General features: G+C 65.8%; 47 protein-coding genes and 1 pseudogene (2 of these 48 running past the window's edge). 20 read left to right on the top strand and 28 right to left on the bottom strand.

From position 1 onward, the window contains the following. The 5 genes from ABE571_RS05640 to prmB form a co-directional block, all read right to left on the bottom strand. Nucleotides 1-1,715, bottom strand: partial view of a FimV/HubP family polar landmark protein gene (locus ABE571_RS05640; RefSeq protein WP_346493358.1) — the 5' portion only. It extends 331 nt beyond the left edge of the window; 1,715 of the gene's 2,046 nt are visible here — the first part of the coding sequence; the start codon lies at nucleotides 1,713-1,715; its stop codon lies off the left edge, out of view. Between the two features lie 88 nt (nucleotides 1,716-1,803). Next, nucleotides 1,804-2,829 (bottom strand): aspartate-semialdehyde dehydrogenase, encoded by a 1,026-nt coding sequence (locus ABE571_RS05645; RefSeq protein ID WP_102788063.1) that lies wholly within the window; start codon nucleotides 2,827-2,829, stop codon nucleotides 1,804-1,806. 161 nt (nucleotides 2,830-2,990) lie between these two features. Continuing rightward, entirely contained in the window at nucleotides 2,991-4,046 is a 1,056-nt protein-coding gene (locus ABE571_RS05650) for a D-glycerate dehydrogenase (RefSeq protein WP_346464653.1), read from the bottom strand. Beyond that, entirely contained in the window at nucleotides 4,039-5,142 is a 1,104-nt protein-coding gene (gene aroC, locus ABE571_RS05655) for a chorismate synthase (protein WP_070425600.1), read from the bottom strand. Before aroC ends, ABE571_RS05650 begins: the two co-directional genes overlap by 8 nt. After that, on the bottom strand, nucleotides 5,139-6,068 hold the full coding sequence (prmB, locus tag ABE571_RS05660; RefSeq protein WP_313208948.1) for a 50S ribosomal protein L3 N(5)-glutamine methyltransferase: 930 nt from the start codon (nucleotides 6,066-6,068) through the stop codon (nucleotides 5,139-5,141). Before prmB ends, aroC begins: the two co-directional genes overlap by 4 nt. Nucleotides 6,069-6,284: 216 nt before the next feature. Between prmB and ABE571_RS05665 the strand changes: the two genes are divergently transcribed. Both ABE571_RS05665 and asd read left to right on the top strand, forming a co-directional pair. Continuing rightward, complete coding sequence (locus ABE571_RS05665; protein ID WP_265308475.1) at nucleotides 6,285-6,935, top strand: SCO family protein; 651 nt, start codon at nucleotides 6,285-6,287, stop codon at nucleotides 6,933-6,935. Next, nucleotides 6,932-7,774, top strand: a complete 843-nt coding sequence (asd, locus tag ABE571_RS05670; protein WP_121038477.1) for an archaetidylserine decarboxylase — start codon at nucleotides 6,932-6,934, stop codon at nucleotides 7,772-7,774. Before ABE571_RS05665 ends, asd begins: the two co-directional genes overlap by 4 nt. A gap of 100 nt (nucleotides 7,775-7,874) precedes the next feature. On the opposite strand, the gene ABE571_RS05675 is transcribed toward asd, so the two are convergent. After that, the gene (locus ABE571_RS05675; RefSeq protein WP_121038480.1) at nucleotides 7,875-8,216 is read right to left on the bottom strand and encodes a ribonuclease E inhibitor RraB; all 342 of its coding nucleotides are present in this window, start codon (nucleotides 8,214-8,216) and stop codon (nucleotides 7,875-7,877) included. A 114-nt stretch (nucleotides 8,217-8,330) separates the two neighbouring features. Next, nucleotides 8,331-9,935, bottom strand: a complete 1,605-nt coding sequence (locus tag ABE571_RS05680; RefSeq protein ID WP_313208947.1) for a transglycosylase SLT domain-containing protein — start codon at nucleotides 9,933-9,935, stop codon at nucleotides 8,331-8,333. Nucleotides 9,936-10,056: 121 nt separating this feature from the next. Between ABE571_RS05680 and ABE571_RS05685 the strand changes: the two genes are divergently transcribed. Next, nucleotides 10,057-11,562 carry a helicase HerA-like domain-containing protein gene (locus ABE571_RS05685; protein ID WP_313208946.1) on the top strand — a complete coding sequence of 502 codons (1,506 nt, stop codon included), beginning with the start codon at nucleotides 10,057-10,059 and terminating at the stop codon, nucleotides 11,560-11,562. 55 nt (nucleotides 11,563-11,617) lie between these two features. Beyond that, nucleotides 11,618-12,121 carry a transcription elongation factor GreB gene (gene greB / locus ABE571_RS05690; RefSeq protein WP_121038490.1) on the top strand — a complete coding sequence of 168 codons (504 nt, stop codon included), beginning with the start codon at nucleotides 11,618-11,620 and terminating at the stop codon, nucleotides 12,119-12,121. A gap of 72 nt (nucleotides 12,122-12,193) precedes the next feature. Here the strand turns inward: greB and ABE571_RS05695 are convergent, their stop codons facing one another. Together ABE571_RS05695 and rimO are read right to left on the bottom strand one after the other, a co-directional pair. After that, complete coding sequence (locus ABE571_RS05695; RefSeq protein ID WP_346482852.1) at nucleotides 12,194-13,027, bottom strand: DUF3025 domain-containing protein; 834 nt, start codon at nucleotides 13,025-13,027, stop codon at nucleotides 12,194-12,196. Beyond that, nucleotides 13,024-14,388 carry a 30S ribosomal protein S12 methylthiotransferase RimO gene (gene rimO / locus ABE571_RS05700; RefSeq protein ID WP_313208944.1) on the bottom strand — a complete coding sequence of 455 codons (1,365 nt, stop codon included), beginning with the start codon at nucleotides 14,386-14,388 and terminating at the stop codon, nucleotides 13,024-13,026. Before rimO ends, ABE571_RS05695 begins: the two co-directional genes overlap by 4 nt. Nucleotides 14,389-14,593: 205 nt before the next feature. Here rimO and ABE571_RS05705 point away from each other — a divergent pair, with 205 nt between their 5' ends. Genes ABE571_RS05705 through ABE571_RS05715 form a run of 3 tightly spaced genes read left to right on the top strand, consistent with a single transcriptional unit; the run spans nucleotide 14,594 to nucleotide 15,873 of the window. After that, nucleotides 14,594-15,271, top strand: a complete 678-nt coding sequence (locus ABE571_RS05705) for a dienelactone hydrolase family protein (RefSeq protein WP_346481488.1) — start codon at nucleotides 14,594-14,596, stop codon at nucleotides 15,269-15,271. Continuing rightward, complete coding sequence (locus tag ABE571_RS05710) at nucleotides 15,268-15,690, top strand: HIT family protein (RefSeq protein ID WP_313208942.1); 423 nt, start codon at nucleotides 15,268-15,270, stop codon at nucleotides 15,688-15,690. Before ABE571_RS05705 ends, ABE571_RS05710 begins: the two co-directional genes overlap by 4 nt. 15 nt (nucleotides 15,691-15,705) lie before the next feature. Next, nucleotides 15,706-15,873 (top strand): DUF5668 domain-containing protein, encoded by a 168-nt coding sequence (locus ABE571_RS05715; RefSeq protein WP_019182647.1) that lies wholly within the window; start codon nucleotides 15,706-15,708, stop codon nucleotides 15,871-15,873. A 257-nt stretch (nucleotides 15,874-16,130) separates the two neighbouring features. Here the strand turns inward: ABE571_RS05715 and dcd are convergent, their stop codons facing one another. Continuing rightward, complete coding sequence (dcd, locus tag ABE571_RS05720; RefSeq protein ID WP_019182646.1) at nucleotides 16,131-16,703, bottom strand: dCTP deaminase; 573 nt, start codon at nucleotides 16,701-16,703, stop codon at nucleotides 16,131-16,133. 179 nt (nucleotides 16,704-16,882) lie between these two features. Then, complete coding sequence (gene apbC, locus ABE571_RS05725; RefSeq protein ID WP_313219000.1) at nucleotides 16,883-17,740, bottom strand: iron-sulfur cluster carrier protein ApbC; 858 nt, start codon at nucleotides 17,738-17,740, stop codon at nucleotides 16,883-16,885. A 205-nt stretch (nucleotides 17,741-17,945) separates the two neighbouring features. Between apbC and ABE571_RS05730 the strand changes: the two genes are divergently transcribed. The 5 genes from ABE571_RS05730 (at nucleotide 17,946) to ABE571_RS05750 (ending at nucleotide 31,948) form a co-directional block, all read left to right on the top strand. Continuing rightward, nucleotides 17,946-20,747, top strand: coding sequence for a TonB-dependent receptor (locus ABE571_RS05730; protein WP_121038505.1), 2,802 nt, complete (start codon nucleotides 17,946-17,948; stop codon nucleotides 20,745-20,747). 530 nt (nucleotides 20,748-21,277) lie between these two features. Further along, complete coding sequence (locus tag ABE571_RS05735) at nucleotides 21,278-24,091, top strand: TonB-dependent receptor (protein ID WP_313219001.1); 2,814 nt, start codon at nucleotides 21,278-21,280, stop codon at nucleotides 24,089-24,091. Between the two features lie 220 nt (nucleotides 24,092-24,311). Further along, complete coding sequence (locus ABE571_RS05740; protein ID WP_313219227.1) at nucleotides 24,312-26,420, top strand: M13-type metalloendopeptidase; 2,109 nt, start codon at nucleotides 24,312-24,314, stop codon at nucleotides 26,418-26,420. A 222-nt stretch (nucleotides 26,421-26,642) separates the two neighbouring features. Continuing rightward, on the top strand, nucleotides 26,643-29,735 hold the full coding sequence (locus ABE571_RS05745; RefSeq protein ID WP_313219003.1) for a TonB-dependent receptor: 3,093 nt from the start codon (nucleotides 26,643-26,645) through the stop codon (nucleotides 29,733-29,735). 200 nt (nucleotides 29,736-29,935) lie between these two features. Next, the gene (locus tag ABE571_RS05750; protein ID WP_346493359.1) at nucleotides 29,936-31,948 is read left to right on the top strand and encodes a M13 family metallopeptidase; all 2,013 of its coding nucleotides are present in this window, start codon (nucleotides 29,936-29,938) and stop codon (nucleotides 31,946-31,948) included. Nucleotides 31,949-32,101: 153 nt separating this feature from the next. Here ABE571_RS05750 and ABE571_RS05755 read toward each other — a convergent pair whose 3' ends face one another. The 8 genes and pseudogenes from ABE571_RS05755 to ABE571_RS05790 form a co-directional block, all read right to left on the bottom strand. Further along, a complete protein-coding gene (locus ABE571_RS05755; protein ID WP_346493360.1) occupies nucleotides 32,102-35,140 on the bottom strand; it encodes a TonB-dependent receptor in 3,039 nt (1,012 codons plus the stop codon). 383 nt (nucleotides 35,141-35,523) lie between these two features. Beyond that, entirely contained in the window at nucleotides 35,524-36,198 is a 675-nt protein-coding gene (locus tag ABE571_RS05760) for a rhomboid family intramembrane serine protease (RefSeq protein ID WP_070470961.1), read from the bottom strand. A gap of 89 nt (nucleotides 36,199-36,287) precedes the next feature. Further along, complete coding sequence (locus ABE571_RS05765) at nucleotides 36,288-36,650, bottom strand: MGMT family protein (RefSeq protein WP_313208937.1); 363 nt, start codon at nucleotides 36,648-36,650, stop codon at nucleotides 36,288-36,290. Beyond that, complete coding sequence (locus ABE571_RS05770) at nucleotides 36,647-37,567, bottom strand: DMT family transporter (RefSeq protein WP_313219009.1); 921 nt, start codon at nucleotides 37,565-37,567, stop codon at nucleotides 36,647-36,649. Before ABE571_RS05770 ends, ABE571_RS05765 begins: the two co-directional genes overlap by 4 nt. 261 nt (nucleotides 37,568-37,828) lie before the next feature. Further along, entirely contained in the window at nucleotides 37,829-39,184 is a 1,356-nt protein-coding gene (gene gorA / locus ABE571_RS05775) for a glutathione-disulfide reductase (RefSeq protein ID WP_313219011.1), read from the bottom strand. Further along, nucleotides 39,181-39,324, bottom strand: a pseudogene (locus ABE571_RS05780) (amino acid dehydrogenase); the annotation flags it as partial. The pseudogene ABE571_RS05780 and the gene gorA, both read right to left, overlap by 4 nt. A gap of 15 nt (nucleotides 39,325-39,339) precedes the next feature. Further along, the gene (locus tag ABE571_RS05785) at nucleotides 39,340-40,587 is read right to left on the bottom strand and encodes a DUF418 domain-containing protein (RefSeq protein ID WP_313219012.1); all 1,248 of its coding nucleotides are present in this window, start codon (nucleotides 40,585-40,587) and stop codon (nucleotides 39,340-39,342) included. Nucleotides 40,588-40,670: 83 nt separating this feature from the next. Beyond that, on the bottom strand, nucleotides 40,671-41,150 hold the full coding sequence (locus ABE571_RS05790; protein WP_088433264.1) for a peptidylprolyl isomerase: 480 nt from the start codon (nucleotides 41,148-41,150) through the stop codon (nucleotides 40,671-40,673). Nucleotides 41,151-41,261: 111 nt separating this feature from the next. Between ABE571_RS05790 and ABE571_RS05795 the strand changes: the two genes are divergently transcribed. The 3 genes from ABE571_RS05795 (at nucleotide 41,262) to ABE571_RS05805 (ending at nucleotide 44,292) form a co-directional block, all read left to right on the top strand. After that, nucleotides 41,262-41,801 carry a C40 family peptidase gene (locus tag ABE571_RS05795; RefSeq protein WP_346493361.1) on the top strand — a complete coding sequence of 180 codons (540 nt, stop codon included), beginning with the start codon at nucleotides 41,262-41,264 and terminating at the stop codon, nucleotides 41,799-41,801. Nucleotides 41,802-41,947: 146 nt separating this feature from the next. After that, nucleotides 41,948-42,709: a C40 family peptidase gene (locus tag ABE571_RS05800; RefSeq protein ID WP_313209012.1), complete on the top strand. Its 762-nt coding sequence runs from the start codon at nucleotides 41,948-41,950 to the stop codon at nucleotides 42,707-42,709. A 245-nt stretch (nucleotides 42,710-42,954) separates the two neighbouring features. After that, nucleotides 42,955-44,292: a sigma-54 dependent transcriptional regulator gene (locus ABE571_RS05805; RefSeq protein ID WP_313219014.1), complete on the top strand. Its 1,338-nt coding sequence runs from the start codon at nucleotides 42,955-42,957 to the stop codon at nucleotides 44,290-44,292. A 35-nt stretch (nucleotides 44,293-44,327) separates the two neighbouring features. On the opposite strand, the gene ABE571_RS05810 is transcribed toward ABE571_RS05805, so the two are convergent. The 7 genes from ABE571_RS05810 to ABE571_RS05840 all read right to left on the bottom strand — a co-directional run bounded on the left by ABE571_RS05810 (nucleotide 44,328) and on the right by ABE571_RS05840 (nucleotide 51,762). Further along, nucleotides 44,328-45,644: a hypothetical protein gene (locus ABE571_RS05810; RefSeq protein ID WP_121038531.1), complete on the bottom strand. Its 1,317-nt coding sequence runs from the start codon at nucleotides 45,642-45,644 to the stop codon at nucleotides 44,328-44,330. A gap of 48 nt (nucleotides 45,645-45,692) precedes the next feature. After that, nucleotides 45,693-46,457: a hypothetical protein gene (locus ABE571_RS05815; RefSeq protein WP_346481479.1), complete on the bottom strand. Its 765-nt coding sequence runs from the start codon at nucleotides 46,455-46,457 to the stop codon at nucleotides 45,693-45,695. 9 nt (nucleotides 46,458-46,466) lie between these two features. Continuing rightward, complete coding sequence (locus ABE571_RS05820) at nucleotides 46,467-47,153, bottom strand: C39 family peptidase (protein WP_313209011.1); 687 nt, start codon at nucleotides 47,151-47,153, stop codon at nucleotides 46,467-46,469. 156 nt (nucleotides 47,154-47,309) lie between these two features. Further along, the gene (locus ABE571_RS05825) at nucleotides 47,310-48,779 is read right to left on the bottom strand and encodes an adhesin (RefSeq protein WP_313219016.1); all 1,470 of its coding nucleotides are present in this window, start codon (nucleotides 48,777-48,779) and stop codon (nucleotides 47,310-47,312) included. Between the two features lie 56 nt (nucleotides 48,780-48,835). Further along, on the bottom strand, nucleotides 48,836-49,474 hold the full coding sequence (locus tag ABE571_RS05830) for a hypothetical protein (RefSeq protein WP_313219018.1): 639 nt from the start codon (nucleotides 49,472-49,474) through the stop codon (nucleotides 48,836-48,838). Beyond that, nucleotides 49,471-50,001, bottom strand: a complete 531-nt coding sequence (locus ABE571_RS05835; RefSeq protein WP_313208928.1) for a hypothetical protein — start codon at nucleotides 49,999-50,001, stop codon at nucleotides 49,471-49,473. The genes ABE571_RS05830 and ABE571_RS05835 overlap by 4 nt, the downstream gene beginning before the upstream one ends. A gap of 432 nt (nucleotides 50,002-50,433) precedes the next feature. Then, a complete protein-coding gene (locus tag ABE571_RS05840) occupies nucleotides 50,434-51,762 on the bottom strand; it encodes a dicarboxylate/amino acid:cation symporter (protein WP_070470968.1) in 1,329 nt (442 codons plus the stop codon). A 149-nt stretch (nucleotides 51,763-51,911) separates the two neighbouring features. Here ABE571_RS05840 and ABE571_RS05845 point away from each other — a divergent pair, with 149 nt between their 5' ends. The 5 genes from ABE571_RS05845 to ABE571_RS05865 all read left to right on the top strand — a co-directional run bounded on the left by ABE571_RS05845 (nucleotide 51,912) and on the right by ABE571_RS05865 (nucleotide 56,708). Next, on the top strand, nucleotides 51,912-53,624 hold the full coding sequence (locus ABE571_RS05845; protein ID WP_313208927.1) for an alkaline phosphatase: 1,713 nt from the start codon (nucleotides 51,912-51,914) through the stop codon (nucleotides 53,622-53,624). Next, nucleotides 53,624-54,187 (top strand): WG repeat-containing protein, encoded by a 564-nt coding sequence (locus ABE571_RS05850; RefSeq protein WP_313219021.1) that lies wholly within the window; start codon nucleotides 53,624-53,626, stop codon nucleotides 54,185-54,187. The genes ABE571_RS05845 and ABE571_RS05850 overlap by 1 nt, the downstream gene beginning before the upstream one ends. Before the next feature lie 66 nt (nucleotides 54,188-54,253). Next, on the top strand, nucleotides 54,254-55,543 hold the full coding sequence (tilS, locus tag ABE571_RS05855) for a tRNA lysidine(34) synthetase TilS (RefSeq protein ID WP_313208925.1): 1,290 nt from the start codon (nucleotides 54,254-54,256) through the stop codon (nucleotides 55,541-55,543). Between the two features lie 36 nt (nucleotides 55,544-55,579). Continuing rightward, nucleotides 55,580-55,840, top strand: coding sequence for an exodeoxyribonuclease VII small subunit (locus ABE571_RS05860; RefSeq protein ID WP_019182618.1), 261 nt, complete (start codon nucleotides 55,580-55,582; stop codon nucleotides 55,838-55,840). Further along, nucleotides 55,830-56,708: a farnesyl diphosphate synthase gene (locus tag ABE571_RS05865; protein WP_346493362.1), complete on the top strand. Its 879-nt coding sequence runs from the start codon at nucleotides 55,830-55,832 to the stop codon at nucleotides 56,706-56,708. Before ABE571_RS05860 ends, ABE571_RS05865 begins: the two co-directional genes overlap by 11 nt. 103 nt (nucleotides 56,709-56,811) lie before the next feature. Here ABE571_RS05865 and ABE571_RS05870 read toward each other — a convergent pair whose 3' ends face one another. Then, the gene (locus ABE571_RS05870) at nucleotides 56,812-57,189 is read right to left on the bottom strand and encodes a DUF4870 domain-containing protein (protein ID WP_313208923.1); all 378 of its coding nucleotides are present in this window, start codon (nucleotides 57,187-57,189) and stop codon (nucleotides 56,812-56,814) included. A 78-nt stretch (nucleotides 57,190-57,267) separates the two neighbouring features. Continuing rightward, a protein-coding gene (pmbA, locus tag ABE571_RS05875; RefSeq protein WP_313208922.1) for a metalloprotease PmbA crosses the window boundary here: on the bottom strand, nucleotides 57,268-57,671 show its 3' end. It continues 964 nt past the right edge of the window; the window shows 404 of its 1,368 coding nt (coding positions 965-1,368); the start codon falls outside the window, past its right edge — the gene reads right to left on this strand; it ends in the stop codon at nucleotides 57,268-57,270.

The following is a 57,671-nucleotide window of genomic DNA, read 5'->3' on the forward strand; positions in this document are numbered from 1 at the left end:
GCGGCTTCCAGCGCATGGGCCGGCGGCTCGATCAGCGGGGCCGGCGCGCGGAACAGCGCCTCATCCACGTTCACGTGCTGCGCATCGGCCTCGATACTGTACGCAGACGCCGCCGTCGCCTCGACCTCCGGCAACACGGGTGCCTCGTCGGTCGCGGTGTCGCTCCAGCGAGGATCATCGAGGGGATCACGCGGATCGGCGTCGTGCGCGGAAGGCGCGAGCGGGAAGACCGGCTCGCGGCGCAGCCCGGCGTAGACGTCGGCCTCTGCAACGGCCTCTTCGTCAGGCACGCGCTGCACGTCCTCCTGCTGCGCTGCCAGTTCGTCCACATCGTCGGCCGCGGGGACGGCAGCAGCCAATGCCATGCCATCGAGCCCATCGCGCGACAGCGGCGGCAGCGGCGACGGCTTGCGGCGGCGTACCAGCGCCCATCCCCCAACTACCAGCAGCAGCACGACCAGGCCCAGCCAGTACCAGCCACCGCCGGCGCTGTCACGCGGGCCGGGTGCCTGCTCCAGGCCCTGTTGCGCAGCGGCCAGTTCGTTGTCCTTCAACGTGATCAGGGACTGCTGCTGGGCCTTGAGCTTCTCCAGCTCGGCCACGCGTTCGCGCAGTTCCTGGATCTCGGCATCGCGCGTGGCGACGTCTTCCTTGGCCTGTCGCAGTTGTTCGTTAGCCAGCATGTCGCCCTCGGTGCCGGCAGCGGTGCCGGTGGTTGTGCCTGCGGTGGTGCCGGCGGCGGCGACGGCCGGCGCGATTTCCAGGCGTGCGCCCTGGCCAGCAGCGGTCGGTGCGGCCGGTGCAGGAGACGGCACGGCGGCCACCCCGCTGTCGGCCGGCTGCGGGATCGCCGCGCGCGACTGCCGCCACTGCGCGGTGTGCTCGCGCACGATCGCCGCGGCCTGCTGGGCATCGATCCCGGCCAGGCCCTCGGCGCCCGGCGTACGCAGTACCGCGCCCTGCTTGAGCAGGTTCACGTTGCCACGGATGAAGGCCTCGGGATTGGCCCGCAGCAGCGCGATCATCGCCTGGTCGCGGTTGACGCCCTGCTCGCGCGCCAGCGAACCGGCGATCTGCGAGAGGGTCTGGCCACGCTGCACGGTGACGCTGCCATCGGCGGCGACGGGTGCGGCCGATGCTGCGCGTGGCGCGGCCGGGCGCGGCGTGGTCGCCGGTTCCGTACGGCGCGGCGGCGTGGCGGCGACCGGCGCCGCCTGCGGTTCGGGCTCGCGGATGATGGCATTGGACATCGCGCCTGCCGGAGCCACGATCTCCGGCTCGGCCACGGCGGCGGCGCTGTTGGGCGCATCCACCAGGGCGGAGTATTCGCGGACCAGACGGCCCTGCCCCCAATCGGCTTCGATCAGGAAATTCAACGAGGGCGTCGCCACGGGCGCATGACTGCTGACGCGCACCACAGCGCGGCCCTGCGCATTGCGGGTCAACTCAAACTGCAGTTCGCTGACCAGTCCGGATGGCGGTTCCAGCCCGACCCGGGCGAAGGTCGCCGGCGAGGCCAGCGCAACGCGGAGGTTTTCCAGCTCGGACGGATCGGCGGAAATGACCGGGATTTCGGCCAGCAGGGGTTGGCCCGGTTTGGACAGCACCCGGATATCGCCCAGGCCCAGGGCCATGGCGGAACTGCTGGCCAGGGCCAGCAGCAGCGTCGACACATACTTGAGCGGACGCACTGCGCCCGGAGCCCGGTTCTTCATGGCGGCCAATATAACGGCTCCCCCCGTGATCGGCGATGTTTCAATGCGGGTAGTAGGCGGCATCCCCATGCCGCCGACCACCACGCGATCAGCCTTCGGCGGCGACCAGTTCGGCCAGCTGCACGGCATTGAGGGCAGCGCCCTTGCGGATGTTGTCCGAGACGATCCACAGGTTCAGGCCGCGCGGGTGGGACAGATCCTCGCGGATGCGGCCGACGTACACCGCATCGGTACCTGAGGCATGGGTGACCGGCGTCGGATAGCCACCCGCTTCATGCTTGTCGACCACTTCCACGCCCGGCGAACGTGACAACAGCTCACGCGCGGCATCCGGGGTGACCTTGTCGCGGGTTTCGATGGTGACCGCTTCGGAGTGGCCATAGAACACGGGCACGCGCACGGCGGTCGGGTTCACCAGGATGCTGTCATCGCCGAGGATCTTGCGGGTTTCCCAGACCAGCTTCATTTCTTCCTTGGTGAAGCCGTTGTCCTGGAAATCATCGATGTGCGGGATCAGGTTGAACGCGATCTGCACCGGGAAGCGCTGCGGATCGATTTCCTGGAAGCTGAGCAGCTGGCCGGTCTGCTTGCCGAGTTCTTCCAGCGCCGAGCGACCGCCGCCGGACACCGACTGGTAGGTGGCCACGTTGATGCGCTCGATGCCGTACTGGCGGTGCAGCGGCGCGAGTGCGACCAGCATCTGCATGGTCGAGCAGTTCGGGTTGGCGATGATGCCGCGCGGGCGGTTCTTGAGCGCTTCCGGGTTCACTTCGGAGACAACCAGCGGCACGTCATCGTCGTAACGGAAGGCCGAGGAGTTGTCGATCACCACCGCACCGGCGGCCGCGAACTTGGGGCCGAACTCCTTGGAGACACTGCCACCGGCGGAGAACAGCGCGATGTCCACGCCGTTCGGATCGAAGGTGCTCAGGTCCTGGACCTTGATCTTCTCGCCCTGGTACTCGATCTCGCCACCGGCCGAACGCGAGGACGCGAGCAGGCTCAGCGTGGCGATCGGGAAGTTGCGCTCGGCCAGGATGGCCAGCATGGTTTCGCCGACAGCACCGGTGGCACCGACGACGGCGACGTGGAAACGACGATCTGGATTGCTCATGAGAACCTCTGTTGGGTGTACCGACCCGTGGCCGATACGTAACGTGCGTTGGGGATGTGTACCGACCAACGATCGGTACCTGCCGTGCCTTGGAGATATGTGCCGACCATCGGTCGGTACCTACCGGTTCGGGAACCTCGCCTGTTGGCCAGCGCGGTTCCCTATCGTTTTGCGTCGTCGATTTTTTTGCCGCCCACGGTCGCACCGCCGGTTTTCACGGCAGCGACAGCGTCGGCGTTGATCGCGCTTGGCGGGTGGCCGGCATCCGGGCCCTGCCCCAGTGCGGCGGTCAGGTTGTCCACGGCCAGCTGCACCATCGCCCGGCGGGTGGCCTGGCTGGCGCTGCCGATATGCGGGGTCAGCACGATGTTGTGCAGGGCGAGCAGTTCCGGGCGCACCGTCGGCTCACCTTCGAACACATCCAGCCCGGCCGCGGCCAGGCGCCCGTTGGCCAGGGCATCGGCGAGCGCCAGCTCATCCACGATACCGCCGCGGGCGATGTTGATCAGCGTGGCGGTCGGCTTCATCTTCGCCAGTGCATCGGCATCGATGATGTGGTGCGAGGCGGCGTTGTAAGGCAGCACGAGCACGAGGTGATCGGCCTGCGCCAGCAGCGTATCCAGATCCACATACTGCGCGCCAACCTCGGCCTCGGTGGCCTCGGGCAGCTGCGAACGGTTGTGGTACAGCACGCGCATGCCGAAGCCGTGTGCGCCGCGGCGGGCGATGCCCTGACCGATGCGGCCCATGCCGAGGATGCCCAGCGTGCTGCCGTGGATGTCCGCACCGAGCATGGTCTGGAACGACCATTGCCCCCACTGCCCGTCACGCAGCCAGCGCTCGGATTCGGTGATGCGGCGCGCGGTGGCCATCAGCAGCGCGAAGCCGAGGTCGGCCGTGGTTTCGGTCAACACATCCGGGGTATTGCTGGCCAGGATACCGGCGGCGCTGAGCGCGTCGATATCCAGGTTGTTGTAGCCCACACCGACGTTGGCGATCGCGCGCAGCTGGGGCGCGTTGGCGATCTCGGCCGCACCGATCCGTTCGTTGAGGGTGATCAGCGCGCCGTCGACGTGGGCCAGCTGTTCGGCCAGTTTCTGCGGCGTATAGCGGGTGACGTCGCCGGTCATGGTCAGGTCGAAATGCTGCCCGAGCTGTTCGACGACATCGTCGAACAGGGGCTGGCTGACCCAGACCTTGGGGCGCCGATCAGCCATCGATCGTGCCCGGAATACGCGGCGTGATCTCGCCGACATCGCCGCACTGGGCGCGGTGGCGCAGCGCCTGGTCCATCAGCACCAGCGCCATCATCGCCTCGGCGATCGGAGTGGCGCGGATGCCCACGCACGGATCGTGACGGCCGGTGGTGATCACCTCGACCGAGGCACCGCTGGCGTCCACCGTGGCACCGGGCAGGCGCAGGCTGGAGGTCGGCTTGAGCACGATCGAGGCGGTGACCTGCTGGCCGGTGGAGATGCCACCGAGGATGCCGCCGGCATGGTTGCTGGCAAACCCCTGCGGGGTGAGCAGGTCACGGTGTTCGGTGCCCTTCTGCGCGGCGCTGGCAAAGCCGTCGCCGATCTCCACGCCCTTGACTGCATTGATGCTCATCAGCGCGGCCGCCAGATCGCCATCGAGCTTGCCGTAGATCGGCTCGCCCCAGCCCGGCGGTACGCCGTCAGCCACCACGTTGACCCGCGCACCGACCGAATCGCCGGACTTGCGCAGCGCATCCATGTAGCTCTCCAGCGCGGGCACCTGATCGGCGACCGGCCAGAAGAACGGGTTGTCTTCCACCGCCGACCAGTCGAACCCGGTCGGGGTGATCTCGCCCAACTGCGAGAGATAGCCACGCACGGTGACGCCATGCCGCTGCAGCAGCCACTTCTTGGCGATCACGCCGGCAGCGACGCGCATGGTGGTTTCGCGCGCGGAGGAACGACCGCCACCGCGCGGATCGCGGATGCCGTACTTCTGCCAGTAGCTGTAGTCGGCATGACCCGGACGGAACTGCTGGGCGATGTTGGTGTAATCCTTGCTGCGCTGGTCCGTATTGCGGATCAGCAGCCCGATCGGGGTGCCGGTGGTACGGCCTTCGTACACCCCGGACAGGATCTCGATCTCATCGGCTTCACGCCGCGCGGAGGTGTGCCGGCTCTTGCCGGTCGCCCGCCGCTGCAGATCATGGGCGAATTCGTCGGCGCTGATCTCCAGCCCCGGCGGACAGCCGTCCACCACGCAGCCGATCGCCGGACCGTGCGATTCGCCGAAGGTGGTGACGGTCAGCAGTTTGCCGAAGCTGTTGGAACTCACGGCCGCTGCGCTGCCAGTTCGGTGATGCGGGCGCTGTGCGCGATCAGTTCGCGGCACTCCACGGCGAAGATGCCCATCTGGCCGACCTTGAACTCGACCCAGCGGAAATCCACTTCCGGCAGCAGCTTGTACAGGTGCTGCTCGGACTCACCCACTTCACAGATCAGCAGGCCATCCTCGCTCAGGTGCAGCGGGGCATCGCGCAGGATCTTCAGCACCAGGTCCAGGCCGTCGTCGCCGGCACGCAGGCCCATCTCCGGCTCGTAGGCATATTCCCGCGGCAGGGCATCGGTCTCGTCGTTGGTGACGTACGGGGGATTGGTGACGATCAGGTCGTAGTGACGGCCGGTCAGGCCGTTGAACAGGTCGGACTTGAGCAGGGTGACGTTGGACGTCTGCAGACGTTCCTTGTTCTCTTCGGCCAGCGAGAGTGCTTCGTCGCTGAGGTCGACGCCGTCCACTTCCCAGTTGGGGTAGTAGTGGCCCATGGCGATGGCGATGCAGCCCGAGCCGGTGCACAGGTCGAGGGCGCGATGGACATCGCGGCCGGCCAGCCACGGCTCGAAGCCGCACTCGATCAGTTCGGCGATCGGGGAGCGCGGCACCAGGGCACGCCTGTCGCTCTTGAAGCTCAGGCCGGCGAACCAGGCCTCACCGGTGAGGTAGGCAGCCGGGATGCGCTCGTCGATGCGGCGCTGGAACAGCTCCAGCACGCGGACCTTTTCGTCCTGCAGCAGGCGGGCCTGGCCGTAGGCCGGGCCGAGGTCATGCGGAAGGTGCAGGCTGTGCAGGACGAGCTGGGTGGCTTCGTCCAGGGCGTTGTCGTAGCTGTGCCCGAAGGTCAGCCCGGCGGCGTTGAAACGGCTGGTGCCGTAGCGGATCAGGTCGATGATCGTGTGGAGTTCGGCGGCCGTTTCGGCGGTCATGGCGGGGCAACAGGCAATGTGGCCCCCGATTATAGGCGCTGGGGCGGGCCGGGGCATCCGTTGCAGTCGAAACGAGCCGGAACCCGGGCCACGGCGAGGATCAAGACAGAAGCCAATGCGGCGGTTGCCAGTCCGTGGGCTGGCGTGCCGACGCCCCTCCCGACAATCCGGCGTGGCTCCCTCTATCATGGTGGCCACTTCCGGGACGGGGCCCTTATGTTCAATCGCAATGTCGGCATCATCCTGCTGATCGCCCTGGCCGCCGGGCTGGGCCTGGTCGTGGCACAGAAGGTCTTCGCGCCCAAGCCAAGCGGTGACCGCCCTGCCACCGAATCGATCACGTTCTATCCGCAGCCGCGTCCGCTGCCCGATTTCAACCTGGGTCAGTCCGATGGCACCCGCCTGATTCCGGGTGAGCTGAAGGGCCACTGGACCCTGGTGTTCCTGGGCTTCACCTTCTGCCCGGATGTGTGCCCGACCACGTTGGCCGATCTGGCCCAGGCCCAGAAACAGTGGGAAGCCCTGCCCGAGACGCTGCGCCCGCGGCTGGTCTTCATTTCGGTCGATCCCGAGCGCGATACGCCGGCACGGCTGGGCGAGTACGTGCATGCGTTCCATAAGGACACCCTGGCCGCGACGGCCGATGTGCCCTCGCTGGAGCGTTTCGCCACCTCGCTGGGCTTTGTGTTCCAGAAGGTGCCGGGCAAGCACTTCGACGAGAACCCCGAGGATTACACCCTCGAACACTCGGCCAGCCTGGCCGTGCTGGACCCGGAAGGCCGCCTGGCCGGTCTGATCCGCCCTCCTTTCCAAGCGCAGGCCATTGCCCGCGACCTGCAACTGCTGACCGAGAAATCCGCCCCATGAGTTTGATGACCACGCTGAGCTACGCCCTGCCCCATCGCCTGCTGTCGTCCATGGCGCGCAGACTGGCGTACTCCAGCAACCCGCGGGTCTCGCGCTGGCTGATCGATACGGTCACCGCCAAGTTCGGCGTGAATCTGGCCGAAGCCGCCAACCCGGACCCGCGCAGCTACCCGACCTTCAACCAGTTCTTCACCCGGGCGCTGAAGCCGGGCGCGCGCGTGGCCGACGCCGATCCGCGCACGCTGGTGATGCCGGCCGATGGCCGGATCAGCCAGCTGGGCAAGATCGAGGACGGCCGCATCTTCCAGGCCAAGGGCCAGTCCTTCACCGCCGCCGAGCTGCTGGGCGATGCCAAGGATGCCGAGGTCTTCCACCACGGCCTGTTCGCCACGGTGTATCTGTCGCCGAAGGATTACCACCGCGTGCACATGCCGTGGACCGGCACGCTGCGCGAGACCGTGCACGTGCCGGGGCGGTTGTTCAGCGTCGGCCCGGCCGCGGTGAACAGGGTGCCGGGGCTGTTCGCCCGCAACGAACGCCTGGTCTGTCACTTCGATACGGACTTCGGCCCGATGGTCTCGGTGATGGTCGGCGCGCTGCTGGTCTCCGGCGTGGAGACGGTGTGGGGCGGCGAGGAAATTCCGGCCTACGGCGATACGATCACGCGCAAGGATTACCGCGGCAAGGGCATCACCCTGGAGCGCTTCGCGGAGATGGCGCGCTTCAACTACGGCTCCACCGTGATCGTGCTGCTGCCGCCGGGGGTGGCCGAGTTCGCGCCACACCTGGATGCCGAGCATGCGGTTCAGTTGGGACAGGCGCTGGCCACCCTGAAATAAAGGTGGTGCCGGCCGCTGGCCGGCACTACCTGGGGCTCACGCCCATAAAAAACGCCCCGGGAAACCGGGGCGTTTTTTTGTGTGAGATGTTCCGCTGCGATCAGATCTCGACCGGGCCGACGTCCATGCCGTCGTAGTCTTCCACGCCGTTCGCTTCGGCCAGGGCCTGCAGCTCATGGTTGCGGGCATCCAGCGAGGCTTCGGTGTGCACCTCGGCGCGCTCCACGTGCAGCACGTGGTACGGGTCTTCGCCTTCTTCAAGGTCCGGTTCGAACACTTCCACCAGGGTGTACCCCAGTTCGACCAGCTTCTCGCCCAGGCCGTGCAACGGCTCCGGGGTGGTGTTGACGAAGAAGTAGCCCCACAGCATCGGGCCGTTGAGGTCCCAATCGGTGTTTTCACGGATGTTGGCGAACATCTCGTTGATTGCGGTGATATCCATCTGGGTGTCCTGTATGCGTGTTGCGGTGAGCGCCGGCACGTGGCCGACGCTGCGATGGATGTGCTGGGCCGGGCGGCCACAGGCGTGATGCCGGCGAGCCTACCCGGTTATGGCTTACTTGTCGCAGCCCTGCAGCTTGATGCTCTGGCCCTGCCTGAGCGAATAGGCCGGCGCCTTGAGGCCATTGGCCCGTGCCAGGGTCGGCACATCGCACTGGAACTTGGCCGCGATCCTGCCCAGCGTCTCGCCCTTGCCCACCTTGTAGCTGCGGGCCGGCTTGGCCTTGGGCTTGGCGGCCGGGACGGCTACCGGCGCGGCCGGGGTCACCGCGGGCATGGCCTGCGCCTGGGCGACCGGGACCACGCTGCCCACCGCCACGTTGCCGGTGTAGCTGACCGCCGTAGGCCGCACGATCGCCGCATTGAGGTCGGCGGTGATGAGGGTGCGGGCCAGATCGGCGCGCGGGCCGCTGACGCAGAACCGGTTGTACAGGCCCGCGATGCGGGTGGTCGCGTTGATGATGGTGCCGGCCGGAATCCAGCCGTCGGCCTCATAGCGCGGGTTGAGGTTGCGCAGCGCGCGCATGTAGCCGTCACGGGTACCGGTGCTGCCCAGGCAGATGGTCAGCTCGTAGATCGTGGTCGACTTGGCCAGGCGGATGGTCGCCGGCTGCGCGCTGATCTTCGGGAATTCCACGCCGTACTGCTGCGGGTGCAGATAGATCCACGCCGCGGCGATCACCATCGGCACGTAGTCCTTTGTCTCGCCCGGGAACTGGTTGTAGACGCTGTCGGTCCAGAAGCCCTGCCCCGGGTACTGGCGGAACACGCGGATGGCACGGCCCTCACCGCCGTTGTAACCGGCCAGCGACAGCTCGACACTGTTGTTGAGCTCACGCATACGTTCGTTGAGGTAGGTCGCGCTGGCCTCGGCCGCGCTGCGGGCATCAAAGCGCGTATCAAAGCCGGTGCCGTCCGGGCCGAGACCAAAGCGACGCCCGGTGGCGGGCATGAACTGCATCAGCCCGGCGGCGCCGGCACGCGAAGAGGCGTGCACGCGGCCGTTGGATTCCTTGGCCATGATCCCGAACAGCAGCGCTTCGGGCAGGCCGCGCTTTTCCCACTCCGGCCACATCACCGCACGCAGGTTCTGGTAGTTCTCGTAACTGGTGAGCAGCGCCGGGCGCATGTCGGTCAACCAGCGGCGGATGCCGGCCTGCACGGCCGGGTTGTACTCGACCATGGTGTCGAAGGCGTGCCGCTTGTCGTTGAGCAGCGCTGCAGCGCGGGCGGCTTCCGGCACATCGGCGGCCAGCGGGCCGACATGGTCCGGGTCGGCCTCCAGCAAGGTGCCGTCGGCGATGGCCGTGCCGTCCTCGCTGTCCTGCTGGCTGTCGGCGTTGCTCTTGAGCAGGCGCTTGTAGGTCGGCAGCAGGTTGCTGACCTGGCAGCCCTTCTGGGCCACACAGGCGCTGATCACATCCTCCATGTCCTCCAGCGCGGCGTCGGCCTCGTTGGTGCCTTTCGGGTCGGCATTGTTCACCAGCACCAGCGCCGCGTTGTAGCGCTTTTCGGCGGCTGTCATGCGCTGGTCGAGCGCCTCCACCTTGGCCTTGTCGCGGGCGGAGACGCGCTGGGCATGGGCCTCGGGGACGATCGACAGCATCGCGGCAACGGCCAACAGCGGCCAACCACGGACAAGCAAGACAGGAACGGGCATTTTTGGCACTGTGTGCGAACGATGGGGCAGAGTAGCCGCGCCGCTTGCATCCGGGCAACCCGTCTGCCGGCCGGCCAACGCCGACGTTTAGAATCCCGCCTATTCACACTGCGAGTTGACCATGGATCCGATTCTGCTCGGCAAAGGCATCACCGACGATATCCCCGTGACCCTGTTGCCGCGGCTGGGCAACCGCCACGGCCTGGTGGCCGGCGCGACCGGCACCGGCAAGACCGTCACCCTGATGACGCTGGCCGAGGGCTTCTCGCGGATCGGCGTACCGGTGTTCCTGGCTGATGTGAAGGGTGACGTGTCGGGCTTGGCCGTGCCCGGTGCCGGGACCGAGGCGCTGCTGCAGCGCGCGACCGATCTCGGCGTGGCCGATTACGCGCCCGCCGCCAGCCCGACCATCTTCTGGGACCTGTACGGCAAGCTCGGCCACCCCGTGCGCACCACAGTGAGCGAGATGGGCCCGACCCTGCTCGCGCGCATCCTGGAACTCAACGACACCCAGGCCGGCGTGCTGGACATCGTGTTCAAGCTCGCCGACGACCGCGGCCTGCTGCTGCTCGACCTGGACGATCTGCGCGCCCTGCTCGGCCTGGTCGCCGAGGAGCGCAAGGACATCTCCACCGAATACGGCCTGGTCAGTGCGCAGACGGTGGCGGCGATCCAGCGCTCGCTGCTGCGCCTGTCACAGGACGGTGGCGAAGCGTTCTTCGGCGAGCCTGCACTGGAGCTGGCCGACCTGATGCGCGTCAACCACGATGGCCGCGGCGTGATCGGCATCCTCGCCGCCGACCAGCTTGTGCTCAAGCCGCGGCTGTATTCCACCTTCCTGCTGTGGCTGCTCTCGGAGCTGTTCGAAACGCTGCCGGAAGTGGGCGATCTGGAGAAGCCGAAGCTGGTCTTCATCTTCGATGAGGCGCACCTGCTGTTCGATGACGCACCGCCGGCGCTGGTGCAGCGCATCGAGCAGGTGGTCCGGCTGATCCGCTCCAAGGGCGTGGGCGTCTACTTCTGCTCACAGTTCCCGGATGACGTGCCGGCCAACATTCTCGGCCAGCTCGGCAACCGCGTGCAGCATGCGCTGCGTGCGTTCACGCCGCGCGACCAGAAAGCAGTGAAGGTCGCCGCCGAAACCTTCGTGCCCAACCCGAAGCTGGATGTGGCCGCCACGCTGGCCAAGCTGGGTACCGGTGAAGCGCTGGTGTCCACGCTGCAGGACAAGGGTATCCCCTCGCCTGTGCAGCAGACCCAGATCGCGCCACCGCGTTGCCGGATGGGCGCGATCACCGAGGCCGAACGTGCGCAGGTGCGCGCCGGCAGCCCGGTCGGCACCCGCTACGACACCGCGATCAATCGCGAATCGGCGGCGGAACGGCTGGCGCAGCGCGCGCAGAAGGCGGTCGAGCAGGCCGATGCGCCCAAAGCCCGCACCCGCCAGCAGGATGAAGCGCAGGAGGGCGGCTTTGGCCAGAGCATCAAGGACGCGATCTTCGGCACCAAGCGCCGCCAGGGCATGATCGAAACCATGGCCAAGCAGACCACCCGTACCGTCGGCACCAAGCTGGGCAACCAGATCGTGCGTGGCCTGCTGGGCGGTATTTTCGGCGGAAAGCGCTGATACTTCGTGTCGCGCCCTGTGGCGCGGCACCTTTTGACGAGCACAAGCAGACCTGATGTCGCGTTGGCGTCCCCCCGCGGAAAAAAGCACGGCCCTGATCACCGCACAGGGCCACCAGCGGTTGAAGACCGAACTGGATGAGCTGTGGCGGCACAAGCGCCCGGAAGTGGTGAAGGCACTGGCCGCCGCTGCTGCGGAAGGCGACCGGTCCGAGAATGCCGAGTACACCTACCGCAAGAAGCAGCTCGGTGAGATCGATCGGCGCGTACGCTACCTGACCAAGCGACTGGAGGCGCTGCGCATTGTCGATACCGCGCCGACCGATCCGAACGCGGTGTTCTTCGGCGCGACGATCGAGCTGGAGAACGTCGACTCGGGCGACATCCACGTGTATCGCATCGTCGGCCCGGACGAGACCGACGCCGGTGCGGGCTGGATCAGCATCGATTCGCCGTTGGCGCGCGCGCTGCTGAAAAAACGCGTGGACGATGAGTTCGAGGTGGAGCTGCCCAGCGGCCGCCATGGGTTCGCGATTCTGTCCGTGGCGTACCCCGGCTGACAGGGTGCATCCACGCATGGCGTGGATCTACACGTGACGCCGGCAACCCGCGGGGATGGCGCCACTGCCGGATCACCCCAGCGTTGCGGGATACACGCGCCCCGGGCGCAACGGTCGGAAGTAGTCGGCCCGCGCATAGAAGGCCGCCTCCTGCCGCGCGTGCCACCCGGGAATCCCCGCCAACGGCAATGGCCGCAACTCCAGGGGGTCATTGAGCAGCGCGCCGTCCGTGATGGCCTGCGCCACTGCCGCGACCGCAGTGGCATCATCATCACTCTGTACCACCACGCACTTGCCGACCAGCAGGCGCTCCGGCACCAAGGCCTGCTCCAGCAGCGCATGCCCGATCACCGCCGCGACGGCAATGTCGCCCCGTCGCCACCGCCCTGCCCCATCCCAGAGCAGCGCCTGCCAATCATGCTGGTCCCACGCGCGCAGCAGCGCCGGTTCGCGCACACGCACGATCACGCCGCTCTCGTCGAATTGGGTCAACGCGGCCTGCGCGCGGTTGCGCTGCCCTGGCGCCATCGCCGCGATGTGCCGGCATTGCTGCCGGTTGAGCGCGCGCTTGATGGTGGGGTAACGCGCCCAGACCAGGGCATTGAACAGGTCATGCCAGTTGTCCGCACGCGTGGCGATCTGGCCGCGCCCGGCGATGCGCGTTTCATAGTGCAGGCCGTCGGCCAGCAATGCCTCGTCCTGCTCGGCCAGATGCTTGTCTGGCAACGCGAGGCGTGCATCGAGCGCTGCGATGGTGGGCCAGCTCGGCGCCACCATCAGGTCCTGCATGTCGCTCAGCCCGGCGTAGATCGGCTGCGCGAAGCAGGCCGCATCCACCGCCTCACGCGGCGGCGCGATGAAACGGCGACGACCACCGATATCGGCAGCCGTCACCACTGCGATCACAGCACCTGCAGATCGAAGGGCTTGCGCGCTTCGGTGGCGAGGATCGCGTCACCGAACAGATCGTGGTCGTCGCTCTCGGTGATCTCCACATCGACGAACTGACCCACGCGCAGCTTGGCTTCTTCCGCGTTCTGGATATGCACCAGACCGTCGATCTCCGGCGCATCGGCCTTGGAACGGGCCACCGCGATGCCGTCTTCGATGGCATCGACCAGGCACTGCTGCACGGTGCCGATCTTGGCTTCCAGGCGCGCGGCGGAGATCTCCGCCTGGCGCTCCATGAAGCGTGCCAGACGTTCCTGCTTCACTTCTTCGGGCACCGCACCGGGCAGATCGTTGGCGGTCGCGCCGGTGACCGGCGAATAGGCGAACGCGCCCACGCGGTCCAGCTGCGCCTCGTCCAGGAAGCTCAGCAGCTCCTCGAACTCGGCATCGGTCTCGCCCGGGAAGCCGACGATGAAGGTCGAGCGCACGGTGATATCCGGGCACAGCTGACGCCAGCGCTGCACGCGCTCCAGGGTCTTGTCGACCGCCCCCGGGCGCTTCATCAGCTTCAGGATGCGCGGGCTGGCGTGCTGGAACGGAATATCCAGGTACGGCAGGATCCGGTTTTCGGCCATCAGCGGCACGATCTCGTCCACGTGCGGGTACGGGTACACGTAGTGCATGCGGGTCCACGCATCCAGCTCGGACAGGCCTTCGCACAGCGCCTTCAAGCGGGTCTGGTAGGCCTTGTCGCGCCACATGCGCTCGGCGTACTTCACATCCACGCCATAGGCCGAGGTGTCCTGGGAGACCACCAGCAGTTCCTTGACGCCCCCCCGCACCAGCCGCTCTGCTTCGCGCAGCACCTCATCGACCGGGCGCGAGACCAGCTTCCCGCGCATCGAGGGGATGATGCAGAAGCTGCACTTGTGGTTGCAGCCTTCGGAAATCTTCAGATACGCGTAATGGCGGGGGGTCAGCTTGATGCCGTAATCAGGCACCAGATCCACGAAGGGATCGTGCTTGGGCGGCAGCGCGGCGTGCACGGCCTCCATCACGCTCATGTAGTCCTGCGGGCCCGACACCGCCAGCACGTTCGGGTAGGCCTCGCGGATCTGCTCCGGGCGCTTGCCCAGACAGCCGGTGACGATCACCTTGCCGTTCGCGTTCATCGCCTCGCCGATCGCATCCAGCGACTCGGTCACGGCCGAATCGATGAAGCCGCAGGTGTTGACCACCACCACGTCGGCCGCGTCGTAGGAGGGAACGATGTCGTAGCCCTCGGACCGCAGCTGGGTGAGGATGCGCTCGGAATCGACAAGGGCCTTCGGGCAGCCAAGGCTGACGAAGCCGACTTTGGGGTTCAGCTGGGACATGGATCGCAAGGACTCTGGGGGCCTGGGCCCATGCCGGAATGGCGTGGGGGACCTGGGGCCGGAAACGGCGGCAAGTATACCGGCGTTCAGCCCACGCCCCTGAACCGGATCGGGTTGATCCCGCCAGATCCGGCATGCCCCCTGACATCGCGCTAACCGGCGCGGGGCCGATAATGAATGCCTGAACCAACGGGAGTCTCGCACCATGGGTGAGTGGATCACACTCGATACGCATTACGGACCGGTCCGCGCCTGGCAGGCGACGCCGGAAGGCAAGCCGCGCGGGGGCCTGGTAGTGATCCAGGAGATCTTCGGCGCCAACCCGCACATCCGCGCAGTGGCCGACGATTACGCCGCCAAGGGCTATGCCGTACTGGCCCCGTCGTTCTTCGATCTGGCCGAGTCGGCCCCGGACAGCACCGAACCGCCGGAGCTGCCTTACGACAGCGATGGCGTGGCCGCCGGCCTGGCCATGGTCGACGAGCTCGGGGTCGAAAAGGCGCTGGAGATCGTGCGGGCGGCCGCCTCGCGGCTGGCTCCGGCCGGCAAGGTCGGCACCGTCGGCTACTGCTGGGGCGGCAGCATCGCCCTGCTCTCCGCGCTACGCCTGGGCCTGCCCTCGGTCAGCTATTACGGGGCCCGCAACGTGAAATACCTGGACGAGACGCCCAAGGCGCCGGTCATGTTCCACTTCGGCGCGCAGGACAAGAGCATCCCCCCGGAGGCGATCAAAGCCCACCGCGAGAAGCTGCCGCAGATGGCCACCTTCGTCTACCCGGCCGATCACGCCTTCAACCGCAGCGTCGGACATGCGTATGATCCAGACAGCGCCCACCTGGCGCTGGAACGCACCCTGGACTTCTTTGCGGAGCATCTTGGATGAGCGAGTTCGAACTGGATTCACGCCTGGCCACCGACAGCGTACTGGTAGCAGAAGGGCCGTTATCGCAAGTGCGATTGATGAACGATGAAAGGTATCCCTGGCTGATCCTGGTGCCACGCCTGAGTGGCGTGACCGAATGGATCGACCTGGATGGCGAGCAGCAGGACAAGCTGCGGACCGAGTTGAACCGGGCGTGCAAGGCGCTCAAAGGCACCGATGGGGTCGAGAAGATCAACATCGGCTCGCTGGGCAACATCGTGCGCCAGCTGCATTTCCATGTGATCGGGCGCCATGTCGGCGATCCGGCATGGCCGGGCCCGGTCTGGGGCCAGGGGCAGGCACACCATTTTGATCCACAGGTGCTGGCCGAGCGTGTCGCACTCTGGAAGGAACGGCTAGGATATTCGCCCCAGCCCTAGCGGACCCTGCCCCTGATGCGCTCCAACCTTGTCGCCGCCATCGTCCTGATCCTCGTCGGCCTGTTCCTGCTGGCCAGCAATCTGGGCTGGACCAACATGAACATGGGGAAGCTGATCCTCACCTGGTGGCCGGTCGTGCTGGTAGCGGTGGGCATCGGCCTGCTGTTCGGCCGCGGCAAGTAGAGCGGACCGTTGGTCCGCTGCTGTTCGGTCCGCTGCTTTTCGGTCCGCTGCTTTTCGGTCCGCTGCTTTTGGTCACCACGCCGCACGTCGGACCAAGCCACAAAAAAAGCGCGGAGTACTCCGCGCTTTTTCTGTGGTCGCCCCTTGATGGGTAACGGTAACCACAGAAGCAGCCGACCAACGGTCGGCTCTACCAGGCGCGGACGCGGCAGCACGCCCGGGGATCGATCAGGTGCGCCGCGCCACCCGCGTGATCATCAGGTACGCGGCAGGGTGACGCCGGTCTGGCCCTGGTACTTGCCGCCGCGATCCTTGTACGAGGTCTCGCAGATGTCGTCCTTGTCGGCCTGGAAGAACAGCATCTGCGCCACGCCTTCGTTGGCGTAGATGCGCGCCGGCAGCGGCGTCGTGTTGCTGAACTCCAGCGTGACGTGGCCTTCCCATTCCGGCTCCAGCGGGGTCACGTTGACGATGATGCCGCAGCGCGCGTAGGTGCTCTTGCCCAGGCAGACCACGAGCGTGTCGCGCGGGATGCGGAAGTACTCCACGGTGCGCGCCAGCGCGAAGCTGTTGGGCGGGATGATGCACTCATCACCCACGATGTCCACGAAGCTGCCCGGGTCGAAGTGCTTCGGGTCCACGATGGTGGAGTTGATGTTGGTGAACACCTTGAACTCGCGCGAGCAACGGACGTCGTAGCCGTAGCTGGAGGTGCCGTAGCTGACGATGCGCTGGCCGTTGGCCTGCTTGACCTGGCCAGCTTCGAACGGCTCGATCATGCCGTGCTGCTCGGCCATCTGACGGATCCAGCGGTCACTCTTGATGCTCATGGGGGGTCCTGGGTGCGGAAGGAACAACGGCACCGCCAATGGGCGCCCGGGTGTCGATTCTAAACAGCGGCCCCGGCCGCGACCAGCGTCGACGCCGTCGCGGCAACTGCCTGGCCATTGGGGCCTGGAAACGAACAGGCCCGGCGGGGGCCGGGCCTGGAGGATAGGGGGGGGCGCGCTCAGATCAGCGACGACAGGATCGGAATGCTGGCCCGCGGCCGCTTGGCCACTTCCTCGATCAGCCGCTCGGCCGCGCGCAGATAGGCCTGGGCCGCAGAAGACGCCGGCGCGGCGGCGGTGATCGGCGTACCGGCATCGCCCTGCTCGCGGATGCCGATCTCCAGCGGCAGCGACCCCAGCAGCGGCACCCCGTACTGGGCGGCCATGCGCTCGCCGCCGCCCTCGCCGAACAGATGCTCGACCTGGCCGCAGTTGCTGCAGGTATGCACGGCCATGTTCTCGACGATACCCAGCACCGGCACTTCCACCTTCTCGAACATCTTCAGCGCCTTCTTCGCATCCAGCGTGGCGATGTCCTGCGGGGTGGTGACGATCACCGCCCCGGCCAGCGGGATCTTCTGGGTCAACGTCAGCTGGATGTCGCCCGTGCCCGGCGGCAGATCGATCAGCAGGTAGTCCAGGTCGTCCCACAACGTATCGTTGAAGAACTGCGTCATCGCCGAGGTCGCCATCGGGCCGCGCCAGATCATCGGCGTCTCGTCCTCGATCAGGTAACCGATCGACATGGTCTCAACCCCGAACGCGCGCATCGGTTCGATCGACTTGTTGTCCGGGCTCTCCGGGCGACCGCTCAGGCCGAGCATTGCCGGTACGCTGGGGCCGTAGATATCGGCATCCAGCAGGCCCACGCGCGCGCCGAGCGCGGCAAGTGCGACAGCCAGGTTGACCGCGGTGGTGGACTTGCCGACCCCGCCTTTGCCTGACCCCACCGCGATCACGTTGCGCACGCGCGGATGCGGTGACAACCCCTTCTGCACTTGGCTGGCGTGGGGACGACGCGTCTGGCTGGCACTCACTGCGGGCACTCCGGAAACACAACAAGGGGACGCAACACTATACAACCTTGACTGCACCTGACTGAGAATCCCAGTTGCTACGAAACCATGCAATTTTCGTTAAGTTCATGTTACGGTCGAAACGCACTACGTTGAGCGTTTTCCGCGCGTTTCGGGAGGGAATCATTGGCGTCAGTGCTTTTCTGTTTTGTTCTATGGACTATCAATGAATTACAGCACCACCGCACGTCGCAACACGCTCGCCGCTGCATTGTTCTCCGCCCTGATCGCCACTGCAGCCGCTCCGGCCATGGCACAGGATAAAGCCACGACGCTGGACAAAGTCACCGTCACCGGCTCGCTGATTCCGCAGACCGATATCGAAACCCAGACCCCGGTGATGTCCATCACCGCGCAGGACATCCAGACCCGCGGCTTCACCAGCGTGGCCGAAGTCCTGCAGCAGTCCTCGCTGACCACCGGCGGCCTCCAGGGCGGCCAGACCTCGGCGTCCTTCACCCAGGGCGCGGAAGCCTCGGGCATGTTCGGCCTGAATCCGGGCTACACCAAGTACCTGATCAACGGCCGTCCGATGATGTCGTACCCGGCGCTGTACAACGGCGGCGATACGTTCAACAACATCAGCGGCATTCCGATCGACATCGTCGAGCGCATTGAAGTCCTGCCGGGCGGCCAGTCGTCGCTGTACGGTTCGGACGCCATCGCCGGCGTGGTCAACATCATCCTCAAGGAACGCATGGACGGCGGCAGCATCTCCGTCCGTGGTGGCACCTACACCGAAGGCGGCGGCAACAGCGTGCGCTTCAGCGGCGCGCATGGTTTCAGCGCGTTCGATGACCGCTTCAACGCACTGGTCAACGTGCAGATCGAGTCGAGCAACCCGATCTGGGGCTACCAGCGCGACCTGACCCGCACCACCAATGCCAACGGCTACACCGCGCAGCTGCCGAGCAATGATTTCGCCGTCATCGACGCCGATACCAACCGCCTGTACATGATGGACCCGAACAACTGCGCCAACGTGGCCGGCCAGTTCGGTGGCACCACGGTGCTGGGCAATCGCCCGACCGGCCAGTCGTGCGGCACCTACTTCGGCGCCGGCTACAAGACGCTGAAGAACGGCAAGGACAGCGGCCAGTTCTATTCGGCGATGACCTTCGACGTCAACGACAACCTGCAGCTGTTCGCCGACGTGCTCTACAGCAAGGAAAAGACCGAGTACACCTCCGGCTCGAGCTACCTGTGGTGGGGCACCAAGAGCGGGATGGGCGGCTTCTACGACCAGTCCTCGGGCAAGGTGGTGAACCTGCAGCGCGCGTTCGCCCCGGAAGACATCGGTGGCCAGGGCTACAACGACGTGCTCAACAGTGACGAGAGCCGCTCCTACCAGGTGACCCTGGGCGCGAAGGGCATGGCCGGCAACTGGGACTACAGCGCCAGCTTCACCCGCGGTGAGTACAAGCTCACCGAGAACAAGTTCATGCGTTGGAAGGACCCGATCAACAACTACTTCGCCGAACACGTGCTGGGCCCGCAGCTGGGCACCACGGCCGACGGCTGGGGCATCTACAACCCGAACTACGACGCGTTCTACTCGCCGATCTCGCCGGAAGATTTCGCCAGCTTCACCGGCTACGCGACCAACCGCAGCCGTACCTGGCAGAACCTGGGCCGCGTGCAGATCACCAATGGCTCGCTGTTCTCGCTGCCGGGCGGTGACGCCGGCTTCGCGGTCGTGGTCGAAGGTGGCAGCGAAGGCTGGGATTACTCGCCCGACCAGCGCCTGCTGGACGGCCAGGTGTGGGGCTCCTCGGCCGTGGCCGGCAATGGCCACCGCAGCAATTATGCGGTGACCTCCGAACTGCGCATGCCGGTGCTGGAGCAGGTCACGGTGACCGCTTCGGGTCGCTATGACGCGTTCAAGATCGCCGACAACACCGTCGACAAGGCCACCTACAGCCTGGGTCTGGAATACCGCCCGATCGACAGCCTGCTGTTCCGCGGCAAGTACGGCACGGCGTTCCGCGCACCGACCCTGTCCGATGCCTTCCAGGGCAAGAGCGGGTACTACGCGGCCAACTCGACCGACTACTACCGTTGCGGCACCCTGGGCTATGCACCGGGCAACACCGCCGACTGCCGTTACCACGACAACGTCTCGGTGTACTCCGAGCGCGCGGGCAACCCGGACCTGGAGCCGATCACGGCCGACGTCTGGAATGCAGGCGTGGTCTGGGCACCGATGCCGAACCTCTCCATCTCGGCCGACTACTACAACTGGAAGATCGAGAACGAAGTCGATACGGCCAGCACCGACCAGCTGCTGCTGGCCGAGTACTACTGCCGCAACGGCCTGCCCAACGGCTCTTCGGCCAGCTGCCAGAACGTGGCCGACTGGGTCGTGCGCGACGCCGCCGGCAACCTGAGCAGCCTGTACACCCCGAAGATGAACGTGGCTCGCCAGAACCTGCAGGCCGTGACGGTCGGCTTCAAGTATCTGCAGGACATCGGCCGCTTCGGCTCGCTGCAGTTCTCGGCCAACTACACCAACATGCTCAAGCGTGAAGTGCAGTCGCAGCCGGGCGAGGAGTTCCAGGATCTGCTGGGCAACCCGATCGCGATGTGGAACTACGACAACTTCGCCAAGGTCCGCAGCGATGCGTCCGTGGGCTGGTCGGTCGACAAGTTCACCACCACGCTGTACGCGAACTACATCGGCAAGACCCCGAACTACCTGGCCGGCATCAATGGCTATGACTACGTCCACCCGGCATCGGGCAAGGCCGCAGGCAAGTGGGGCTCGTACACCACGTACAACCTGAGCGTGAACTATCGCGCACAGGACGACCTGACGCTTTCGCTGATGGTCAACAACGTGTTCAACAAGATGCCCGACGGCCAGGCCTACAGCTACCTGGGCACCTCGGGTGCGCCGTACAACACCGGCCTGTACAACGCGTACGGCCGTGCCGTGTACGTCCAGGCCAAGTACGACTTCGGCAAGTAATCGCCGCAGGCAGCACCGGCGACCGTGCAGGGCCCTGCCCTGCCGGTTCGCCAACCGGAACGCCCCGAAAGGGGCGTTTCGCGTTTGTGCCCTTGCAACCGGCGTGATGCCCGTCCGCCGCCCTGAATGCAACGACACGCGTCGCCGCGAGAGAGGCATGTGCATGTCCGACATTCTGATGGTGCGATGCGTCTATGGGACAGGCATACGCACACCGATCTCAGTTGTTAATTCCGCGCCATATTCAGCATTCACTCATTGACGAAACATAAATAAAATTTCATTTAGGCCCAGGCAATTGTTTTTCAAAGCCTTTCAGTTTGCGTCAATGCACCGCCCTTATCGGCGATGACCATTCAGCGTATTTCACGTTAAGCGTGTGTTACGTTCGCCGCACGCCGGTTTCAACTGAACGCAGAATGAAACTACCAAGGATGGCCGCCCAGGCCTGATACCGGCTCGCTGTTGAACGCAGTCAAGAAGTCCCACGGAAGGGAAAGCCACGACATCACCACTACATGGGGTTGCACATGTCTCGCCAAGGTAATTCGATCTCGCGTCATCCGCTTGCCGCCGCCGTCCTCACCGGCCTGCTGCTCACCAGCGCCACCGTCTTCGCACAGGACAACGCCGCCACCAATCTCGATCGTGTCACTGTCACCGGGTCCTTGATCCCGCAGACCGAGATCGAGAACCACACGCCGGTCCTGACTGTCACCGCCGAAGACATCCAGACGCGCGGCTTCACCAGCATCTCCGAAGTCCTGCAGCAGTCTTCGCTGACCACCGGCGGCCTGCAGGGCGGCCAGACCGCCGCCTCGTTCACCCAGGGCGCCGAAGCGGCCGGCATGTTCGGCCTGGATCCGGGCTACACCAAGTACCTGATCAATGGCCGGCCGATGCTGCAGTACCCGGCGCTTTACAACGGCAGCGACGCGTTCAACAACCTCAGCGGCATTCCGATCGACATCGTCGAGCGCATCGAGATCCTGCCCGGCGGCCAGTCCTCGCTGTACGGCTCGGATGCGATCGCCGGCGTGGTCAACATCATCCTGAAAGAACGCATGGACGGCGGCGTGCTCAACGTCCGCGGGGGCGCCACCACCGAAGGCGGCGGCAACAACATCCGCGTCAGCGGCGCCAGGGGCTTCAACAGCGCCGATGACCGCTTCAACGCACTGGTCAATGTGCAGTACGAAAAGAGCAACCCGATCTGGGGCTACCAGCGCGACCTGACCCGCACCAACAACCGCGTCGGTTACAGCGCGCAGGTGCCGGCCAATGATTTCCTGGTCTACCTGCCGGCGGACAACAACGCGTTCGTGATGATGGATCCGACCCGCTGCGCCAGCGTCGCCGGCCAGTTCGGCGGCACCACCGTGCTGGGCACCCGCGCGGCCGGCGAGTCCTGCGGTTCGGCCTACGGCGCCGGCTACCGCACCCTGAAGAACGACAAGGAGAGCAGCCAGTTCTACAGCTCGATGACGTTCGATGTGAACGACAACTTCACCCTGTTCGCCGATGCGCTGTACAGCCTGGAAGAGGTCAAGTACACCCCGGGTTCGGGCTATACGTTCTGGGGCAGCGACCTGAGTTTCGGCGCGTTCTATGACCAGGACACCGATCAGTACATGAACCTGCAGCGCGCGTTCGCGCCTGAAGACATCGGGCCGAACGGCTACAAGGACATCCTCAACACCGACCGCAACAAGGCCTACCAGGTCACCCTCGGCGGGCGTGGCACGTTCGGCAACTGGGACTATAGCGCCAGCTTCAGCCGCGGCGAGTACAAGCTCACCGAGCGCGGCTTCGTGCGCTGGGCCGATGACATCGACAGCTACTTCGAAGACCGCGTGCTCGGCCCGGTGCTGGGCACCACCGATGACGGCTACAACATCTACAGCCCGAACTGGGGCGCGTTCTATTCGCAGCTGCCGGCCGGTGATTTCCAGAGCTTCACCGGATACACCTACAACCAGAGCAAGACCTGGCAGAACCTGGGCCGCTTCCAGATCACCAACGGCTCGTTGTTCACCCTGCCCGGTGGCGATGCAGGTTTCGCCGTGGTCGCCGAAGCCGGCAGCGAAGGCTGGGATTACCGCCCGGACGAGCGCTTGATGGATGGCAGCGTGTGGGGCACCACCTCGGTAGCCGGCAATGGCCATCGCAGCAACTACGCCGTCACCTCCGAGCTGCGCCTGCCGCTGATCGACTCGTTGACCGTCACCGGTTCGGGTCGCTATGACGCCTACAAGATCGCCGACAACACCATCGACAAGGCCACCTACAGCGTCGGCGTGGAGTTCCGTCCGATCGAAAGCCTGCTGTTCCGCGGCAAGTACGGCACTGCGTTCCGTGCACCGACCCTGCCCGATGCCTTCCAGGGCGAGAGCGGCTACTACGCCAACGGCGCAGTCGATTATTACCGTTGCGGCCAGCTCGGCTATGCTCCGGCCGATACCCTCGCCTGCCCCTACGGCAACGAATCGGTGTTCGGCGTGCAGGCCGGCAACACCGAGCTGGAACCGATCACCGCCGATGTCTGGAATGCCGGCGTGGTCTGGGCACCGATGAACAATCTGTCGATCTCGGTGGACTACTACAACTGGAAGATCGACAACGAAGTCGACACCCTGAGCTCGGACCAGCTGCTGCGCGCGGAATACTACTGCCGCAATGGCCAGGGCAACCCGACCTCGGCCAGCTGCGAGAACGTTGCGGACTGGATCACCCGCGATGCCGCCGGCAACATCGAGCAGATCTTCACGCCCAAGCTCAACGTCGCGCGCCAGAACCTGCAGGCACTGACGGCCAGCTTCAAGTACGTGCAGGACATCGGCCGCTTCGGCTCGCTGCAGTTCGCCAGCAACTACACCAACATCCTCAAGCGCGAGCTGCAGCCGCAACCGGGCGATGACTACCTGGATCTGCTGCGCGACCCGTATGCGATGTGGTACTACGATGCCTACGCCAAGGTCCGTACCGATGGTTCGGTGGGCTGGGCCAAGGACCGCTGGACCACCACGCTGTACTTCAACTACATCGGCAAGACGCCGAACTACATGTCCTACCTGGGCGAGAGCTTCGACTACGTCCACCCGTCCGGTTACAAGGCCGGCAAGTGGGGCTCGTACACCACCTACAACCTGAGCGTGAACTACCGGGCGTTGGACAACCTCACCCTCTCGGTGATGGTCAACAACGTGTTCAACAAGATGCCCGACGGCCAGGCCCACAGCTACGCCGGCAACATCGCCTCGCCGTACAACAGCAGCATCTACAACCCGTACGGCCGCGCGGTGTACGTGCAGGCCAAGTACGATTTCGGCACCAAGACCAACTAAGCCGCACCCGGGATGACACCCCCCAAGCCCCGCCGCAAGGCGGGGCTTTTCCTTGGCCGCCCCGGGCCAGGGCCACGTCCGGAGTTGACCGGATCGGGCCTCTTGCCATCGGCCATGACCTTCGACACCCTTGCAGGCCGGGCCGGCGGCGTATCGTCTGGCCCACAGGCTCTTCGGGGCCATTCCTGCATGACTTTCCGGCCTGGAGGCCAATCACGTGATCGCTCGTACACCCAAACTGGTACTGCTGACCCTGGCCGTTTCGGCCGCGCTGGTCGGCTGCGGCAAGAACGAAACCCCGGCGACGGACAGCGCAGCCTCCACCGCCGCGCCGGCCGCCACGGCCGCCACCGAGTACAAGCTCGACGAGAGCAAGCTGCCGGCCTACAACGCCTTCCACCCGTCCGATCTGGACACCAGCATGGACGCCTGCGGTGCGTTCGGTGACTACGTCAACAGCAAGTGGCTGGCCGCCAACGAGATCCCGGCCGACCGTACCAGTTGGGGCGCCTTCACCATCCTGGACGAGCGCTCGGTCGCCGTGCAGCACCAGCTCGCCGAGCAGGTCGCGGCGGTCAAGAATCCGGCCGGCATCGAAAAGATCGTCGGCGACTTCTGGGCCACCGGCATGGACGAGGCCAAGATCAATGCCCAGGGCATCGAGCCGATCAAGGCCGACCTGACCGCCATCGACGGCCTGCAGGACAAGGACGCGATCGCCAACTACCTGCGCAGCAGCGCGGCCAAGGGCGAAAACGTGCTGTTCGGCTTCGGTCCGGAAGCGGACTTCAAGAATTCCAGCATGAACCTGGCCTATGCCAGCCAGGGCGGCCTGGGCCTGCCGGACACCACCTATTACACCGACGCCAAGAACGCCGACAAGCTCAAGGCCTACCAGGCCCACGTGGCCAAGGTGCTGGAACTGGCCGGCGTGGCCACGGCCGATGCCGAGAAGCAGGCCGCCGACGTGGTCAAGTTCGAAACGCGCCTGGCCAAGGCCTCCAAGTCCAGCGTCGAGCTCTCGCGCGATGTCTCGCTGTTCTACAACCCGGTCACCGTGGCCGATGCGGACAAGCTGACCCCGAACTTCAGCTGGACCGAGTTCTTCAAGGCCCAGGGCATCGCCGCCCCGGAGAAGTTCTCGCTGGCCATGCCGAGCTTCCACCAGGAAGTGAGCAAGGCACTGGGCGACACCGATCCGTCGGTGTGGCGTGCCTACCTGCGCTTCCACACCGTGGACGGCGCCTCGCCGTACCTGGCTGATGCGTTCGTCAATGAGAACTACAACTTCTACGGCAAGACCCTGAACGGTCAGAAGGAGCAGAAGCCGCGTTGGAAGCGCGTGCTGGGCACCATCGAAAACGATGCCGGTGATGCGTTCGGCCAGCTGTACGTCAAGGTCGCTTTCTCGCCGGAAGCCAAGGCCAAGATGGAAGAACTGGTCAAGAACCTGGCCGCCTCGCTCAAGGAGCGCATCCAGGGCCTGACCTGGATGAGCGACGAGACCAAGGCCAAGGCGATCGCCAAGTGGGAAACCTTCACCCCGAAGATCGGCTACCCGGACAAGTGGCGTGACTGGAGCGGCCTGACCACCGGCCGCGACAGCTACCTGGGCAACGTGCGCGCGGCGAACGCGTTCAATTACAAGTTCGCGCTGTCCAAGATCGGCCAGCCGGTGGACAAGACCGAATGGGGCATGACCCCGCAGACCGTCAATGCCTACTACAACCCGCTGCAGAACGAGATCGTGTTCCCGGCCGCCATCCTGCAGCCGCCGTTCTTCGACCCGAAGGCCGATGACGCGCTGAACTACGGCGGCATCGGTGCGGTGATCGGCCACGAAATGACCCACGGTTACGACGACCAGGGCAGCCGTTTCGGGCCGACCGGCAACTTCGAGAACTGGTGGACCGAGGCCGACACCAAGAACTTCAGCGGCCTGACCGGCAAGCTGATCAAGCAGTTCGATGGCTACAAGGTGGATGGCCAGCCGGTCAACGGCAAGCTGACCCTGGGCGAGAACATCGCCGACCTGGGTGGCCTGGCCACCGCCTACGATGCCCTGCAGAAGGCCTCGGCCGGCAAGGAAGACCCGAAGGTCGACGGCTTCACCCGTGACCAGCGCTTCTTCTTCAACTGGGCCACCGTGTGGCGCACCAAGTACACCCCGGAGAACATGAAGGTCCGTCTGGCGACCGACCCGCATGCCCCGGCGCAGTTCCGCGCGATGGGTGCCCCGTCGAACCTGCCGACCTTCGCCGCGGCGTTCCAGTGCAAGGCCGGTTCGCCGATGGTGCGCGCAGGAGACCAGCAGGTGGTGATCTGGTAACGACTGCCCTTCATTGAGCGTCTGACCATTCGAAGGCCCGGGGAAACCCGGGCCTTCGTCGTTCAGTGCCCTCACTTTTCAGGAAAGCAACAACTGGATCTGTGTGTCTCTGATGTAAAAACGAAATGACGGAATTATTGCAACGCGACCATTTATTTGATATTCAGCTATCGGGGCTTCATTAAGCACCCGTTAATTCTTTCAATCAAATGGGGGAAGTTGATGATCAAGCAAGCCATGCCGCTTCGTCGGGCCACACTGACCATCGCGCTGGGCCTGTGCCTGGCCGGGGCAGCGCACGCGCAGTCCGTTACCGGCAACATCTACGGTACCGGCGAACCTGGCAGCACCATCAGCGTGCAGAACCTGGATACCGGTACCAGCCGTACCGTGACCGTCGACCGCAATGGTCGCTACCGTGCCAGCGATCTGCCGAACGGCAATTACAAGGTGACCGTGGAGAAAGAGGGCCAGGTGATCGCCGTCCGCGAACGAGTGCAGGTCGTGATCGCCAGCGGCACCGAGGTTTCCTTCTCCAGCACCGGGGTCCAGGAGCTGGACCGCATCGAGGTCAGGGCGACGGCCGTGCCCAAGATCGACGTCAGCCAGACCGACACCCGCACGGTGTTCACCTCCGAACAGTTGAAGCAGATCGCGGTCGGCCGTGATATCGCCAGCGTGGCACTGCTGGCGCCGAGCGTGATTTCCAACGCGAGCTACACCTCCGGTGGCGTCACGGTCCCCAGTTTCGGCGGTGCCGCATCGTCCGAAAACGCGTTCTACATCAATGGCTACGCGGTGACCAACCCGTTGTCGTCGATCGGCTCCACCACCCTGCCTTTCGATGCGATCTCGCAGCAGCAGATCCTGACCGGCGGCTACGGTGCCGAGTTTGGTCGCGCCACCGGTGGCGTGGTCAACATCGTCACCAAGCGCGGCACGAATGAATGGAGTGGCGGCGGCTACGCCTACTGGAGCCCGGAGGCACTGCGTGCAAACCCGCGCAACAGCTACTTTGCCGATACCGGCTTCTACGGTGCGGACAATCCTGATCCGACCAAGCGCACGGATGGCCAGCTGTACCAGCTGCGGAACAAGAACCAGAGCTGGACGCAGACCACCGGCGCGTATGTCGGCGGCCCCATCGTCAAGGACAAGCTGTTCATCTACGCCAACGTCGAGGTGACCAAGCGTGAGGGTGCCGGCGTGTCATCGACGAGCCAAGCCGCGGCAACGACCACCAACGCATGGCAGGAATACTCCTACGAGTATCCGCGTTGGGCAGCGAAGATCGATTGGAACATCACTGACAACCACCTGCTTGAGTTCACCGGCATCTCCGACGTCACCAAGTACGACAGCGCCGGCTATACCTTCAACTACGCCGATTTCACCCACGGCAACGAGCAGAACGCGGGCACGAACAACGAGGACAAGGCCAAACTGTACATCGGCAAGTACACCGGCTATCTGACCGATGACCTCACGGTGTCGGCGCTGTACGGCACCCAGAAGATCGATCACAGCCAGAATCCGTGGGGCTACGATCCGGCCTGCCCGCGCACGTCCGCCGCGGCCACCGCACGTGCACCCGGCATTCCCGCCGCCAACTATGCCGGCTGCTGGACGGCTGCCACGGTCAACGTCCCCGGCGCCTACGATGAAACCAAGGGCTGGCGCCTGGATGTCGGCTATCGCCTGGGCAACCATGACCTGCGCGCCGGCCTGGACGTCATGGAAGCGGAGTCGTTCACCGGCAGCGAGTACGGCGGCGGCTTCATCTGGGTCTACAGCCGTTCCAACAACGCCAATGCCGCCATCGATGCCTCACACGGCGTCGGTTCGCCGGCCTCGGCCGGTGGCCTGGGCAGCCAGGGCTACTACGTTCGCCAGCAGTACTACACCCAGATCGCCAAGGTGAAAACCGAGCAGTCCGCGCAGTTCCTCGAGGACCGTTGGCAGGTCAGCGACAACGTCCTGCTGACGCTGGGCCTGCGCAACGAGACCTTCAAGAACTTCACCAGCGCCGATGAGGTGTACGTCAAGCAGGACAACCAGTGGGCACCGCGCCTGGGTGGCGTATGGGATGTCCATGGCGATGCCTCGTTGAAGCTGTTCGCCAACGCGGGACGTTATCACCTGGCCCTGCCCAACAACGTGGCCGTCCGCGCCGCGTCCGGCTCGCTGTATACGATGGAGTACTTCACGTATACCGGCGTTGCTGCGGACGGCACGCCGACCGGGCTGGTCAACGTTTCGGTCGACCCGAGCCTGGGATACACCTGCCCGGGCAACCCGAATGCCATCTCCTCCAACCTGGAGTGCGGCGATGCACCCGATCCGCGCACGGTTGCCGCGGTCGACCTGAAATCGCATTACCAGGATGAGTTCATCGTCGGTATGGAACAGGCCTGGGGCGAGAACGCCATCTGGGGGGCCAAGGTGACCTACCGCGACCTCAAGAGTGCGATCGATGACACCTGCACGCCGGCACTGGGGGGCGGCTGCTTCATCTTCAATCCGGGTGAAAGCAACACGTTCTGGGAGGAGCAGGCCGACGGTACGCTGGCCAAGCACACCTACTCCGCCGCTGAACTCGATCTGCCCAAGCTCAAGCGCCGGTACTACGCGCTTGACCTGTTCCTGGAAGGCTCGATAGGTGACAGGTTCTACGGCAAGGTGAACTACACCTTCGCACGCAACTACGGCAATACCGAAGGCCAGCTGGCATCGGATCTTGATACCGGCACGGGCGGTCAGACCGACGTTTCGGTGACCCAGGACTGGGATCTGCCGCAGCTGATGGTCGGCGCCAACGGTCCGCTGCCGAACCACCGTGCGCACCAGATCAAGGCCTACGGTTCTTACAGCATCACGCCCGAGTGGCGCGTCGGTGGTTCCCTGCTGATCGACTCCGGCCGCCCGCGCTCTTGCACCAGCTATTACCCGACTGCGGACCAGGGCCTGTACAACGGCGCGTACTACCACTTCTGCGGCCTGGCCGGCAGCGGCACCGCCCCGGGGAGCGCCGGTTACATCCCGCCTTCGGCTGACTACCGGTTCTCGCCACGCGGCGACAACGGCACCACGCCGTGGGGCTTCAACCTCAACCTGTCACTGGCCTATACGCCGAACTGGGCGGACAACAAGTTGAACCTGCAGGCGGACGTGCTGAACGTGCTCAATCGCCAGATTGCCGGGTCCTACTACAGCAATTACGCGACCGACCGGGTGACCCCGGATGCACGTTACAACCAGCCGCTGAACTACAGCTCGCCGCGCCAGGTTCGCCTGAGCGCTCGATACGACTTCTGATCCACCCTGCAGGGCCCGGCCATCTGGCCGGGCCCTGGTTGGCCTGCCCGTGCTCTCTCCTGCCCCGCTCCGGCGGGGCTTTTTTGTACCGGCGCCGCCCCGTGGCCCGCAGCGCCCTCCGCCCCCCCTTCCTGCATGCCGCCATGCGTCGCGGCTTGATACACTCGCGCGATCTTCAATCCTCGATGGATTTGCTTTACATGCCCAAGTTCCGTCCGCTTGCCATCGCCCTGGGCATCAGCCTGGTCACCCTGGTCACTGCTCCCGATGCGCACGCCGCGCCGAAGAAGAAGGCCGCCGCCCGCGCGCCGGCCGTCAGCGCCCAGTGCAGCGACTTCTACGAGGCCACCAACGCGACCTGGCTGAAAGCCAATCCGGTGCCGCAGACCGGTGCCACCACCGCACTGGGCCAGCTGGCCGACCGCGCGCGCCAGCAGCAGCGTGAACTGCTGGATGGGGCGATGACCGCACCGCAGGGCAACGTGCAGAAGCTGCTCGGCGACTTCTGGGCCAGCGGCCTGGACGAGGCCGCGGTGGAAGCCGACGGTTCCAACCCGATCGCCCCGTTGCTGACCCGCATCAACGCGATCAAGAAGGCCAAGGACGTGCCGGCCTCGATCGCCGCGCTGCACCAGGTCGGCATTCCGGTGGCCTTCAACTTCGCCCCGGACGTCGACCTCAAGGCGCTGGACCGCCACATCGGCTACTTCATGCAGGGCGGCATGGGCCTGCCGGACCCGGCGTTCTATACCCGTACCGATGCCGACACCGTCGCGCTGATGGCGCGCTACCGCACTTACGTCAAGCAGGTGCTGGCGCTGACCGGTACCCCGGCTGACAAGCTCGATGCCGAATCGCAGTCGGTGATCGCGCTGGAGACCGAGCTGGCGCGCAATGCGCAGTCGCTGGCCGGCATCAACAATCCGTTCAACAACTACGCGCCGATCTCCACCAAGGAGCTCAACAGCCGTTACCGCAACCTGCAGCTGGAGGCCTTCCTGAAGGCGCAGGGCGTCAATGACGACCTGGTCTCGCTGTCCGACCCGGCGCTGTTCAAGCAGCTCGACGGCATGGTCACCCGGCTCAAGCCGGAACAGTGGAAGGTCTACCTGCGCTGGCGCGTGGGTGATGCAATGGCCCCGTACCTGTCCAAGGCCTACCGCGATGCCGAATTCGAATTCCGTGGCCGTGTGATGCGTGGCCAGACCCTGCCGCCGGCGCGCTGGGAGCAGGTGCTGGATGCGATCAACGTGGCTGCCGGCCCGATGGTCGGCCGCGAATATGCGGCCAAGCACCTCTCGGCCGACGACCGTCGCAAGGCAGCGCTGGTCGTGGACAAGATCCGCGAAGTGCAGATCGATGCGGTCAAGCGCAGCACCTGGATGAGCGATGAGGCCAAGACCGAAGCACAGGCCAAGCTGGCTGCGCTGAAGATCGAGATCGGCACCCCGCTGCGCGATCTGGACTACACGGTGCAGCCGATGGGCCGCGGCAGCTTCGGCGGCAACATGCTGATCGCCTCCACCTGGCGCCACCGCGAGGAAATGAAGCGCATCGGCAAGGGCAACGCCGACCGCCGCTGGGACGTGCTGCCGCAGCAGCCGGCACTGGCGTATGACATCGCGCAGAACCGCCTGATCGTCACTGCCGCCGTGCTGCAGGGCCCGGTGTTCAATGCCAAGGGCGATACCGCCGACCTGTTCGGCAGCTACGGCGCGCTTGTCGCGCACGAGCTGACCCGTGCGATCGACGCCAAGGGCGCGCTGGTGGATGCCAAGGGCGAACTGCGCAGTTGGTGGACCCCGGCCGACAAGACCGCCTGGACCCTGTTCGGCAACCGCGTGGCCGCCCAGTACAGCGGCTACGACTACCCGGGCGTGAAGGGGGCCAAGGTCAACGGTGAACTCACCCGCGAAGAGAATCTGGCCGACCTGGCCGGTCTGGAACTGGCGTGGGAGGCTTACAAGGCTGTCGAACCGGCGGCCAAGCCGGCCGCCCAGCAGGGCTTCTTCCGTGCGTGGGCGAGCCTGTGGCCGCAGCAGCTGTCGCCGAACGTGGCCGCGCAGCGCGTGACCTCGGACATCCTGGCCCCGGGCCGCTGGCGCACCAACGGCCCGCTGTCCAACCTGCCGGCGTTCGGTGCCACGTTCACCTGCAAGCCCGGCCAGCCGATGCAGCGCGTGGATAACGACCAGATCAAGGTCTGGCGCTGAGCCCCCTGCCGGACCTGCGCTGAGCCGCAGCGGCTGACGAAGAAGGCGCCCCAAGGGCGCCTTTTTTTTGTGTCCATAACCCGCCAACCAGGCAAAAAAGACCCCGGCAGGCGCCGGGGTCGAAGACCCGTCCACGGAGAGTGAGGGAGTACGTTAGAAGTCGTAGGACGCCGACAGCCGAACCGTGCGCGGCGCAGTAAAGTAGGTCCCGATACCATAGAGATTGGACACGGTGTCGGGCCCTGCCTGGTACGTCGCATCCGACTGCAGCGCGCGGCGCTGGTTGAACACGTTGAACACATCCAGCCCGAAGCCAAGACGTTGCTGGGCGAACGTGGGGCGATACATCACGCCCAGGTCCACGCGCGTGGTCCACGGCTGGCGGCCGGCATCGCCCGGACGCGAGGGGCTGCCATTGCAATAGTGGTAGGCCGAGCCGTAGGCGATCGGATCACTCTGGTCGGCGCCGTAATAGCCCAGGCAGCTCTTCGGCGCACCGGACATCACGCGCAGCGTGGCCGACGCCGTCCACTCCGGCGTGAACTGATAGGCCCCGTAGCCCTTCAACTGATGACGGCGATCGTTGGCGAGATAGCCACCGGCGTACTCCATCAGGTAGGAAGAATCCCAGTCCTGGGTCTTGGAGACATCATCCTGGCCGATGTCCGATTTGACCTGTCCTTCGGTGTTTCCGAAACTGCGCGACCAGGTGTAGTCGAGACGGCCATACCAGTTGTTGCTCATCGGATGTTCGACAAACAGATCGACCGCCACGTAATCACGCTTGGCCTTGTTGCTGCCCAGCCCCCAGTCCGCCCCGCTCATGCTCACTGGCACGTAGCCGGAGCCGTCGGTCTTCTTGACCAGGAAGGTATTGGTCTTGCCCGGGTTGAAGATCACGCAGCCCGGCACCTCCAGGTTGCTGGAATCCACACCCATGGCATCGAGCTTGTCGTAGATGCGGTCCGAATCGCAGGTATCGTCGATCGCGGTCTGCAGGCGACGGTAGGTGACTTTCGCGCCGCTGTTCCACGCCGTGCCGAGGGTCTTCTCGAAGCCGAGGATCAGCTCGTCCTGGTACTGCGACTTCAGATCGCTCGGCGCCACGCTGCGCGGATCCGGCGTCTGTCCATACTCATTGTTGGCCGACACCGGGCCCGGCCCCAGTTCGCCCAGTCCGGTCGGATTGCCATTCGCGTCGATTCCCGTGTACGTGAAGTACTCGCGGGTGTAGGTCGACGCCGACGCACCGCGGATGGCCACACTGTTGGGCAGCGCCAGGAAATAGCGGCCCAGGTTGGCGAACACCTTCAGCGAAGAATCACCGAATACGTCCCACGCCGCGCCCAGCCGGGGCGCCCACTGGTGGCCGGTTTCGACATACGCCACGGCGGCGCTGTTGTAATTGGTGAACGTGTCGTTGCGTACGCCCAGGGTCAGCAGCCAGTTCGGCGTCACCTGCCAGCGGTCTTCAAGGTAGTACGCCTTCTGCTTCAGCGACATGCTGGTGGTGGTGGAGTAGATGTACTTCTGCACGAAGTAACCCTCGCCACCGGGCGGGGTGATATCGAAGCCAGGCGACGGCGACGAACCCGGGGCGATGCGCGAGTAGATCCAGGCGTAGCCGGGGCCGGTCATCGCCTCGCCTTCGTTGCTGCCCTGGAAGGTCATGTTGTCGATACCACCGGTGATCTCGTGATCGCCGATGCGGTACTGCAGGTCCACGCGCAGGCCACGCGACGTGCTGCCCGCGTTGTAGGCCTTGTCGTTGGCCGCCGGCTGATCGTTGCGGATCGGGGTGCCACCGGTGATCAACGGATCCTGGTTGTTGGCGCCACTGATGAGAGGATTGCCCGAACTCAAGGGATTGGAGTCCAGGTTGTCCTGCTTGCTTCGCCCCCACAGTGCGCTGAGCGTGAGGTCGTCGGTGAGGTAGCTGGTGAACTTGAAGACGTCGTAGGTGTCCTTCACCTTCGTCGTGTTGGCAAACGTCCCCGTGCGCTCGCCCTCGCTGCGGGTCTCGTAATCGAAGTCCCGGTAATAGGCGTCGTAACGGTCCGTGTTCTGGAGACGCGTGTATTCCAGCGTGTTGCTGTCATTGATGTTCCAGTCGATCTTGCCGTAGAACTTCGGGGCATCAATGGTGTAGTGGCTGCGCGACTGCTGCGCCGACTCGATGGAGGCCGTGGACACGCCGTCGGACTTATCCTGCTCGGCCGCCAAATGGACGAACAGCCGGTCTTCGATGAGCGGGCCGCTGACGTAGCCGCTGTAGGTGGTACGGGTCGCCTTGTCGCCGCGACGCGAGCGGTACAGCGTGCCGGGCAGTGTCGGATCCTCGAATTCATACCCCTCCTGCAGCCCGCGGTCCGGATACAGAATGTCGCGGGGCGATTCGGCCAGTGAATCGGGCTGCCAGGTGGTCTGGAATCCAAAATGCCATTCGTTTGTACCGCGCTTGCCGAGCTGGTTGATCACGCCGCCCGTGGAACGGCCATAGCTTGCGCCATAGCCACCGGTGAACGTTTCCTGCTGATCGATCGAGCCGTAGGGCAGGCTGACGCCACCGAGGCTGTTCAGCGGGTTGGTCGCGTTGAAGCCATTGATGTAATACGCGTTCTCGCTGACGCTGGACCCCCCGAAGGAAAGCACCGAGCGCGAGCCGTTGCTGAAGGCGCCGCTGCCGCCGACCACACCCGGGGCGAGCAGCGCGATGGCTTCCGCACTGCGGCCCAGGGGCAGTACATCCAACTGTTCGGAGGTGATCACCGAGCGCGACACCGTGTTGCTCACATCGATCTTGGGCACATTGGTCGCTGTCACATTGACGGTGCCGAGGGTGGTCGCATCGCCACCGGCGCTGCCACCGCGGCTGAAGGAGACTTCGGTACCGGCACCGACGATCAGCTGCACGTCGGTGCGCGTCTCGACAACCTGCCCGTCGCGCTGCAGGGTCACGGTGTAGCGCCCCACCGGCAGCGAACCCAGGGTGTAACGGCCGTTGGCATCGACGGTGGCCGAGCGGCGCAGGCCAGTGTCACTTTGCACGACAACCGTAGTGCCCGCGGCGGACGGCACAGAGCCGTAGACGGAGCCCGTGGTGCTCTGTGCTGCGGCGGCGCCGATGAAGGAGGTCAGGATGACGGCCAAGGCCGTGCGCTTCAGCCGATTGGCCGGGATGCTGGGTGTCATGGAGTGTCCTTGAGTCGGGAGTTGCATACCGAAATGTCAGCAGCGTTGCGGCGAAATGACGTTCATCCGCAACTGAACCCGATCTTAATTTCACTGTTTTGCAAGCCGCAATTCAAACTGAACTGACATCTAACTCACTGAATTAGAAGACTTTTATTCTAATTCCCGACGAAAAAAAGCTGATCACGACAATTATCCGAGGCATATCGAGATAATCCATCTCAGTTTTTTATCTGGATACGGGACGTTACCCACACTTTCTGTATGCTGATTGCGAAGGCACCCGGGCAAAGACGACGCACCACGAATAAAAAGGAGGCGAACACGACAACGCAGCCTCACGCCCGTCAGGGCGCAAGGTGCATTTCACGACATTCAACGCCTTACTTGATGCTGCGCAGGTGATTGGGTCGCTTCGGCGGGCCCGGCGGACGACGGTTGTTGAACGGTGGTTGGCCCCGCCAGTAGCGGATCAGCAGCCAGCCGAACAACATGCCGCCCAGATGCGCGAAGTGGGCCACGCCCGGCTGCCAGCCGGTGGCGCCCAGCATCAGCTCCATCGCACCGAACACGATCACGAACGTGCGTGCCTTCATGGGGATCGGCGGGAACAGCAGCATCACCCGCTGGTTCGGGAACAGCATGCCGTAGGCCAGCAGCAGACCGAACACGCCACCGGACGCACCCAGCACCGTGGCCGGATCGGCCAGCATCATGCCGACCAGCAGCTGGCACAGGCCGGCACCGGCGACGCACACCAGGTAATAGATCAGGAAGCGCTTCTCACCCCAGGTCTGTTCCAGCGGCGCGCCGAACATGAAGAGCGCGAGCATGTTGAAGAACAGATGGCCGAAGCTGCCATGCAGGAAGCCATAGGTCAGCAGCTGCCAGGGCTGGAAGTTGCCGCCCGGCGAGAACGGATCGAAGCCGCCGCCCAATGGCTGCAGCATGAAAGGCTCGAAGGTGCCGTTGCCGAGCAGGAATGGCTGCTGCAGCAGGAACAGCACGGCGTTGGCGATCAACAACGCTTTGGTGACAGTAGGCAGTCGCGGAAACATGGGGGCATCCTTTGGAACTGCGCCCATCATAGCCGCAGCGCCCGGCCGCCATCTGCGTGGCGGCGCCCGCGTTCAACCGACAGGCAGCGTCAGCCCGGTCCCCACAGGGCGGCATCCAGATCGTTGGCGCCGGCTACCGGCATGTCCCTCACCCGCCCCCGTTCGATCACCACGCCTTCGGCGCGCAGCCGCTGGCTCTGTTCCTTCCACCCTGCCGAGCCTTCGGGCATTGCAATGCGCCCGTCCGAACGCAGCACGCGGTGCCACGGTAGGTCCGGGTCGTCATTCATGCCAAGCACGCGCGCGGTCAGCCGCGCCCTGCCCGGCAGCCCCGCCTTGGCGGCGACCTGGCCGTAGCCCATCACCTGCCCGCGCGGGATCGCGCGGATCACCGCCAGAATCCGTGCACGCGCCTGCGCCGCCGGGTCATCGCCCACGGCGGCCGCGTTCACGCGCGGACCCGGCTGACCAGCAGCACGCCGAGCAGGACCAGGGCCGTGCCGAGGATCTGCCACGGCCCCATGGGTTCGTCGAGCAGCCATAGACTCATCACGATGGTGGAGACCGGACCGAGCATACCCACCTGGGCGGCCAGCGACGAGCCGATCCGCTTCACCGCCAGCATGATCGCCATCACCGGCAGCACCGTGCAGACCGTCGCATTGATCAGCGACAGCCAGTACACCGGCGTGGGCGCCTGGCCCAGCGCGGACATCGGGTGCAGCACAGCGAAGTGCAGCACGCACAGCACGCAGGCCACGCAGCTGGCATAGGCGGTCAGGCGGATCGCACCGATCCGCGCCACCACCTGGCCACTGCCGAACAGATACAGCGCATAGCTCAGCGCACTGGCGAACACCAGTGCACTGCCCAGCACGATGCGCCCGCCTTCCAGCTGCAGGTCATGGCCAAAGGCCAGCAGCACGCCGAGATAGCTGAGCACCAGTGCCGCCACCTGCCAGCGACCCGGGCGCTTCTTCAGCAGGACCAGGCTGATCAGCAGCACCAGCGTGGGGTTCAAATACAGGATCAGCCGCTCCAGGGTGACACTGATGTACTGCAGGCCCTGGAAGTCCAGCAGGCTGGACAGGTAGTAGCCGGTGAAGCCCAGCCACACCACGCGACCCCGGTCGCCCCATGACAATGCCGGCGCGCGCCGCGCCGACCATACCGCCAGCAACGCGAACAGCGGGAACGCCATCAGCATCCGCAGCGCCAACAGCGTGGTGGCATCCACACCATGCCGATACGCGAGTTTGACGATGACCGCTTTGCCCGAGGCCGCGATCGCGCCAATCGCGGCCAGTGCGATGCCTCCGGCGGCGATGCGGCTGGAGGACGTGGGCAGCGAGGAGGCGGGTGAAGTCATCAGGACGACGGACAGCCGCGCGGGGGCGGCTGGGCAGGTGGGGGGGCGGCCATTGTCGCATGCGTGGCGGCGGGTGTTCTGCGCCGGCAGACGCTGCAGGAACGGCGCTCCGATCCTGTTTCAACTGCGGAAAGGACAGCGCAGGCCGCCGAGCCGTTCGCCTGCGGAAGGGTGTGCCGCGCGGTGCGCGGTTGCCACGCATGGCGTGGCACTACCGGATCCCTGCCGAGGCTGCGGCAGGTGCACGCCGCTGATGCGCTTTCAGCGCATCAGTACCACTTCTTCTGCCGAGGTCGGATGGATCGCCACGGTGTCGTCGAACTGGGCCTTGGTCACGCCCATCTTCACTGCCAGTGCAAACCCCTGCAGGATTTCATCGGCAGACTCGCCCAGCAGGTGGACACCGACCACACGCTCCTCCTCGCCCACGCAGACCAGCTTGAACAGGCTGCGCTGGGTGCCATCGGCCAAGGCCTGCAGCATCGGGCGGAAGTTGCTGCGGTACACGCGGACGTCGCCGTACTTCGCGCAGGCCTCTTCTTCGCTCAAGCCCACCGCACCAAGCGCCGGGTGTGAAAACACCACGCTGGCCACGTTCTCATAGTCCATCTTCGCCTGCGGCTGGCCACCGAACAGGCGGTCCATCAACTTGCGCGCCGCGGCGATCGCCACCGGGGTCAGGCCAACCTTGCCGGCGATGTCGCCCACTGCGTGCACGCTGGGTACCGCGGTGGTCTGCCACGCGTCGACCTCGACCTCGCCCTTGTCACCGATCACCACGCCGAGCGCTTCCAACCCCAGATCGGCACTGTTGCCGCGTCGCCCGGTGGCAAAGAACACCGCATCGAAATGACCGTCGGCCGGGCCATCATGGCCGAGCGCGACCACGGCATCGCCGTCACGCTGCAGCTCGCGCAGGCGGTAGCCGAAATGGATCTGTACGCCTTGGTGGCGCAGGTTCTCGGCAAGCTGTGCGGTCAGTTCTGCATCGAAGCGCTCCAGCAGCCGCTCGCCACGTACCAGCAGCGTCACGCGGCTACCGAGCGCCTGCAGCAGCCCGGCCAGCTCCACCGCGATATAGCCACCGCCGACGATAGCCACGCGCTCCGGTGCGCCGCACAGGTTGAAGAAATCATCGGAGACCAGGCCCAGTTCGGCCCCGGGAATCTCCGGCCGTTGCGGATACGCACCGGTCGCGATCAGGATGTGAGCGGCACTGATGCGCACGCCATCGCTGCACTCCACGGTGTGCGCATCCACCAGCCGGCCACGGCGCGGTACACGCACCACCTTGTTCTCATTGAGTCGCTTGAGATAACTGGAATGGATGTTGGCGATGTAGGCCTGCCGATGCACCACCAGTTCTTTCCAGTCCAGCGAGGGGCGCACCGGCACATCGAAGCCCATTGCGGCGGCCAGGCCGATACGGCCGGAAAGATCGGCCGCCAGCCACATCGCCTTCTTCGGCACGCAGCCGACATTGACGCAGGTGCCGCCCAGTTCGCCCGGCTCCAGCATCGCCACGCGCTGGCCGTGCTGCGCCGCGCGGAAGGCCGCGGCGAGGCCGCCGGAACCACCGCCCAGCACGATCAGGTCATAGTCGTATTGCGTCGTCATTGGCATCGCTCAACTCGGTAAGGGGCAGGATCGATCGCCGGCGCGCGGCCGTTGATCAGGTCTGCCATCAACTGGCCGGAGCCGACGCTCATGCTCGTGCCCAGCATGCCACGACCGGCTGCGATCCAGACGTGAGGGTGCGTGGCACCGCCGTGTCAGGCCCGGCGCAGCGGCGGCCACTGCAGATAGGTCATCGCGCGCCAGATCCACTCCAGCGGCCCGAACCGGAAGTACCGCAGCCACGCATGGCTGATCGCCACCTGCAGCGCGAACAGGGCCAGCGCGAACGGAATCTGCCACAGGCGCGGCATCGTTTCGAACGCGCCCAGTCCATAGCCATAGAACACCCAGGTACAGACCAGCGACTGGCCGATGTAATGGGTCAGCGCCATCCGCCCCATTGGCGCCAGCACCTGCAGGCGTGCGCGCCAGTGCACGATCCAGGCCAGATAGCCCAGGCACATCAGCAGCCCGGCCAGCGCGCTGACCGCATACGCCACGCCGCCGCGCAGGTCCAGCGTGCCGGGCGCCTGATAGGGGTGCCAGATCGCGCTGCCCAGCATCAGCACCAGCCCGACCGGCAACGCGACCCAGCGCAGCCGTGCATACAGCCGCGCGAACCGCTCGGGCTCGGCCAGCGCGCCACTGCGCGCGAACCAGCTGCCGATCAGGAACATGCCCAGCACTTCCGGACCGATCACGAAGATGCCCGACAACATCGCGCCGAGATCACGCAGCCGCTGTCCCACCGCCTGCCCCCAGCTGCCATGCGCGTACGCCTGGCGCTGCAGCTCGATCGTGCGTTGGGCCTGGGCGATGGCCTCGCGCAGCGGTTCCTGCGTGTGCTCCATGCTGGCCATCCAGCTCATCAACGCCCCCAGCACCAGCACCAGGGCGGCAGCGCCCAGATAGCTGGTCGCGCCCATCGCGGGCAACCAACTGCGCGGCGCCTCGCGGCAGGCAAGCAACAGCATCGAGATCAACGCATAGATCACCAGGATGTCGCCGGACCACACCAGCAACGCGTGGCACAGGCCGATCAGCAGCAGCGCCACGCTGCGGCGCAGATAGAACGGTGCGAATGCGCGCCCGGCCGCTTCGGCGCGCTGCGCCATGACCGAGAACCCCGCGCCGAACAGCAGCGAGAACAGGGTGAAGAACTTGCCCTGGACCAGCACGTAGATGGCCGCATCGGCCCAGTAGTCCGCGCCCTGCCAATGCGGATCGATGCCGGTGAAGGACAGGTCCAGCGGACCGCTGAACGCCTCCATGTTCATCAGCAGGATGCCCAGCAGCGCGAACCCGCGCAGGATGTCGATGACGGCGATGCGCTCGTGGGCACTCACCGGCTGCAAAGGAGAAGAAGCTGCGTTCACAGGCAATCCGCTGACCAGGGCCGCCATTATGCCGTGCGCACGAGGGCCTGCCGCACAAACGAAAACGGCCCGCCGAAGCGGGCCGTTGGATCAACCAGGGGTTGCAGCACTCAGTGCTGGTGGCCGCCGTCGCCGTGCACGTGGCCGTGCTCGATTTCTTCCTTGCTGGCTTCGCGCACGTCGACGATCTCGACGTTGAAGTGCAGGTCCTTGCCGGCCATCGGGTGGTTCAGGTCGACATCGACCACGCTCATGCCGACCTTCTCAACGGTGACCGCGCGCGGGCCGAAGTTGGTCTGCAGCACGACCTGCTGGCCCGGGACCAGCTTGCTGGTGCCGAAGTGCTTCTTGGGCACGCGCTGGGTCAGGCCTTCGCGGCGCTCGCCGTAGGCATCGGTCGCCTTGACGTCCACTTCGAAAGTGGCGCCGGCTTCCTTGTCCATCATGGCGTTTTCCAGGCCCGGGATGATGTTGCCGTGGCCGATCAGGATCGCCAGCGGATCACGGTCCTTGGAGCTCTCGATCGGCTCCTGGCCCTGCTCGGCGACGGTGTAATGGAAACGGACGACGCGGTCTTTTTCGATCTTCATGCGCAACTCTGGTCTGGAGACTGCCGAGGGCAGACGGGTGAGGCGGGTTGTGGCCTGCCGGATACGCCGCCATCATGACGGCCTTCTAAGGTCGCGCATTATCCGGACAACATGCACATGACGCCAGTTTCGCGCCTGACCCGCCTGCCCGGCCGCCTGGCCCTGCTGGCGATCATCGCCCTGCTGAGCGCCTGTGGCGGCGGCAAGACCACCCGCCCGGCCCCACCGCCCGCCTCAACCCAGGTCTGGCCCAGCGTGACCCCGAACGACCCGCAGGCGGCCAACGCGGTGCTGATGCGCGCGATCGGACTGGTGGGCACGCCGTACCGTTACGGCGGCAACACCCCGGAATCCGGCTTCGACTGCAGCGGCCTGGTCGCCTACGTCTATCGCGAGATGCTCGATCTGCGGCTGCCGCGCACCTCGCGCGATCTGGCCGCCGTGCAGGGGCCGAAGATCGATCCCAAGCGCCTGGCGCCGGGCGATCTGGTGTTTTTCGGCAACAAGGGCAACGTCTTCCATGTCGGCATCTATGTCGGTGAAGGCCGCTTCGTGCACGCCCCCAGCACCGGCGGCACGGTCCGTCTGGACTCGCTCGGCGGTTCCTATTGGAAGGACCACTACACCGGGGCGAAACGCGTCCTTAACTAAGCTGAACAGGGGTAAGGTACAAATTTGTGACGTACATCACATAGTTGTAAACGAAAAATTAACGGAATTTGTACCTAATCACTGCGCTTACACGGCATCATCACCCATCGTTTTTATTCAGTGACCGCCGCGTGACGACAGACGACCTGACGTGCAAAGGCCAGACCGCCGCCACCCGGCGACGCGCCCGCCCCGCTTTCCTCGCTGCAGCACTCTGCCTGGCCAGCCTTCCGGCCTGGGCGCAGTCCGCACCGACGACCGCTCCCGAGGTTGCTGCACCCCCCGTCACTGTCACCCCCGATTCTTCCGCGCCGGCCAAGCCCAAGGCTGATGCGCCGGCCCGCAGCAAGGCTGATGCCGCTGCCAGCGCCACCCTCGCCGCCCTGCTTCCGCACCTGGCGGCCAACGACACCATCCCGCTCATGGATCGCTCGGCGATGTTCGCCGGTGACCTGAGCCGCCTGCTCGCCAACTACGACGCCAGCACCGGCGCCATTACCGTGGCCGGCGACGCCGCCGAAAACGGCAAGGTCCAGTCCCTGCTGCGCCGTGCGATGACCCTGCTCGGCACGCCGTACCGCTGGGGTGGCACCTCGCCGGACAGTGGTTTCGACTGCAGCGGCCTGGTCGGCTATGTGTTCCGTACCGCGCTGGGCGTGGAGCTGCCGCGCGTGTCGCGCGAGATGGCCCATGACGGCGCTGCCGAACTGATCAATGACCGCAACGCCCTGGCGGCTGGCGACCTGGTGTTCTTCGGCCGCAAGGGCCGGGTCGACCACGTCGGCATCTATGTCGGCGAAGGTCGCTTCCTGCATGCCCCGAGCACCGGCAAGGACGTCCGCGTCGACAGCCTGGTCAGCGGCTACTGGGGCGGCAAGTTCATGCAGGCCCGCCGCGTCGACCTCTGACGGGCCTTGCTGAACGCATGGATCGAAGGCCGCTGCCCTGCAGCGGCCTTTTTTGTTGGGCCCGGCGATGGCCGCTGACCGGCCCAACCCGCGTTCCTTTCTCTGTCACCGCCTGTTTTCCAGCGGGCGACACGCCCGGCGCACGCGCGCCGCGGCGGGGGACGGACCCGGACGTGGGGCGGCACGTCCTGGGCAACCGATCAGGCAGCAGACACCGCCCGTGATCCTCGTCGACAAGGTGACGCATGGCGGCTGTCCCCGATTTTCCTGCCCGGTGTGTGATCTGGTTTGGGCAACCCCTCGCGCTTGAACGCGCGACGCTGGCTGCGGCCGGCTGGCAGGTGCGCGGCGTCGCCCCCGAGCAGTGCGCCGGCATCGGCATGCGCGGCAGCGACCAGGTCGTCGGCCTGCTGGACCTGCGTACCGTGGTCCCGGCCAATCTGGCCCACCTGCAGCAGCTGCTGGTCGACCACCGCCACATGAGCCTGCTGGCGTTGTTGCCGGCGGCTCCGCTGCGCGCCTCGCCGGTGCTGGATGCGCTGCTTGCCGCCTGTGTGGATACCTATACCGCCCCGATCGATCTGCCGCGCGTCGTACAGCGGCTGCAGCAGCTGGCGGGCGCCGACCCCCTGCCCGCGCCCCATGGCCCGCAGTCCCTGATCGGCGACAGCGCGGTCCTGCAGGTCACCCGCGCGGCCATCCGCAAGTACGCACCGGTAGACCTGCCGGTACTGATCACCGGCGAAACCGGCACCGGCAAGGAACTCGCGGCGCAGGCGCTGCATGCACTGTCCGCGCGCCACGCGCGTCCCTTCCTGGCGGTGAACTGCGGCGCCATCCCGGCCGCGCTGGTCCAGTCCGAGCTGTTCGGCCACGAGCGGGGCGCCTTCACCGGTGCGGCAACGCGGCGCCTGGGCCTGTTCGAATCGGCCAGTGGCGGCACCGTATTCCTGGACGAGATCGGCGACCTGCCGCTGGATGCGCAGACCAATCTGCTGCGTGTACTGCAGGAAGGCACCGTCGAACGCGTCGGCAGCAACCGGCCGCTGGCGGTGGATGTGCGTGTGTTGGCCGCCACCCACGTCGATCTTGAAGCCGCGGTCGAACAGGGCCACTTCCGGCGCGATCTGTTCTATCGGCTCAACGTGCTGCGCCTGCCCCTGCCACCGCTGCGCGAGCGCGGCACGGATATCGCGATGCTGGCCCACCATTTTCTCGCCAGCTTCCGGCATCGCCACGTCACCCGGGCGCGTGGCTTCACGGCCGATGCCGTCCAGGCGCTGGAGCGCTTTGCATGGCCGGGCAATGTGCGCGAGCTGCTCAACCGGGTGCAGCGTGCAGCGATCGTCAGCGATGCCGAACTGATCACCGCCGCGGATCTGGAGTTGAGCCAGCCGCTGCTGCCCATCACCGCGCACGGCCTGCACGGCGCAAAGCAGGTCGCCGAACGCGAAACCCTGCTGCATGCCCTGCGCCAGAACGACTTCAACATCACCGCCTGCGCCCGCCACATGCAGGTCTCGCGGGTGACCGTTTACCGGCTGTGCCGCAAGCACCAGCTGGCGCTTCCCGAACTGCGCTGACCTTCAGCGGTGGCGTCGCAGCCTCCGCAGCGCGCCTACAAGCTGTACGGCACCTTGAACGCCAGAGTGAAGTCCGGTGCATCCGGGGTCAGGCCGATACCCAGCAGGCTCACCAAGGTGGTCTTCTGGTTGAGGGCGTAGGTGATGCCCAGGTTCAGCGTGCCCGCGTTGGCGTCACTGCCGATCACCTTCAGCCACTGGCCGTTCTTGTAGCGCGTGGACGCGCGCGCGCTCAGCTTGTCGCTGAAGGAGATGCTCAGGCTGGTGCGCTCGTTGAAGGCGAACGCCACGCCGGCACCGAAGTAGTACGAGCCGCCCAGCTTCACATCCCCCGGGTTGGTGGTATCCGGGTTGGCGTCGATGTCATCGAAGCTGCGCGGGAAGGAATGGATGTAACCGATGTTGGCGAACAGGATCGCCGGATCGGCGGTCTTCACTGCGGAAAGCCCGACGTTGGCCTGCCACACCCCGTTGCCGGTGGGCTGCTGCTCGGGCACGGCGAAGCGGATGAAGTCATCGTCATCGCGCTCGAGCACCTTCCAGTCCAGCCCATACGGCGCACGCCCGGTCGGCGCGGTCGCGCCCACGGTCAACACGGTTTCCGGCAGCCGCCCACGCTCGGCGAACAGCCGATAGTTGGCGCTCACGCCAACATCGCCGATGCCGTTGCCGGTCGTCTCTTCCTGCGCGATGGCCGCGGCAGATCCGCCGGCGCCGCCCTTCTGGAACACGGTCTTGCGAGCCAGGTAGGGCACATCCAGGTTCAAGGTAAGGCGCGGACTGACACCCCAGCGCGCGGCCAGGTTGTAGGTCAGCGTGTCCGACTCGACGTTCTCGATGGCGATGTTGCCCAGGAAGATCGCGTCCAGCGCCAGGAAGCCGTTGAGGCTGAGCTGCTTGCGGTCATAGCGCGCGTAGGACAGGCTGTTTTCGATCGTGAAGCGGCGACTGAACAGCGCAGCCTGCTGTTGTTTGACGTCATCCACGCTGCGCCGCGATTCCTGTTTGGCCTGCTGCGCTTCGGCCGCCGAGCTGGCGTAACCGTCGGCGCTGGCCGGCGCTGCGGGCGTGCCAGCCGGCAAGGCCTGTTGAGGTGGAGGTGCGGCACCGGCGACGGGCGCGGTCTTGCCGGTCAGCCGCGCCTGCATGGCCTGCACCTGCATGTCCAGCTCGCGCAGGCGCCGTACTTCCTGCGCGTAATTGGCTTTCAGGCTTTCCAGCTGCGCCATCAAGGCCTTGACGTCGGCTGCGTCATCGGGCGCCGGCTGTTGTGCCTGTGCCTGGGCGGACGCAGCCGCCATGAGTGCCAGCGCCGCCAGCGCCAGCGGTGTTGCGCGGATCATCGTGTGCATTGCCTTGGCCCACTGTTGTGTTGTCGCTCCCCCTGCCGGGCCGATGGATCACTGGCCCGGCCCCATGCCTACGCCGCGTACCAGCGTCATCGCCTGCGCCACGTTCTGGTTGAGCGGAACGTTGTTGGCCAGCGATTGCCTCACGAGGTCGATCTGCAGCCGGTTGGTGACCGACTGTCCATCACTGCCCAGCGCGATGCTCTGGCCGACGCTGCCATTGCGGATCCATTGCTGGACCGCACCGACACCCTCGATCTGCAACTGCACCTTGGCCGTGTTGCCATCCAGCTGGGCCAGCGCACTGACACCGCCCTGCTGCACGCTGGCCAGGTTCACCCCTTCGCCGGTGGGCGTGGGTGCCACGCCATCGCGCACGCTCAGCTGGGTGGCGTTGCTGGCCAGGTTGCCGTCGCCGGCCACCTGGATGCTCTGACTCAGGCCAGCCACGTTCTGCAGGCCACTGGAGTCCACACTGCGCCCCGGTGTCACCGGCAGCGGCGCATCGGCAGCGGTCACACTCACGCTCGGTGCGAAGCTGATCTTCGGTGTGCTGCCGCCGTGGCTGAAGTCCATGCCCAGCTTCAGCGCACTCTGTGCCGACTGCCCGCCGGCGGTCTGCCATTGCGAGACCATGGTGACGCCGAACCACGCCACGGTGTTGCCACCGACGGTGTAGCGGCCCCGCATGAGGTTCAATTCCGGATCGGGGATTTCGCTCAATCCCTTGCCGGGCCGGCTCTCGTCGGCATGCGCCGGCGCAATGCCCAGCAGGGCGAGCAACACGATGCCGGGCGTCCAGGTTGCGATGTTCATGGTGCCTCCTTAAAACAGATCGGCATGGGTGAATCCGAAATCGACCAGTTCCGCATCGGTGATCGGCCCCTGCCTGGCGTACAGCGAACGGGCACTCGGCCGTTCACCGGGCTGCAGCAACGCCGTGTTGCGATCGAAGTCACTGCCGATCACGACAAACACGGCGCGCGACGGCCACGCCTGGAGAAATTCGCTGACGGGAATGCTGCGGTTGCCCAGAATCGGGTCGGCCACATCCACCAGATCGCCACGGACCTGTTTGAGGACCACGAAGTGGCGGAAGCCCCGCACATCCATCAGCACCAGCCCGGGCACGCGCAGTGAGCGCAGGCGCTCTTCATTGACGCGGTAGCCGCGCCCACGCATGCCCATCGATTCGACGTAACGCTTGATGTCCAGCAGCGAGAAACCCCGCTGGTGGACCAGTTGTGGATCCGAGACCCCCATCATCCCTTCGATCACCGTGCTCTCATCGGCCTCCAGGTGGTAGGCGTAGCGCAGGATCGTGGCCAGGGCAGCTGCGCCACAGCTGTAATCGGTGTGTTGCCGTACGACATTGCGGAAGCGCCGTTCCTGCATGCTTTCCACGCGCTGGGTGAGGACCGCCCCGTTGGGCAGCACACCACTGAAGCCGACGTCGCCGGCACGCACGATGCCCATCGGCATCATCAGCACCGACAAGGCCCACACCAGCATCCACGTGCGCATACGACTGGACATGTAGTACTCCGGCTCAGGAAGGAGCCCCTGCCCCAAGGGGGAGAAGGGACAGGGGCTCCCGGGGAGCCCGGTCATTGGCGGATGACCGGGTTTGTTGCGCTCAACGCGTACTGCTTGCGAAAACGGACAACCTTACTGTTCCGGACCGCCGCCACCGCCACCGCCGCCGGTGGAGGGCTGCGCAACCGCCAGGGCCAGACTGTTGGCCTGCAGGTTGCCGGTACCGGAGGCCACGTTCACCCCGATGTTGCCGGAGGCGCCGGAGAACGCACTGCCGGACAGCGCCGCGGTGTTGGTCGCATCCACGTTCACCCAACGGGTGGTGGAGACGGTGCCGCTCAGGCTCGCGTAGAGATCGGCCACGCCCAGTTCAACGAACTGGCTGGTGCCGCGCTCATCGGTATCGAACGCGATGCCGCCCACGCCCGGACGATTCGGGTTGGCGGTGGCATTCTGGATATCGCTATCCATGTCGATATGACCGGTTTCGCTGCCGCTCGGGTGATCCAGCGCGCCGCTCCAGGTATCCAGGTAGTAGTTGTCTTTCTGGTAGGCACTACCCGTGCCGCTGTAACGGCCCGCACCCACGGCCAATGTGGCACCGGCAACGCGACCACTCAGGTTCACGTCCACGGTGTCGGTCATCGACTGCAGGTAGCCGGCGTTGCTGACGGTGTTGCCGGAGGACACCTGGTTGGAGCTGATGCTCGAGGTCGCATAGGCGCTGGTGGCGACCGAGGCGGCGAGCGCGTTCTTCTGCTCGTTGTTGTTGCCCGAGGCGACGTTGGCACCGATGTTGCCGGACGCGCCGCTGAAGGCATTGCCACCCAGGCCCGCGGCGTTGGTCACGCCGGAGTTGAGGGTGGTGTTGCCACCGCCGAACTGGTTGACGAAGACTTCCGCATCGGCCATGCCGAAGCTGAAGGACGCATCGGCCGCGGACAGCGACGCCGCATTGTCCTGGGCGTTGTTGTCACCGGCGGCGACGTTGAAGCCCAGGTTGCCCGAGGCATCGGCACCGACGTCGTCGGCGATCGAGGCGCTGTTGGTCACCAGGGTGTTGCCGGCCAGATTGTTGGTGACCGACTGGCGGTTGTCGATGACGGCGATGGCGGCCGAATCGATGTCGATCGAACCGGTGATTTCCGGATCACCCGAGAAGCTGATGTCCGAGCTCAGGCGCAGGTCCTTTTCGATGTTCACGTCAACGCCGTGATTGTTCTTTTCCTGGCGTTCGTCGGCCTGGATGTTGCTGGTCTTGTTGACGTTCTCGGTGACGTTGCGGTTGCTGGTCACGTCGCGGTTGCTGGTGACGTTGGTGTTGCTCGTCACGTTGTCGTTGATGGTGGTGTTGGTGGTGCTGTTGTTGTTGCGGGTGTTGTTCCAGGTCCGGTTCCAGGTGCGCGAATCGGTATCGGTGTTGGTGGTGGTATTGGTTTCGGTGTTGGTATCGGTATTGGTATTGGTGCGCGTTTCAGCCACGTTGTGCAGGTGGTTGATGTTGGCGCTCTGGTTCTGGTTGTCGCGGTCATTGCCCCAGCCATTGGCGCCGGCGGAGGCGGATGCAGCGGCGACGGCGATGGCCAGTACGGTCCGTTTCATGTTGGTGTTCATGGTGCCCTCTCTCTCATCACAGACAATCGGGTGGATGTGACTACTCACGGGGTGGACTGCACCGAAATGCTCAGTTGGTTTGCGGTGGCGTTGCCGGATCCCGCGATTTGATTGAGTTGCAGGACGCCGTCGAATCCCTGCAGCGCGGAGGCTTCGACCGCCACCCTGCGAGTTCCGGCCGACCGACCGCTGTTGACGGCCCCCTGCCCCCCTGCTGACGCGAGTGCGCCCGACGCGGCCAAAGCCTCGTCGTTCGTTTCGCGTATGCCCTGTTGCGCCAGCGTGGCGGTGACGACGTTGAGCGTCGCGTTGCCATTGCCGCTGGCCTGGTTGATTGATGCGACGCCACTGGCGCCGTTCAGTGCCTGGCCACCGAGCGTGGCGCTGGCGTCCATGGCGGTGTCGCCGAGGCTGACGTTGTTGGACTGCTGCTGGCGTGCATCCACCTGGATATGGGCGTTGCGGCCGTTGGCGATGCCCATCAGGTTGGCCTGCTGGTTCAGGTCACCGGCAGCCATGTTGACGGTGATGGCGCCATCGGCGCCGGCCAGGGTGCGGCCGTCGATGCGGCTCTGGTTGAGATAGGAGAGCATCGCGGCGTAGTCGTTGCCCTGCTGGGCGTGTGCAGCCCAAGGAGCCAGCACCAGGCTGGTCAACAGTGCCATGCGCAGGACGGTGTTCATTTGCCGGGCCCGCCTGCGGGCTGGCCGAGCGGGAACTGGGCGAGTGCGCCACGCACCTGGTCGCCAATGCCGCGGGTGGCGTTGCCGACGGCGCCCATGGGGCCGCCGATGGTGTTGCTGAACTGGCCGCTGGAGAGCATGCCGCTGTCGGTCACTTTGCCGAGCGTGCCGTTGACCGTATGGCCGGTGACGCGTTCGATGGTGGTGGCGTTGCGGGGAATGCCGGCGCCGGTGTTGGAGCCCAGCGAGGCGTAATCGTCATCGCTGAGTTCATCCATGCCGGTGGAGGTGCCGAGGGCATGGCCGATTTCGCGGCGCGGTGAGGGGTCTGCGATAAGCGCCATGCCGGGGGGCGCAGGACGGTACGCAGGCCGTGCGGAGACGTCACGCAGGAGGACGATTTCGCCGGGTTGTGCTTTGACGCCCTGGCGTGCGCCGGAGGCGTTGGCGGCGGCCGGCAGGATGAGTGCGGCGGCGAGCAGCCAGAGTGTGGTGTGTCGTGTGCGGTGTGCGGCAACGCTGTCCATGGCGACCTCCCGATTACATGCGGAGGGTTGGAGCAGCATTCGTGCCAAGTTCCCAATGGCCGTGTTTCCGGGGTTTTCCTGCGGCGCGGGTTAATCGCACGCAACATTGCTGTTACAGCGGCGTTAGCGTTTGTGCGTATGAATAGGTTTGGCGATGGACGGCGTTGCGCTGAGAGTCAAGCGGGGTGCGGGTGTATCACGGGTGTTACACCGGGTGATACAGGGGGTTACGGTGCGGATTCAGGCTCGCCCCGGGTTTGCTTGTAAAGGCTCAGCCAGTCGCTTTGTCGTGAGGGCCGGCGATGCCAAGCCTCGCCAGCCCGCCAGACATCTGCCTGTTTGGCAGGAAGAAGCGACGATGCGAAAGCAGTTGCACACAAGCAAAAAAAGACCGGCTCTCGCCGGTCTTTGGGTGCTGCGTCCGTGCCTGCATCAGGACGTTCGTTCTTCGCCTTCATCCACGCCGAGGTTGGTGGATGGGTTGTCGTAGATCTCGCGGTCGAGCAGGCCGGTTTCCTTGGCGACGATGACCGGGACCAGCATCTGGCCGGTGACGTTGGTCATGGTGCGCATCATGTCGAGGATGCGGTCGATGGCGTAGAGGTAGCCGATGGTTTCCAGCGGGAGATTGGCGGCGCTGAGGACGACGGTGGCCATCACGACGGCGGTGCCGGGGACGCCGGCGGTGCCGAAGCTGCCCAGGACCGAGGCGATCAGGACCACGATGTACTGCTCGGGGGTGAGCGGCACGCCGGTGTACTGGGCGATGAAGACGGCGCACAGGGCCGGATAGATCGCCCCGCAGCCGTCCATCTTGATGCTGGCGCCGAGGGGGACGGCGAAGGAGGCGTAGTCCTTGTTGACGCCGAGGTTGTGGGTGATCGAGCGCATCGCGGCGGGCATGGCGGCGAAGCTGGAAGAGCTGACGAAGGCGACCTGCATGCCGGGGGCGGCGCCGCGGAAGAACTTGAGCGGGTTCAGGCCGTGCATGAGCAGCAGGCTGCCGTAGACCACGACGATGTGCAGGGCGCAGGCGATGTACAGGGCGAGCACGAAGTTGCCGAGCGGCAGCAGTTTCTCAAAGCCGTAGCTGCCGACCAGGCCGGCGATCAGGCCGAAGGTGCCCAGCGGGGTGATCTCCAGCACGAAGCGGGTCACCTGGATCATGATCTCGCTCATCTGCCCGGTCAGCTTGCGTGCCTCGCTGACCTTGTCGCCGAGCTTGACCATGGCAAAGCCGAGCAGGCCGGCGAAGAAGATCACCGGGAGGATCGAGCCGCGGCCCGCGGCCAGCACGGTTTCACCGGCGCCATTGATGCGGGTGCCGATGCCGGTCAACGCGTAGAAGACGTTGGAGGGCACGACATCCATCAGCACCTTGATCACGCTGGGTACTTCGCGCGGGGTGTAGCCGTGGTCCATGCTCAGGCTGAGCGCGCCGCTGCCCGGCTGCATGAGGGTGCCAACGCCCAGGCCCACGCACACGGCCAGGGCAGCGGTGATGATGAACCACAGGAAGGTGCGCCCGCCCAGGGCTGCCACGGACTTCTGCCCGTGCAGCGAGGAAATGGCGTTGATCACGGCGAAGAACACCAGCGGCACCGCGATCATCTTGATCAGGGTGACGTAGAGATCGCCGAGCGGGCCGAACCAGGTTTCGGCCGCCGGGCCGAGCAGCCAGCCGGCCAGTGCGCCCAGCACGAAGCCGCCGAGGACCCGTTGCCAGAAGGGGATCCGCAGCCAGGCAGAGACCAGCTTCATGTGCGTTCCAGAGATGATTTGACAGCTAGGCACCTTAGCCCAAGCGGGGCCGTGGCACGAGGCGTACACGGAAAATCAGCGTGTCATCGGCGTGCCTTGCGGCGTTCTGCATAATGAACGCCCGTTTCACATGTGAGATGCATTCATCCATGTCCCGTTTCACGCCTCTGGTGGCTGCCGTCACCACCCTGCTGCTTGGCGCCTGCGCCACTACCGCTCCCTCCTCCAGCGCCTCTGCCGGCGCGGTCCAGGTCGATGTGCCGGCCATTGCCCACCCCGCCGGGGAGACCCCGCAGTGGTGGTACCGCAGCGGTGCGGCGCGCGCGGCCAGCACAGGTGCGATGGACGGCAAGGCCAAGAACGTCATCCTGTTCCTGGGTGACGGCATGAGCCTGACCACGGTGGCCGCGGCGCGCATCTTCGAGGGGCAGCGCAACGGGCATCCGGGCGAGGAGAACCTGTTGTCCTGGGAGCGCTTCCCGGCCACGGCGTTCAGCAAGACCTACAACACCGATTCGCAGACGCCGGATTCGGCCGGCACCATGACCGCGATCACCACCGGCGTGAAGACCCACATGGGCGCGATCGGCGTCAGTGCGGGCACCCGCAACGACTGCGCCGACAGCCTGAACAAGGGGCTGCTGACCTGGCTGCAGCTGGCTGACAGCGCCGGCATGGCGACCGGGGTGGTCTCCACCGCGCGCCTGACCCATGCCACCCCGGCGGCGACCTATGCACACTCGCCGGAGCGCAACTGGGAAAACGACACCGACGTGCCGGACGAGGCCAAGGCCGCCGGCTGCCGCGATATCGCCCAGCAGCTGTTGTCGACCTCGCGCTTCGGGCGCGGCCCGCTGGTCGCCCTCGGCGGCGGCCGCGGTGAATTCACCACGGTCGAAGAACGCGATCCGGAGTATGACGACAAGGTCGGCCAGCGCCTGGACGGGCGCAGCCTGGTGACCGAGTGGCAGCAGGCGCACCCGCAGGGTGCCTATGTGTGGAACGCCAGACAGCTGCAGGCCGCCGCGAACGCCCCGGCGATCCTCGGCCTGTTCGAGCCGGACCACATGCGTTACGAGGCCGAGCGCAAGGACGACCCGGCCGGTGAGCCGAGCCTGGCCGAGCTGACCCAGGCGGCGATCGCCAACCTGTCGCGCCACCAGGAAGGCTACGTGCTGATGGTGGAAGGCGCGCGCATCGATCACGCCAACCACAGCGGCAACGCCTACCGCGCACTGACCGATACGGTGGCGATGTCCGATGCGGTGCGCGCGGCCGTCGAGGCGACCTCCGACCAGGACACGCTGATCATCGTCACCGCCGACCATTCGCACACGCTGAACTTCGTCGGTTACCCGGCACGTGGCAACCCGATCCTGGGCAAGGTGAAGGACAAGGGCGGCGAAGACGGTGCCGGCAAGCTGGACCTGGCCCGCGATGGCCTGGGCCTGCCCTACACCACCCTGACCTACGCCAACGGCCCGGGCTACACCGGTGCCACCAACCAGCAGCCGGTCGGCCCGAAGCGGTACCCGCACAACCCGAGCAGCTTCGATCCGAGCACCGGCCGGCCGGACCTGACCGCGGTGGATACCGAGCATCCTGATTACATGCAGGAAGCGCTGGTACCCGCCAAGAGCGAATCGCATGGCGGCGAAGACGTCGGCATCTGGGCACGTGGCCCGGGCAGCAAGGCAGTGCGCGGCACGATGGAGCAGAACGCGATCTACCACATGATCGTGCAGGCCACCCCGCGCCTGCGCCAGCGCCTGTGCGAGGCCGGCACCTGCGACGCCAAGGGCGTGCCGGTCGAGCTGCCCAAGCCGACCGCGTTCGAGCGCCAGGCCGGCGACAGCAAGTAATGCGTCTGCCGACCTGCAACACGACGAAGAGGGGCCGCTACGTGCGGCTCCTGCTGCTGGCAGCCGGCCTGCTGGCCTCCGCCATGGCGTGGGGGGGCACCGGCAGCGCGTGCACCGTGCTTACCGAGGAAGATGGCCTGCAACCGCTGGCCGGTTGCCAGTGGCGCGATGGGCGTCTGGCGCTGGATGCCACGGCGCTGGCGGCGTTGCCCTACGACCAGGACGGGTTGGCTGCCGTTTATGCCGGCGGTGGCTTCCACTATGTCCGTGCCGACGGTCGGCAACTGCCGGTGATCACCTTCGACAACGGCCCGGACTACGTGGTGGAAGGGCTGGTGCGCGGCCGCGTGGGCGCGCGCATCGGCTACTTCGATACCCAGCTGCGCCAGGTGTTCCCGGCGACCTTCGATTTCGGCTGGGCGTTCGATGACGGGGTGGCCCGGGTCTGCCAAGGCTGCCGACCAGGCACGCCGGACGATCATGGCCACATTGCGATGGTCGGTGGCACCTGGTACCGCATCGATCGGCAGGGGCGTCCGGCGATGGATGCCGACGCGCCGTGATCCCCGCGCGTGGCATCGTTGCCACGCAGCACCGATACTGCCGGTCTGCCTGAGATCGCACTGCCCATGACGTCCCTGCTGCCGCCACCGCCCTCTGTCGTCCGCCCCGTGCTGGTGGGCTTCAGCGGCGGGCTCGATTCGACCGTCCTGCTGCACTGGCTGGCCACCTCGGCGGCCCAGCGCACCGCGGGGCTGCGCGCCATCCATGTCCATCATGGCCTGCAGGAGCAGGCCGATGCCTGGACCGTGCACTGCACGCAGGTGTGTGCGCGCTGGAACATTCCGCTGCGGGTGCTCCGTGTCCAGGTGCAACGCAACCAGGGACAGGGGCCGGAAGCTGCCGCGCGGCATGCACGCCGTGAGGCGTTCGCCTCGCAGCTGCTTCCGGGCGAACAGTTGGCGCTGGCCCACCATCGCGACGACCAGGCCGAGACCTTCCTGCTGCGGGCGCTGCGTGGCTCCGGGGTGGATGGATTGGCGTCCATGCAGGTCACCAGCGCATTTGGTGCCGGCACCGTATGGCGGCCGTTGCTGGAGGTTCCGCGCAGCACCCTGCGTGCGCATGCCCAGGCCGAAGGCCTGGAGTGGATCGAAGACCCCAGCAACGCCAGTGACGATGCCGACCGCAATTTCCTGCGCCTGCAGGTACTGCCGCAGCTTCGCCAGCGCTGGGCGCAGGCCGATGCCGCCTTCGCGCGCAGCGCGGCGTTGTGCGCGCAGTCCCAACATCTGCTCGACAGTGCCGACCGCGACGCGCTGGAACGCTGCAGCGTCGGCCCCGGCGTGATCGACTGCGCGCGGCTGATGCGCCAGCCGGTGGAACGACGTGCGCGCCTGCTGCGCCATTGGGTGCGCGGCAGTGGCCTGCCACCGCTGCCAGCCGCCGGGGTCGAGGCGGTCGAGCGCGAACTGTTGCCGGCTGCGCACCATGCCGATGCCCAGTTCGCCTGGCAGGGTGCGCGTATCCGCCGTTGGCGCGGGCAGCTGCACCTGCTCTCTGCCAGCCTGGCCCTGCCAGCCGACTGGAGCGTGCATTGGGATGGCCGCGCGCCGCTGGCATTGCCCGATGGGGGCGAGCTGCGCCTGCTCGGCACGGACGCCGGTTTCGATAGCCCCGTGCAGATCCGCGCGCGCCGCGGCGGCGAACGCATCCAGCTGCCCGGGCGCACACATTCCCATGCGCTCAAGGACCTGCTGCAACAGCAGGGCCTGCCGCCGTGGCAGCGCCGTCAGCTGCCGCTCCTGTTCGACGAAGACACCCTGCTGGCCGCAGGCGACCGGGTCATCGGGGCAGCATTGCAACCGTGGTTGCAGGCCCATCATGCGCAGTTGCAGTGGACCCCGGGCGCGGCGTGAATTGACCCCGCCGGGCCAGCAGCCCACACTTGGCGCATGGCAAAGAAGTCCCCCAATGAAACCTCCCCGGTCGCCCACTTCGAGCAGTCGCTGGAAGAGCTTGAGCAGCTGGTGGAGAAGATGGAAACCGGCGAAATGAGCCTGGAACAATCGCTCAGCGCCTACGAACGTGGCGTCGGCCTGTACCGCCAGTGCCAGCAGGCGCTGGAACAGGCCGAACTGCGCGTGCGCCTGCTCAGCGATCCGGCCCAGCCCGACACCGCCGTACCGTTCGACCCGCCCAGCCATGACGGTTGAGGCCACGTTCGCGCGTTGGCGCGACCGTATCGAAAGCGAACTCGATGCCAGCCTGCCTTCCCCGTGCGATGCCCCGCGCGGGCTGCATCAGGCGATGCGTTATGCGGTGCTCGGGGGTGGCAAGCGCATGCGGCCGTTGCTGGTGTATGCCGGCGGCCGGATCTTCGGCGCCGACGAAAACGTACTGGATGCACCGGCAATGGCGGTGGAGCTGATCCATGCGTATTCGCTGGTGCACGATGATCTGCCGGCGATGGACGATGACGCCTTGCGGCGCGGCCGCCCGACCACGCATATCGCCTTCGATGAAGCCACCGCGATCCTCGCCGGCGATGCCCTGCAGACGCGCGCGTTCAGCCTGATCGCCGACGCGGCGTTGCCAGCGCAGCTGCGCGTGGATTGCCTGCAGACCCTGGCGCACGCCTCCGGCGCGGCCGGCATGTGCGGTGGCCAGGCCTTGGATATCGACGCCACTGGCCATCAGCAGCCGTTGCAGGCGCTGGAACGCATGCATGCGCTCAAGACCGGCGCGCTGATCCGCGCCGCGGTTCGCATGGGCGCGCTGTGTGGCCAGGCACCTGCCGCGGATCTGGCGACGCTGGATACGGTGGCCTCGGCGCTGGGCCTGGCCTTCCAGGTGCGCGATGACATCCTCGATGTCGAAGCCAGTTCCGAACAGCTCGGCAAGACCGCCGGCAAGGACGAAGCACAGGCCAAATCGACCTTCCCGGCGCTGCTGGGCATGGACGGTGCCAAGGCGCATCTGCGCACGCTGAGCGAGCAGATGTTCGACGGGCTGGCCGGCTATGGCGAGGCGGCCGATGCACTGCGTGCGCTGGCCAGGCTGGCGGTTGAGCGGGATCACTGAGCGATAGTGCAGTCAGCCACGCATGGCGTGGCTCTACAGCGCCAGCACACAAAAAAACGCCCGGGAATCCCGGGCGTTTTTTCGTTCCAGCGCTGCGGATCGATTACTTGATCAGGCGCAGTGCGAACGGGTAGCGGTAGGCTTCGCCGTTGTTGGCCTTGACCGCTGCGATGATGCAGAAGATCACGTTGAGCAGGCCGACGATCGGTGCCAGCAGGCCACCGATGATGACGATGGTCAGCACGATGCAGATCAGCATCGCGATGGTGATCGTGATCTGGAAGTTCAGCGCTTCCTTGGCCTGATCGGTGACGAAGCGCTTGCTGCTGTCGTCTTTGTTGATCAGCCAGATGATCAGCGGGCCGAGGAACCAGGTGAAGATACCCAGCAGGTGGGCCACCAGGGCCATGGTGCGCTGTTCGGCCGGGGCCGGTGCGCTCACCGGCGGCGGCGGGGTGGTGACGTTATCGAAATCGCTCACGTGAAACTCCTTGTTCGAGGTAATGGGTATTGCACGCGGCAGGCTCCCCGCCTGCCAGGGCAGCCTCCATAGAATACGTCAATCGTTACCGGCAACGGTCATTCGTCCTACAAGGATCGAACCGGTGTGCACGTGCGAGCGCGTGTCGATGTCGGTGCCCACCGCTTCGATGCTGGCGAACATGTCCTTGAGGTTGCCGGCAATGGTGATGCCGTCCACCGGGTAGCTGATCTCGCCGTTCTCCACGCGGAAACCGCCGGCACCACGCGAGTAATCACCGGTGACGCTGTTGACGCCCTGCCCCATCAGTTCGGTGACCAGCAGTCCATTGCCCATCTGCCGGGCAATGGAGACCAGATCACCCGCGTTGGCGGTGACCTTGAGGTTGTGCACGCCACCGGCGTTGGCGGTGGTCGGCAGGCCGAGCTTGCGTGCCGAGTAGCTGCCCAGGATGTAGCGCTCCAGCACGCCATCGCGGATCA

Origin of the sequence: Stenotrophomonas sp. TWI273 (genome assembly GCF_039674765.1) — a bacterium.
GTDB lineage: Bacteria > Pseudomonadota > Gammaproteobacteria > Xanthomonadales > Xanthomonadaceae > Stenotrophomonas.

Bases quoted from the DNA above. Each gene is read 5' to 3' on its own strand.
- ABE571_RS05645 (WP_102788063.1), bottom strand. From the start codon at position 2,829: ATGAGCAATCCAGATCGTCGTTTCCACGTCGCCGTCGTCGGTGCCACC.
- ABE571_RS05650 (WP_346464653.1), bottom strand. From the start codon at position 4,046: ATGGCTGATCGGCGCCCCAAGGTCTGGGTCAGCCAGCCCCTGTTCGAC.
- prmB (WP_313208948.1), bottom strand. From the start codon at position 6,068: ATGACCGCCGAAACGGCCGCCGAACTCCACACGATCATCGACCTGATC.
- ABE571_RS05665 (WP_265308475.1), top strand. From the start codon at position 6,285: ATGTTCAATCGCAATGTCGGCATCATCCTGCTGATCGCCCTGGCCGCC.
- asd (WP_121038477.1), top strand. From the start codon at position 6,932: ATGAGTTTGATGACCACGCTGAGCTACGCCCTGCCCCATCGCCTGCTG.
- ABE571_RS05675 (WP_121038480.1), bottom strand. From the start codon at position 8,216: ATGGATATCACCGCAATCAACGAGATGTTCGCCAACATCCGTGAAAAC.
- ABE571_RS05680 (WP_313208947.1), bottom strand. From the start codon at position 9,935: ATGCCCGTTCCTGTCTTGCTTGTCCGTGGTTGGCCGCTGTTGGCCGTT.
- ABE571_RS05685 (WP_313208946.1), top strand. From the start codon at position 10,057: ATGGATCCGATTCTGCTCGGCAAAGGCATCACCGACGATATCCCCGTG.
- greB (WP_121038490.1), top strand. From the start codon at position 11,618: ATGTCGCGTTGGCGTCCCCCCGCGGAAAAAAGCACGGCCCTGATCACC.
- rimO (WP_313208944.1), bottom strand. From the start codon at position 14,388: ATGTCCCAGCTGAACCCCAAAGTCGGCTTCGTCAGCCTTGGCTGCCCG.
- ABE571_RS05705 (WP_346481488.1), top strand. From the start codon at position 14,594: ATGGGTGAGTGGATCACACTCGATACGCATTACGGACCGGTCCGCGCC.
- ABE571_RS05710 (WP_313208942.1), top strand. From the start codon at position 15,268: ATGAGCGAGTTCGAACTGGATTCACGCCTGGCCACCGACAGCGTACTG.
- ABE571_RS05715 (WP_019182647.1), top strand. From the start codon at position 15,706: ATGCGCTCCAACCTTGTCGCCGCCATCGTCCTGATCCTCGTCGGCCTG.
- dcd (WP_019182646.1), bottom strand. From the start codon at position 16,703: ATGAGCATCAAGAGTGACCGCTGGATCCGTCAGATGGCCGAGCAGCAC.
- ABE571_RS05730 (WP_121038505.1), top strand. From the start codon at position 17,946: ATGAATTACAGCACCACCGCACGTCGCAACACGCTCGCCGCTGCATTG.
- ABE571_RS05735 (WP_313219001.1), top strand. From the start codon at position 21,278: ATGTCTCGCCAAGGTAATTCGATCTCGCGTCATCCGCTTGCCGCCGCC.
- ABE571_RS05745 (WP_313219003.1), top strand. From the start codon at position 26,643: ATGATCAAGCAAGCCATGCCGCTTCGTCGGGCCACACTGACCATCGCG.
- ABE571_RS05750 (WP_346493359.1), top strand. From the start codon at position 29,936: ATGCCCAAGTTCCGTCCGCTTGCCATCGCCCTGGGCATCAGCCTGGTC.
- ABE571_RS05755 (WP_346493360.1), bottom strand. From the start codon at position 35,140: ATGACACCCAGCATCCCGGCCAATCGGCTGAAGCGCACGGCCTTGGCC.
- ABE571_RS05760 (WP_070470961.1), bottom strand. From the start codon at position 36,198: ATGTTTCCGCGACTGCCTACTGTCACCAAAGCGTTGTTGATCGCCAAC.
- ABE571_RS05770 (WP_313219009.1), bottom strand. From the start codon at position 37,567: ATGACTTCACCCGCCTCCTCGCTGCCCACGTCCTCCAGCCGCATCGCC.
- gorA (WP_313219011.1), bottom strand. From the start codon at position 39,184: ATGACGACGCAATACGACTATGACCTGATCGTGCTGGGCGGTGGTTCC.
- ABE571_RS05785 (WP_313219012.1), bottom strand. From the start codon at position 40,587: ATGGCGGCCCTGGTCAGCGGATTGCCTGTGAACGCAGCTTCTTCTCCT.
- ABE571_RS05790 (WP_088433264.1), bottom strand. From the start codon at position 41,150: ATGAAGATCGAAAAAGACCGCGTCGTCCGTTTCCATTACACCGTCGCC.
- ABE571_RS05795 (WP_346493361.1), top strand. From the start codon at position 41,262: ATGCACATGACGCCAGTTTCGCGCCTGACCCGCCTGCCCGGCCGCCTG.
- ABE571_RS05805 (WP_313219014.1), top strand. From the start codon at position 42,955: ATGGCGGCTGTCCCCGATTTTCCTGCCCGGTGTGTGATCTGGTTTGGG.
- ABE571_RS05810 (WP_121038531.1), bottom strand. From the start codon at position 45,644: ATGCACACGATGATCCGCGCAACACCGCTGGCGCTGGCGGCGCTGGCA.
- ABE571_RS05815 (WP_346481479.1), bottom strand. From the start codon at position 46,457: ATGAACATCGCAACCTGGACGCCCGGCATCGTGTTGCTCGCCCTGCTG.
- ABE571_RS05820 (WP_313209011.1), bottom strand. From the start codon at position 47,153: ATGCTGGTGTGGGCCTTGTCGGTGCTGATGATGCCGATGGGCATCGTG.
- ABE571_RS05825 (WP_313219016.1), bottom strand. From the start codon at position 48,779: ATGAAACGGACCGTACTGGCCATCGCCGTCGCCGCTGCATCCGCCTCC.
- ABE571_RS05830 (WP_313219018.1), bottom strand. From the start codon at position 49,474: ATGAACACCGTCCTGCGCATGGCACTGTTGACCAGCCTGGTGCTGGCT.
- ABE571_RS05835 (WP_313208928.1), bottom strand. From the start codon at position 50,001: ATGGACAGCGTTGCCGCACACCGCACACGACACACCACACTCTGGCTG.
- ABE571_RS05840 (WP_070470968.1), bottom strand. From the start codon at position 51,762: ATGAAGCTGGTCTCTGCCTGGCTGCGGATCCCCTTCTGGCAACGGGTC.
- ABE571_RS05845 (WP_313208927.1), top strand. From the start codon at position 51,912: ATGTCCCGTTTCACGCCTCTGGTGGCTGCCGTCACCACCCTGCTGCTT.
- ABE571_RS05850 (WP_313219021.1), top strand. From the start codon at position 53,624: ATGCGTCTGCCGACCTGCAACACGACGAAGAGGGGCCGCTACGTGCGG.
- tilS (WP_313208925.1), top strand. From the start codon at position 54,254: ATGACGTCCCTGCTGCCGCCACCGCCCTCTGTCGTCCGCCCCGTGCTG.
- ABE571_RS05860 (WP_019182618.1), top strand. From the start codon at position 55,580: ATGGCAAAGAAGTCCCCCAATGAAACCTCCCCGGTCGCCCACTTCGAG.
- ABE571_RS05865 (WP_346493362.1), top strand. From the start codon at position 55,830: ATGACGGTTGAGGCCACGTTCGCGCGTTGGCGCGACCGTATCGAAAGC.